The organism is Stenotrophomonas maltophilia, from assembly GCF_023518235.1.
GTDB lineage: Bacteria > Pseudomonadota > Gammaproteobacteria > Xanthomonadales > Xanthomonadaceae > Stenotrophomonas.
In genome coordinates this window covers 3706333-3762469 of sequence record NZ_CP090423.1, presented here as the reverse complement: position 1 = coordinate 3762469, position 56137 = coordinate 3706333, and the positions used below count along the sequence as shown (strand labels likewise).

At 67.2% G+C, this 56137-nt stretch carries 54 protein-coding genes and 2 tRNA genes (1 of these 56 cut by a window edge); 27 read left to right on the top strand and 29 right to left on the bottom strand.

All coding sequences use genetic code 11. From position 1 onward, the window contains the following. Positions 1-69: 69 nt before the first annotated feature. The 4 genes from LZ605_RS17555 to LZ605_RS17540 form a co-directional block, all read right to left on the bottom strand. Positions 70-573 (bottom strand): hypothetical protein, encoded by a 504-nt coding sequence (locus LZ605_RS17555; protein WP_249842669.1) that lies wholly within the window; start codon positions 571-573, stop codon positions 70-72. Positions 574-618: 45 nt separating this feature from the next. Then, positions 619-912: a LysM peptidoglycan-binding domain-containing protein gene (locus LZ605_RS17550; protein ID WP_107233252.1), complete on the bottom strand. Its 294-nt coding sequence runs from the start codon at positions 910-912 to the stop codon at positions 619-621. 204 nt (positions 913-1116) lie between these two features. Beyond that, the gene (gene queF, locus LZ605_RS17545) at positions 1117-1935 is read right to left on the bottom strand and encodes an NADPH-dependent 7-cyano-7-deazaguanine reductase QueF (RefSeq protein WP_249842668.1); all 819 of its coding nucleotides are present in this window, start codon (positions 1933-1935) and stop codon (positions 1117-1119) included. A gap of 534 nt (positions 1936-2469) precedes the next feature. Then, complete coding sequence (locus LZ605_RS17540; protein ID WP_249842667.1) at positions 2470-3789, bottom strand: M20 family metallopeptidase; 1320 nt, start codon at positions 3787-3789, stop codon at positions 2470-2472. A gap of 187 nt (positions 3790-3976) precedes the next feature. On the opposite strand from LZ605_RS17540, the gene LZ605_RS17535 reads away from it, so the two are divergent. From LZ605_RS17535 to LZ605_RS17490, 10 genes are all read left to right on the top strand, one after another. Beyond that, the gene (locus LZ605_RS17535) at positions 3977-5221 is read left to right on the top strand and encodes an efflux RND transporter periplasmic adaptor subunit (RefSeq protein WP_249842666.1); all 1245 of its coding nucleotides are present in this window, start codon (positions 3977-3979) and stop codon (positions 5219-5221) included. 74 nt (positions 5222-5295) lie between these two features. Further along, positions 5296-8529, top strand: coding sequence for an efflux RND transporter permease subunit (locus tag LZ605_RS17530; RefSeq protein ID WP_249842665.1), 3234 nt, complete (start codon positions 5296-5298; stop codon positions 8527-8529). Between the two features lie 31 nt (positions 8530-8560). After that, a complete protein-coding gene (locus LZ605_RS17525; RefSeq protein ID WP_249842664.1) occupies positions 8561-11683 on the top strand; it encodes an efflux RND transporter permease subunit in 3123 nt (1040 codons plus the stop codon). Between the two features lie 354 nt (positions 11684-12037). Continuing rightward, positions 12038-14107 carry a TonB-dependent siderophore receptor gene (locus LZ605_RS17520; protein WP_249842663.1) on the top strand — a complete coding sequence of 690 codons (2070 nt, stop codon included), beginning with the start codon at positions 12038-12040 and terminating at the stop codon, positions 14105-14107. 184 nt (positions 14108-14291) lie between these two features. Next, positions 14292-16469 carry a YccS family putative transporter gene (gene yccS, locus LZ605_RS17515; RefSeq protein ID WP_249842662.1) on the top strand — a complete coding sequence of 726 codons (2178 nt, stop codon included), beginning with the start codon at positions 14292-14294 and terminating at the stop codon, positions 16467-16469. A gap of 121 nt (positions 16470-16590) precedes the next feature. After that, positions 16591-17385, top strand: coding sequence for an SDR family NAD(P)-dependent oxidoreductase (locus tag LZ605_RS17510; RefSeq protein WP_249842661.1), 795 nt, complete (start codon positions 16591-16593; stop codon positions 17383-17385). 81 nt (positions 17386-17466) lie between these two features. Further along, positions 17467-19356: an MFS transporter gene (locus LZ605_RS17505; RefSeq protein ID WP_249842660.1), complete on the top strand. Its 1890-nt coding sequence runs from the start codon at positions 17467-17469 to the stop codon at positions 19354-19356. A 175-nt stretch (positions 19357-19531) separates the two neighbouring features. Next, positions 19532-19819: a CD225/dispanin family protein gene (locus LZ605_RS17500; RefSeq protein WP_057497552.1), complete on the top strand. Its 288-nt coding sequence runs from the start codon at positions 19532-19534 to the stop codon at positions 19817-19819. Positions 19820-19853: 34 nt separating this feature from the next. Further along, positions 19854-20135, top strand: a complete 282-nt coding sequence (locus tag LZ605_RS17495; protein WP_107233261.1) for a CD225/dispanin family protein — start codon at positions 19854-19856, stop codon at positions 20133-20135. Between the two features lie 43 nt (positions 20136-20178). After that, positions 20179-20604 (top strand): DUF2752 domain-containing protein, encoded by a 426-nt coding sequence (locus LZ605_RS17490; RefSeq protein WP_249842659.1) that lies wholly within the window; start codon positions 20179-20181, stop codon positions 20602-20604. A 587-nt stretch (positions 20605-21191) separates the two neighbouring features. Here the strand turns inward: LZ605_RS17490 and ampE are convergent. The 5 genes from ampE to LZ605_RS17465 form a co-directional block, all read right to left on the bottom strand. Beyond that, positions 21192-22079, bottom strand: coding sequence for a regulatory signaling modulator protein AmpE (gene ampE, locus LZ605_RS17485; protein ID WP_249842658.1), 888 nt, complete (start codon positions 22077-22079; stop codon positions 21192-21194). Between the two features lie 145 nt (positions 22080-22224). Then, positions 22225-23130 (bottom strand): NAD(+) diphosphatase, encoded by a 906-nt coding sequence (gene nudC, locus LZ605_RS17480; RefSeq protein WP_249842657.1) that lies wholly within the window; start codon positions 23128-23130, stop codon positions 22225-22227. Positions 23131-23238: 108 nt separating this feature from the next. Further along, positions 23239-23631: an iron-sulfur cluster insertion protein ErpA gene (erpA, locus tag LZ605_RS17475; protein ID WP_057497547.1), complete on the bottom strand. Its 393-nt coding sequence runs from the start codon at positions 23629-23631 to the stop codon at positions 23239-23241. 31 nt (positions 23632-23662) lie between these two features. After that, positions 23663-24127, bottom strand: a complete 465-nt coding sequence (locus LZ605_RS17470; RefSeq protein WP_249842656.1) for a bactofilin family protein — start codon at positions 24125-24127, stop codon at positions 23663-23665. Between the two features lie 4 nt (positions 24128-24131). After that, on the bottom strand, positions 24132-24875 hold the full coding sequence (locus LZ605_RS17465; RefSeq protein WP_317657658.1) for a DUF6776 family protein: 744 nt from the start codon (positions 24873-24875) through the stop codon (positions 24132-24134). 179 nt (positions 24876-25054) lie between these two features. Between LZ605_RS17465 and LZ605_RS17460 the strand changes: the two genes are divergently transcribed. The 3 genes from LZ605_RS17460 to LZ605_RS17450 are packed head-to-tail and all read left to right on the top strand — an operon-like array spanning position 25055 to position 29815. Then, on the top strand, positions 25055-25672 hold the full coding sequence (locus LZ605_RS17460; protein WP_107232917.1) for a DUF4126 domain-containing protein: 618 nt from the start codon (positions 25055-25057) through the stop codon (positions 25670-25672). 44 nt (positions 25673-25716) lie between these two features. Next, positions 25717-27597: an EAL domain-containing protein gene (locus LZ605_RS17455; RefSeq protein ID WP_249842655.1), complete on the top strand. Its 1881-nt coding sequence runs from the start codon at positions 25717-25719 to the stop codon at positions 27595-27597. A gap of 1 nt (position 27598) precedes the next feature. Continuing rightward, entirely contained in the window at positions 27599-29815 is a 2217-nt protein-coding gene (locus LZ605_RS17450) for an ATP-binding protein (RefSeq protein WP_249842654.1), read from the top strand. A 77-nt stretch (positions 29816-29892) separates the two neighbouring features. Here LZ605_RS17450 and bfr read toward each other — a convergent pair whose 3' ends face one another. The 3 genes from bfr to LZ605_RS17435 form a co-directional block, all read right to left on the bottom strand. Then, entirely contained in the window at positions 29893-30363 is a 471-nt protein-coding gene (bfr, locus tag LZ605_RS17445) for a bacterioferritin (RefSeq protein ID WP_005414691.1), read from the bottom strand. Positions 30364-30505: 142 nt separating this feature from the next. Continuing rightward, the gene (locus LZ605_RS17440; RefSeq protein WP_107232914.1) at positions 30506-30712 is read right to left on the bottom strand and encodes a (2Fe-2S)-binding protein; all 207 of its coding nucleotides are present in this window, start codon (positions 30710-30712) and stop codon (positions 30506-30508) included. A gap of 108 nt (positions 30713-30820) precedes the next feature. Next, positions 30821-31441, bottom strand: coding sequence for an RNA pyrophosphohydrolase (locus tag LZ605_RS17435; RefSeq protein WP_249842653.1), 621 nt, complete (start codon positions 31439-31441; stop codon positions 30821-30823). A 120-nt stretch (positions 31442-31561) separates the two neighbouring features. Here LZ605_RS17435 and LZ605_RS17430 point away from each other — a divergent pair. Together LZ605_RS17430 and LZ605_RS17425 are read left to right on the top strand one after the other, a co-directional pair. Continuing rightward, a tRNA-Met gene (locus tag LZ605_RS17430) sits at positions 31562-31638 on the top strand. 55 nt (positions 31639-31693) lie between these two features. Beyond that, positions 31694-31768: transfer RNA gene (locus LZ605_RS17425), tRNA-Gln, on the top strand. A gap of 290 nt (positions 31769-32058) precedes the next feature. Here the strand turns inward: LZ605_RS17425 and rpsI are convergent. Further along, positions 32059-32451 (bottom strand): 30S ribosomal protein S9, encoded by a 393-nt coding sequence (rpsI, locus tag LZ605_RS17420; RefSeq protein ID WP_005411311.1) that lies wholly within the window; start codon positions 32449-32451, stop codon positions 32059-32061. A gap of 2 nt (positions 32452-32453) precedes the next feature. After that, positions 32454-32882 (bottom strand): 50S ribosomal protein L13, encoded by a 429-nt coding sequence (gene rplM, locus LZ605_RS17415; protein ID WP_005414692.1) that lies wholly within the window; start codon positions 32880-32882, stop codon positions 32454-32456. A gap of 198 nt (positions 32883-33080) precedes the next feature. Here rplM and coq7 point away from each other — a divergent pair, with 198 nt between their 5' ends. After that, on the top strand, positions 33081-33725 hold the full coding sequence (coq7, locus tag LZ605_RS17410; RefSeq protein ID WP_249842652.1) for a 2-polyprenyl-3-methyl-6-methoxy-1,4-benzoquinone monooxygenase: 645 nt from the start codon (positions 33081-33083) through the stop codon (positions 33723-33725). Between the two features lie 55 nt (positions 33726-33780). Here the strand turns inward: coq7 and LZ605_RS17405 are convergent, their stop codons facing one another. Both LZ605_RS17405 and speD read right to left on the bottom strand, forming a co-directional pair. Further along, positions 33781-34101, bottom strand: a complete 321-nt coding sequence (locus tag LZ605_RS17405) for a DMT family transporter (protein ID WP_057497538.1) — start codon at positions 34099-34101, stop codon at positions 33781-33783. 168 nt (positions 34102-34269) lie between these two features. Continuing rightward, a complete protein-coding gene (gene speD / locus LZ605_RS17400; protein ID WP_005411315.1) occupies positions 34270-35064 on the bottom strand; it encodes an adenosylmethionine decarboxylase in 795 nt (264 codons plus the stop codon). Between the two features lie 150 nt (positions 35065-35214). On the opposite strand from speD, the gene crp reads away from it, so the two are divergent. Both crp and LZ605_RS17390 read left to right on the top strand, forming a co-directional pair. Further along, positions 35215-35904, top strand: a complete 690-nt coding sequence (crp, locus tag LZ605_RS17395) for a cAMP-activated global transcriptional regulator CRP (protein ID WP_010482649.1) — start codon at positions 35215-35217, stop codon at positions 35902-35904. A gap of 94 nt (positions 35905-35998) precedes the next feature. Beyond that, a complete protein-coding gene (locus tag LZ605_RS17390; RefSeq protein ID WP_249842651.1) occupies positions 35999-36760 on the top strand; it encodes a sulfite exporter TauE/SafE family protein in 762 nt (253 codons plus the stop codon). A 97-nt stretch (positions 36761-36857) separates the two neighbouring features. Here LZ605_RS17390 and LZ605_RS17385 read toward each other — a convergent pair whose 3' ends face one another. The 10 genes from LZ605_RS17385 to LZ605_RS17340 all read right to left on the bottom strand — a co-directional run bounded on the left by LZ605_RS17385 (position 36858) and on the right by LZ605_RS17340 (position 45405). Continuing rightward, complete coding sequence (locus tag LZ605_RS17385) at positions 36858-37574, bottom strand: haloacid dehalogenase-like hydrolase (RefSeq protein WP_249842650.1); 717 nt, start codon at positions 37572-37574, stop codon at positions 36858-36860. Further along, on the bottom strand, positions 37571-38365 hold the full coding sequence (gene trpC, locus LZ605_RS17380; RefSeq protein ID WP_049426871.1) for an indole-3-glycerol phosphate synthase TrpC: 795 nt from the start codon (positions 38363-38365) through the stop codon (positions 37571-37573). Before trpC ends, LZ605_RS17385 begins: the two co-directional genes overlap by 4 nt. 74 nt (positions 38366-38439) lie before the next feature. Continuing rightward, positions 38440-39471 (bottom strand): anthranilate phosphoribosyltransferase, encoded by a 1032-nt coding sequence (trpD, locus tag LZ605_RS17375; RefSeq protein WP_249842649.1) that lies wholly within the window; start codon positions 39469-39471, stop codon positions 38440-38442. Between the two features lie 16 nt (positions 39472-39487). Then, positions 39488-40075: an anthranilate synthase component II gene (locus LZ605_RS17370; RefSeq protein WP_014038739.1), complete on the bottom strand. Its 588-nt coding sequence runs from the start codon at positions 40073-40075 to the stop codon at positions 39488-39490. 1 nt (position 40076) lies between these two features. Continuing rightward, entirely contained in the window at positions 40077-40865 is a 789-nt protein-coding gene (locus LZ605_RS17365) for an SIMPL domain-containing protein (RefSeq protein WP_249842648.1), read from the bottom strand. A 67-nt stretch (positions 40866-40932) separates the two neighbouring features. Next, positions 40933-42408, bottom strand: coding sequence for an anthranilate synthase component I (trpE, locus tag LZ605_RS17360; RefSeq protein WP_049443910.1), 1476 nt, complete (start codon positions 42406-42408; stop codon positions 40933-40935). Between the two features lie 207 nt (positions 42409-42615). Then, a complete protein-coding gene (yegS, locus tag LZ605_RS17355; protein WP_249842647.1) occupies positions 42616-43551 on the bottom strand; it encodes a lipid kinase YegS in 936 nt (311 codons plus the stop codon). Positions 43552-43801: 250 nt separating this feature from the next. Next, the gene (locus LZ605_RS17350) at positions 43802-44284 is read right to left on the bottom strand and encodes a GNAT family N-acetyltransferase (protein WP_213919281.1); all 483 of its coding nucleotides are present in this window, start codon (positions 44282-44284) and stop codon (positions 43802-43804) included. 59 nt (positions 44285-44343) lie between these two features. Continuing rightward, a complete protein-coding gene (gene rpe / locus LZ605_RS17345; RefSeq protein ID WP_032127160.1) occupies positions 44344-45018 on the bottom strand; it encodes a ribulose-phosphate 3-epimerase in 675 nt (224 codons plus the stop codon). Between the two features lie 57 nt (positions 45019-45075). Further along, complete coding sequence (locus tag LZ605_RS17340) at positions 45076-45405, bottom strand: J domain-containing protein (protein ID WP_249844940.1); 330 nt, start codon at positions 45403-45405, stop codon at positions 45076-45078. Positions 45406-45546: 141 nt separating this feature from the next. Here LZ605_RS17340 and LZ605_RS17335 point away from each other — a divergent pair, with 141 nt between their 5' ends. From LZ605_RS17335 to LZ605_RS17300, 8 genes are all read left to right on the top strand, one after another. Next, complete coding sequence (locus LZ605_RS17335; protein ID WP_008266180.1) at positions 45547-46473, top strand: phosphoribosylaminoimidazolesuccinocarboxamide synthase; 927 nt, start codon at positions 45547-45549, stop codon at positions 46471-46473. A gap of 196 nt (positions 46474-46669) precedes the next feature. Further along, a complete protein-coding gene (locus tag LZ605_RS17330) occupies positions 46670-47155 on the top strand; it encodes a DUF962 domain-containing protein (RefSeq protein ID WP_249842646.1) in 486 nt (161 codons plus the stop codon). Between the two features lie 331 nt (positions 47156-47486). After that, positions 47487-50318 carry a monovalent cation/H+ antiporter subunit A gene (locus LZ605_RS17325; protein ID WP_249842645.1) on the top strand — a complete coding sequence of 944 codons (2832 nt, stop codon included), beginning with the start codon at positions 47487-47489 and terminating at the stop codon, positions 50316-50318. Next, positions 50318-50710, top strand: coding sequence for a Na+/H+ antiporter subunit C (locus tag LZ605_RS17320; protein ID WP_249842644.1), 393 nt, complete (start codon positions 50318-50320; stop codon positions 50708-50710). Before LZ605_RS17325 ends, LZ605_RS17320 begins: the two co-directional genes overlap by 1 nt. Continuing rightward, positions 50707-52242, top strand: a complete 1536-nt coding sequence (locus LZ605_RS17315; RefSeq protein WP_249842643.1) for a monovalent cation/H+ antiporter subunit D — start codon at positions 50707-50709, stop codon at positions 52240-52242. The genes LZ605_RS17320 and LZ605_RS17315 overlap by 4 nt, the downstream gene beginning before the upstream one ends. Continuing rightward, the gene (locus LZ605_RS17310; protein WP_107232899.1) at positions 52239-52745 is read left to right on the top strand and encodes a Na+/H+ antiporter subunit E; all 507 of its coding nucleotides are present in this window, start codon (positions 52239-52241) and stop codon (positions 52743-52745) included. Before LZ605_RS17315 ends, LZ605_RS17310 begins: the two co-directional genes overlap by 4 nt. Beyond that, positions 52742-53026, top strand: a complete 285-nt coding sequence (locus tag LZ605_RS17305) for a K+/H+ antiporter subunit F (protein ID WP_005411334.1) — start codon at positions 52742-52744, stop codon at positions 53024-53026. Before LZ605_RS17310 ends, LZ605_RS17305 begins: the two co-directional genes overlap by 4 nt. Next, positions 53023-53412, top strand: coding sequence for a Na+/H+ antiporter subunit G (locus LZ605_RS17300; protein ID WP_249842642.1), 390 nt, complete (start codon positions 53023-53025; stop codon positions 53410-53412). Before LZ605_RS17305 ends, LZ605_RS17300 begins: the two co-directional genes overlap by 4 nt. Before the next feature lie 120 nt (positions 53413-53532). Here the strand turns inward: LZ605_RS17300 and LZ605_RS17295 are convergent, their stop codons facing one another. Then, positions 53533-54498 carry a sodium:calcium antiporter gene (locus LZ605_RS17295; protein WP_249842641.1) on the bottom strand — a complete coding sequence of 322 codons (966 nt, stop codon included), beginning with the start codon at positions 54496-54498 and terminating at the stop codon, positions 53533-53535. Positions 54499-54571: 73 nt separating this feature from the next. Continuing rightward, entirely contained in the window at positions 54572-55204 is a 633-nt protein-coding gene (locus LZ605_RS17290) for a hypothetical protein (protein WP_249842640.1), read from the bottom strand. 125 nt (positions 55205-55329) lie between these two features. Between LZ605_RS17290 and LZ605_RS17285 the strand changes: the two genes are divergently transcribed. Continuing rightward, a complete protein-coding gene (locus LZ605_RS17285) occupies positions 55330-55869 on the top strand; it encodes a hypothetical protein (protein WP_249842639.1) in 540 nt (179 codons plus the stop codon). 83 nt (positions 55870-55952) lie between these two features. Here LZ605_RS17285 and hmgA read toward each other — a convergent pair whose 3' ends face one another. Beyond that, positions 55953-56137: the 3' end of a homogentisate 1,2-dioxygenase gene (hmgA, locus tag LZ605_RS17280; RefSeq protein WP_249842638.1), read on the bottom strand. It continues 1123 nt past the right edge of the window; the window shows 185 of its 1308 coding nt (coding positions 1124-1308); the start codon falls outside the window, past its right edge; its stop codon occupies positions 55953-55955.

The window sequence follows — 56137 nt, the reverse complement described above, 5'->3', positions numbered from 1 at the left end:
CCCAATAAAAAGGACGCAGCCTCGCGGCTGCGTCCATCGTGAGCCCTGCCGGGAGAGAGTCGGCAGAACTTACTTGACCTCGAACTCCTGCGGCGTTCCGGCCGCCTTACCATCAACCATGACTTCAGCACGGTACTTGCCCGCCGGCCAGCCATTGGCATTCTTGAAGGTGATGTTGGTGGTCTCGGCACCACTGGTGTTCAGCGTGGCGTTCTGCTCGCCGGCCACCTGGCCGTCCTGGAAGGTCAGCTTGGCGCCAACCGCGACATTGTTTGCACTGCCGTCGGTCCGCACGGACACGACCACGTCGTCCTTCGGCGCGAACAGGGCAACCGGTGCCACCGACTTGTCGGCCGCAGCAGTCTTGCCAACGGTCACGGTGGAGACGGTGACGGCTGCAGCCATCGGCGGCGGCGCACCGGTCATCGGTGCCGGCGCCGGCTCGGCCGGGGCGGTCGCAGCCGGTGCCGCGTTGCTGTCGGTGGACTCTTCCTTCTTCTTGCAACCAACCAGGGCAACGCTGCCCAGCAGGGCGGCGATCAGGGCGGTCTGGAGCGGGGTGGTCTTGATCATTCGGGGTTCCTCCCAGGGATTGTCGGACGGCGTTCGATCGCCGGCTTACTTCGGCGGCAGCTTCAGGGTCTGGCCCGGGAAAATCTTGTCCGGGTCATCGAGCACATCGCGGTTGGCTTCGAAGATCTTCTTCCAGGCATTGGCATCACCCAGGTGCTGCTTGGCGATCTTTGACAGCGAATCGCCCTTCTGCACGGTGTAGGTGCCGCCGCTCACAACGTCGGCGGTACTGTCCACCGAAGCGCTGACGCCGGAGAAGTCCGCCTTCGGTACCTGCTGGGCGGTGCTGTCGACGCTGCCACTGACGCCGGAGAAATCGGCTTTCTTCTCGGTACTCATCCACAACTCCCGTCTGCATGACTACGTGGCTTGCACGGTGCCATGGCGGCTGTTAAATGGGGATGGTGCAGATGTGAAGCCGCCCCCGGGGGCGGCTGAACAATCGGGAGAGCCGGATGCCCGGTAGTGCCGGCCGCTGGCCGGTTTGCCCCTGCCCTGGACGCGGGCTCCTTGCGGTTGCCGGCCAGCGACCGGCACTAGCGGTTACTGGCGCAGTTCGCGGTAGGTCGCGGCCGGGACGGCGATGCCGGGGCTGGCACGCCAGGGATTGATATCCAGGCCACCACGGCGGGTGTAGCGGGCCTCCACTTCCAGCCATTGCGGCTGGCAGCGCGCGGACACCTCGCTGAAGATGCGCTCAACGCACTGCTCGTGGAACTCGGCGTGCTCGCGATAACTGACCAGATAGCGCAGCAGGCCGGCACGGTCGATCTTCGGCCCGCGGTAACGCAGGCTGACCGTGGCCCAGTCCGGCTGGCCGGTGACCGGGCAGTTGGACTTCAGCAACGCCGAGACCAGGGTCTCCTCCACCACCTCGCCCGCAGCGGCGGCAAGGAAATCGGCCTGCGGTGGGCCGTAGCAGTCGATCTCCAGTTCCAGACCATCGATGGATTCGCCCAGCGGCGCCTCGCGCAGTTCCGGCAGGCCGAATGCCACCTGCACCGGCGCACCGGCACAGGCTGACAGATCGGCAGCGATGCGCGCGCGCAGTGCTTCGGCGCTGTCGATGCGGGTGCTGTTGAGGGAATTCAGGTACAGCTTGAACGACTTCGATTCGATCAGCCGCGGCGAGGTGCATGGCACCTGCACGGTGGCGACGGCGACCTGCGGCTTGCCGCGCGGATCGAGCCAGCTCAGCTCGAAGGCATGCCAGCGGTCATGGCCGACGAACGGCAGCGCGGTGTCATCGAGGCCGATCTCGGCGCGGGCGCCGCTGCGGGGGATGGGAAACAGCAGGCCGGGATCGTACTGCGACGGGTAACTGACCTCGCGACCGAGGCTGGAGTCCTGGGGGGTGTTCATGGGTGCCATTGTATCGCGGCGGGGGCGGGCCTTCGGCCGGGCCGGCCCACGGCGGAGCCCCTCCGTGGTTAACAGCAGGATATCGGGGTTGGCCGGGAGGGCGGGTTGGCTGGGGGACGCTGCAAGTACGTCCATGTAAGCTCGGTCGCCGCATCCATGCGGCTCACGCCCCCAGCCAACCCGCCCTCCCGGCCACGGACAGTTTTCCGCGTCACCACGGGAAAGATCAGGAAAATCAAGATCAAAAGCAGAAGCCGTTCCTTCAGACGTTCATGACGTCCGCCGTGTCGACCAAGGTCGACACCCACCAAAGCAGGATGTCGTTCCGACAGCCGCGGGAAACTGTCGAAGGCGGGGTGGGTCCGGTTGAGGGGGTGTGAGCGGCATGGATGCCGCGACCAAGCCTACATGGACGTATTTACGGCGTCCCCCTCAACCGGACCCACCCCGCCTACCCTCAGGAAACCAGCTTCTGCCTTGGACGTTGACGTTGATCTGCAGCGGGCGCAGGGCTGCAAGCCCTGCCAACACCCCTCACCCCGCCGGGGTGCCGACTCCGTGCAGGTAATCCAGGCTCACCTGCAGCAGCGCGCGGAACCCGACATCCAACGCCTTCTCGTCCAGCAGGAACTTCGGCGAATGGTTCGCCGGCGCCGTCGCCGGGTCGATGCCCACACTGGTGGAACCGACGAAGAAGAACATGCCCGGCACTTCCTTGGCGTACAGCGAGAAATCCTCCGCCCCCATCTGCAGCGGCGGCTCATACACGTTGTCCTTGCCGACCACCGCCTGCAGGCTCGGCAGCATCTTCGCGGTCAATGCCGGGTCGTTCACCGTGGCCGGGTTGCCTTCCGATTCGTAGATGTCGGTCACCGCCTTCGCACCGTGCGCGGCGGCGGTGTGTTCGGCCACGTTGCGCAGGTCGGCGAAGATCTGCTGGCGCATGCCTTCATCGAAGGTGCGGATGGTGCCGACCATCTCCACCTCATCGGGAATGATGTTGTAGCGGATGCCACCGTTGATCGCGCCGAAGGTCAGCACCGCCGGCTGCTTGGACAGGTTGGCGCGACGGCTGACGATGGTCTGTGCGGTACCCACCAGATCGGCGGTGGCCACGATCGGATCAACGCCGTTCCACGGTGCCGAGCCATGGGTCTGGCGGCCGATCACCTTGATCCCGAAGCGGTCGGAGGCGGCCATCAACGGGCCACCGCGCACCGCGATCTGCCCGGCCTGCACGCTGGAGAACACATGCAGGCCGAACACCGCCTCCGGCTTGAAGTCGGCGAACAGGCCTTCCTTCAGCATCAGCGCCGCACCGCCCTCTTCCGGCGGCGGCGCGCCTTCCTCGGCCGGCTGGAAGATCAGCATCACCTGGCCGGGCAGATCCTTCTTCATCGATACCAGCGCCTGGGCCACGCCCAGCAGCGTGGCGGTGTGCGCGTCATGGCCGCAGGCATGCATCACGCCCACGGTCTGGCCGCGGTACTGGTCGGTCGCCTTTGACGCGAACGGCAGTCCGGTCTGCTCGGTCACCGGCAGCGCGTCCATGTCCGCACGCAGGGCGATCTTCGGGCCCGGCTTGCCGCCCTCGATGATCGCCACCACGCCGTGATGGGCAATGCCGGTCTTCGGCTTCAGGCCCATCGCACGCAGGCGCTTGGCGACCTCTGCCGAAGTGCGCGCCTCGCGGTTGGACAGCTCCGGGTGCTGGTGGAAGTCACGGCGCCATTCGACCACCTGGGCCTGCAGCCGCTGTGCGGTGGCGGTCACCTCCGGGCGCTGCCCGTCCTGGGCGTGGGCAAGGGCCGGCAGGGCCAGCAGCAGGGCGGACAGCAGCAACGAACGGCGCATCGCGATCTCCACAGCAAGGGGGTTCCAGCTGAATGTAGGGCAACACCGCGGCCACGGGAACCTCCGGCGCTGGATCCGGTCTTAGCGCCCGTCCCATCCGTCATGCAGGAAACGCGATGTGGCACAGGTATGCTTTGCGCATTGCCGCCGGCGCCCCGCCCGGTCCAGTCCTCTCGGAGTCCTCGTAATGTCACGTGTTTGGAAGATCGTGCTGCTGGTCGTGGCGGTGCTGGTGCTGGCCGTGGTCGGCCTGCGCGTCATGGGCGGCGGCAAGGACAAGGCTGGAAAACCCGCAGCGGGTGCGCGCCAGGGCGGTGAAGACCCGGATGCCGGCCCGGTGCCGGTCACCGTGGTCGATGCCACGCGCCAGGACGTGCCGGTGTATGCCAGCGCACTGGGCACGGTGACCGCGATGAACACCGTCACGGTCAGCCCACAGGTCGGCGGCCAGCTGATGAGCCTCAATTTCCGCGAAGGCCAGGAGGTGAAGCAGGGTGACGTGCTGGCGGTGATCGACCCGCGCACCGCACAGGCCAGCTACGACCAGGCCGCGGCCGCCAAGCGCCAGAACGATGCGCTGCTGGCCACCGCGCGCTCCAACTACCAGCGCTCGAACGCGCCGGAGTATCGCCAGTTCGTGGCCAAGACCGATCTGGATACACAGCGTAACCAAGTGGCACAGTACGAAAGCGCGGTGGCCGCCAACGAGGCCAGCATGCGCTCGGCACAGGTGCAGCTGCAGTACACCAAGGTCACCGCACCGATCACCGGCATCGCCGGCATCCGCGCGGTCGACGCCGGCAACGTGGTCAACGCCGGCACCGCACTGGTCACGCTGACCCAGATCCATCCGATCCACGTGCTGTTCAACCTGCCCGAGCGCCAGCTCGGCGATGTGCGCCAGGCGCAGGCCGCCGGCACGGTACCGGTGGCCGCGCTGGACCGCGCCGATTCGCACGTATTGTCCGGCGACGGCAAGCTCGACGTGGTCGACAACCTGATCAGTGCCGACAGCGGCACGTTCAAGGCGCGGGCCCTGTTCGACAACACCGACAACGGCCTGTGGCCGGGCCAGTTCGTCAACGTGCGCATGCAGCTGCGCACGATCAGCGGTGGCGTGGTCATCCCCACCCAGGCGGTGCTGCGTGGCCCGGACGGCGAGTACGTCTACATCGTGCAGGGCGACAACACGGTAAAGATGCAGACTGTGCGCAGCGGCGTGGAAGTGGGCGACAGCCAGGTGCAGATCGCAGAAGGCCTGAAGGGCGGCGAGCGGGTGGTCAGTGAAGGCCAGTTCCGCCTGAAGCCGGGCAGCAAGGTCACCGCACTGAAGCCGGGCGAGACCCCGGCCGCACCGACCGAGGCCGAACTGAAGGCGGCCGAGCAGAAGAACGCAGGCGGCGGTGGCCGTCGCGGTGGTGGCCCGCGCTGAGCGCAGGCCACTGATCTCCCTCGCGCCGGCGAACCTGCCGGCGCCGACATTGAAGTGCCAGCAAGGATCAGTCCGTGGGCTTTTCGACGATCTTCATCCGCCGCCCGATCGCCACCTCGCTGTTGATGGCGGGCCTGTTGCTGCTGGGCATCCTCGGTTACCGCAAGCTGCCGGTGTCGGCGCTGCCGGAAATCGATGCGCCCAGTCTGGTGGTCACCACCCAGTACCCCGGTGCGAACGCCACCACCATGGCCTCGCTGGTCACCACCCCGCTGGAGCGCCAGTTCGGGCAGATTTCCGGGCTGGAGCTGATGACGTCGGACTCGTCGGCCGGGTTGTCCACGATCATCCTGCAGTTCTCGATGGACCGGAACATCGACATCGCCGCGCAGGACGTGCAGGCGGCGATCCGCCAGGCCACCCTGCCCTCGTCGCTGCCCTACCAGCCGGTCTACAACCGGGTGAACCCGGCCGACGCGGCCATCGTCACCCTGAAGCTGACCTCTGACACGCGCCCGCTGCGCGACGTCAACAATTACGCCGATTCGATCCTGGCCCAGCGCCTGTCGCAGGTGCAGGGCGTGGGCCTGGTCTCGATTGCCGGCAACGTGCGCCCGGCCGTGCGCATCCAGGTCAATCCGGCACAGCTGTCGAACATGGGCCTGACCCTGGAGGAACTGCGCAGCGCGCTGACCCAGGCCAACGTCAATGCGCCGAAGGGTTCGTTGAACGGCAAGACCCAGTCCTACAGCATCGGCACCAACGACCAGCTGGCCAGCGCCGCCGAGTACCGCGACACCATCATCAGCTACAAGAACGGCCGCCCGGTGCGGCTGTCCGACGTAGCGCAGGTGGTCGATGGCGTGGAGAACGACCAGCTGGCCGCGTGGGCCGATGGCAAGCCGGCGGTGCTGCTGGAAGTGCGCCGCCAGCCGGGCGCCAACATCGTGCAGACCGTCGAGCGCATCCGCGCCATCCTGCCGCAGCTGCAGGGCGTGCTGCCGGCCGACGTGCACCTGGAGATCTTCAACGACCGCACCGAGACCATCCGCGCCTCGGTGCATGAAGTGCAGTTCACCCTGATCCTGACCATCGGCCTGGTGGTGGCGGTGATCTTCGTGTTCCTGCGCCGGCTGTGGGCCACGATCATTCCCTCGGTGGCAGTACCGCTGTCGCTGGCCGGCACCTTCGCGGTGATGGCCTTCGCCGGCATGTCGCTGGACAACCTCTCGCTGATGGCGCTGGTGGTGGCCACCGGCTTCGTGGTCGACGATGCGATCGTGATGATCGAGAACATCGTGCGTTACATCGAGCAGGGCAAGAGTGGCAAGGAAGCGGCCGAGATCGGCGCGCGCCAGATCGGCTTCACCGTGCTGTCACTGACCGTGTCGCTGGTGGCGGTGTTCCTGCCACTGCTGCTGATGCCCGGTGTCACCGGTCGCCTGTTCCACGAGTTCGCCTGGGTGCTGAGCATCGCCGTGGTGCTGTCGATGCTGATCTCGCTGACGCTCACCCCGATGATGTGCGCCTACCTGCTCAAGCCCGACGCGCTTCCCGAGGGCGAAGACGCGCACGAGCGCGCAGCGGCGGCCGGCAAGCAGAACCTGTGGACGCGCACCGTCGGCCTGTACGAACGCAGCCTGGACTGGGTGCTGGACCACCAGCGCGCCACTCTGGCCGTGGCGGGCGGTGCGCTGGTGCTGACCGTGCTGCTGTACGTGCTGATTCCCAAGGGCCTGCTGCCCGAACAGGACACGGGCCTGATCACCGGCGTGGTGCAGGCCGACCAGAACATCGCCTTCCCGCAGATGGAACAGCGCACCAAACAGGTGGCCGAAGCGCTGCGCCAGGACCCGGACGTCACCGGCGTATCGGCCTTCATCGGCGCCGGCAGCATGAACCCCACCCTCAACCAGGGCCAGCTGTCGATCGTGCTGAAGGAACGCAGCCAGCGCGATGGCCTGGAGGAGATCCTGCCGCGTCTGCAGAAGGCGGTGGCCGGTATTCCGGGCGTGGCGCTGTACCTGAAGCCGGTGCAGGACGTGACCCTGGATACCCGCGTGGCCGCCACCGAGTACCAGTACTCGCTGTCGGACGTGGATTCGGCGACGGTCGCGACCCAGGCCACGCGACTGACCGAAGCGCTGCGCAAGCGCCCGGAGCTGGCTGACGTCGACAACAACCTGTCCAACCAGGGTCGCGCGCTTGAACTGAACATCGACCGCGACAAGGCCAGCGTGCTCGGCGTGCCGATGCAGACCATCGACGACACGCTCTACGATGCGTTCGGCCAGCGCCAGATTTCGACCATCTTCACCGAGCTCAACCAGTATCGCGTGGTGCTGGAAGTGGCACCGGAGTTCCGCACCAGCACCGCACTGATGGAGCAGCTGGCGGTCGCCTCCAACGGCGCCGGCGCATTGACCGGCACCAACGCCACCAGCTTTGGCCAGGTCACCTCGTCCAACTCGTCCACCGCCACCGGCATCGGCGCGCAGAACACCGGCATCACCGTCGGCGCCGGCAACATCATCCCGCTGTCGGCGCTGGCCGAAGGCAAGGTCAGCAGTGCGCCGCTGGTGGTCAGCCACCAGCAGCAGCTGCCGGCGGTGACGGTCTCGTTCAACGTGGCGCCGGGCTATTCGCTGTCCGAAGCGGTGCGTGCGATCCAGGAGACCAAGGACAGCCTGGATATGCCGACCCATCTGCATGCCGAGTTCATCGGCAAGGCCGCCGAGTTCACCGGCAGCCAGACCGACGTGGTGTGGCTGCTGCTGGCCTCGCTGGTGGTGATCTACATCGTGCTGGGCGTGCTGTACGAGAGCTACATCCACCCGATCACGATCATCTCCACGCTGCCGCCGGCCGGCGTCGGCGCGCTGCTGGCGCTGATGCTGTGCGGCCTGAGCCTGTCGGTGGACGGCATTGTCGGCATCGTGCTGTTGATCGGTATCGTCAAGAAGAACGGCATCATGATGGTGGACTTCGCGATCGAGGCGCGCCGTGCCGGTGCCAACGCGCAAGAAGCGATCCGCCGCGCCTGCCTGCTGCGCTTCCGCCCGATCATGATGACCACCGCCGCAGCCATGCTCGGCGCACTGCCGCTGGCACTGGGTACCGGCATCGGTTCGGAACTGCGCCGCCCGCTCGGCATCGCCATCGTCGGCGGCCTGCTGTTGTCGCAGCTGGTCACGCTGTACACCACGCCGGTGATCTACCTGTACATGGAGCGCTTCTCCGAGTGGCTGGCGCGCCGCCGCGAACAGCGTGCGCTGCGCAACGGTTCACTGCAGGAGCCGCAGGCATGATCCACGCCCCGCTGCTGCGGGGGGCCGCACGATGAACCTGTCCGGTCCCTTCATCCGCCGCCCGATCGGCACCGCGCTGCTGGCCATCGGCCTGTTCATGGTTGGCCTGATCTGCTATCTGCGCCTGGGCGTGTCGGCGCTGCCGAACATCGAGATCCCGGTGATCTTCGTGCACGCCAGCCAGTCCGGCGCGGACGCGGCGACCATGGCCAGCACGGTCACCGCGCCGCTGGAACGCCACCTCGGCCAGCTGCCGGGCATCGACCGCATGCGCTCGTCGAGCTCGGAAGGCAGCTCGCTGGTATTCATGATCTTCCAGAGCGGCCACAACATCGATTCGGCCGCACTGGACGTACAGACCGCGATCAACTCGGCGCAGGCCGACCTGCCTTCGGGCATGGGCTCGCCGATGTACCAGAAGGCGAACCCGAACGACGACCCGGTGATCGCCATCGCGCTGACCTCGCAGACGCAGTCGGCCGACGAGCTGTACAACGTGGCCGATTCGCTGCTGGCCCAGCGTATCCGCCAGATCAGCGGCGTCGCCTCGGTCGACATCGCCGGCGCCTCGACGCCGGCCGTGCGCGTGGACGTCAACCTGCGCCTGATGAACGCGCTGGGGCTGACCGCCGACGATCTGCGCAATGCAGTGCGCGCGGCCAACGTCACCTCGCCCACCGGCTTCCTCAGCGACGGCAACACCACCACCGCGATCATCGCCAACGACTCGGTGGCGCGCGCCGCCGACTTCGCCGAGCTGGTGGTCAAGACCCAGGGCGATGGCCGGGTGATCCGCCTGAAGGACATCGCCAACGTCTACGACGGCCAGCAGGACGCCTACCAGGCAGCGTGGTTCGACGACAAACCGGCGGTGGTGATGTACGTGTTCACCCGTGCCGGCGCCAACATCGTGGAGACCGTGGACCGGGTCAAGGCGCAGATTCCGACCCTGCGCGACTACCTGCAGCCGGGCACCACGATGACGCCGTACTTCGACCGTACGCCGACCATCCGTTCGTCGCTGCATGAAGTGCAGATCACCTTGCTGATCAGCCTGGCGATGGTGGTGCTGACCATGGCGCTGTTCCTGCGCCGGCTGGCACCGACGCTGATCGCCGCGGTGACCGTACCGCTGTCGCTGGCCGGTGCCGCGCTGGTGATGTACGTGATGGGTTTCACCCTGAACAACCTGAGCCTGCTGGCGCTGGTGATCGCGATTGGGTTTGTGGTCGACGATGCGATCGTGGTGATCGAGAACATCATGCGCCACCTCGACGAGGGCATGCCGCGCATGCAGGCGGCGCTGACCGGTGCACGCGAGATCGGCTTCACCATCGTTTCGATCACCGCCTCGCTGGTGGCGGTGTTCATCCCGCTGCTGTTCGCCAGCGGCATGATGGGCGCGTTCTTCCGCGAATTCACCGTCACCCTGGTGGCGGCGATCGTGGTGTCGATGATCGTCTCGCTGACATTGACCCCGGCGCTGTGCAGCCGCTTCCTCAGCGCCCACGATCACGCTGCACCGCCGTCGCGCTTCGGCCGCTGGCTCGATGCCGGCCACGAACGCATGCTGCGCGTGTACACCGTGTTCCTGGACTTCTCGCTGCGCCATGCGCTGCTGATGTCGCTGACCCCGCTGATCCTGATCGGCGTCACCGTGTTCCTGTTCGGTGCGGTGAAGAAGGGGGCATTCCCGCCGCAGGACACCGGCCTGATCTGGGGCCGCGCCAACTCCAGCGCCACCGTGTCTTTCGAAGACATGGTCGCCCGCCAGCGCCGCATCACCGACATGCTGATGGCCGACCCGGCGGTGAAGACCGTGGGCGTGCGCCTGGGCAGTGGCCGCCAGGGCTCCAGCGCGCAGTTCAACATCGAGCTGAAGTCGCGCAGCGACGGCCGCCGCGAAACCACCGCGCATGCGCTGGCGCGGCTCAGTGCCAAGGCCGACCGCTACCCCGACCTGCAGCTGCGCCTGCGCGCGATCCAGGATCTGCCCAGCAACGATGGCGGCGGTTCCAGCCAGGGCGCGCAGTACCGTATTTCCCTGCAGGGCAACGACCTGGCCGCATTGCAGGAATGGCTGCCCAAGCTGCAGGCGGAACTGAAGAAGAACCCGAAGCTGCGCGACGTCGGCACCGATGTGGACAACGCCGGCCTGCGCCAGAACATCCAGATCGACCGCGCCAAGGCCGCGCGGCTGGGCATCACCGTCGGCGCCATCGACGGCGCACTGTACGGCGCGTTCGGCCAGCGCCAGATCTCGACCATCTACTCGGATATCAACCAGTACAGCGTGGTGGTCAACGCCCTGCCCTCGCAGACCGCCACCCCGGCAGCGCTGGACGAGGTGTACGTGCGTGCGCGCAACGGCGACATGGTGCCGATCACCGCGGTGGCCACCCAGGTTCCGGGCCTGGCACCGTCGCAGATCACCCACGAAAACCAGTACACGACGATGGACCTGAGCTACAACCTGGCCCCCGACGTGAGCATGGGCGAGGCCAAGGCGATCATCGATGCGACCGTGGCCGGCATGCGCATGCCGGGCGACATCCGCCTGGCCGACGATGCCGGCTTCGGCTTCAACTCCGACCCCAGCGACATGCTGATCCTGGTGCTGGCGGCGATCCTGACCGTGTACCTGGTGCTGGGCATGCTCTACGAGAGCCTGATCCACCCGGTCACCATCCTGTCGACGCTGCCGGCGGCGGGGGTGGGCGCGCTGCTGGCCCTGTTCGGTACCAACACCGAGCTGTCGGTGATCTCGATGATCGCGCTGGTGCTGCTGATCGGCATCGTCAAGAAGAACGCGATCATGATGATCGACTTCGCGCTGGTGGCACAGCGCGAGCACGGCCTAGCACCACGCGATGCCGCGCGCGAAGCGAGCATCGTGCGCTTCCGCCCGATCATGATGACCACGATGGTGGCGATCCTGGCGGCGGTGCCGTTGGCGATCGGCCTGGGCGAAGGCTCTGAGCTGCGGCGCCCACTGGGCATCGCGATGATCGGTGGCCTGCTGTTCTCGCAGAGCCTGACCCTGCTCAGCACGCCGGCGCTGTACGTGATCTTCTCCTGCCTGGCCGAGCGCTGGCGGGCACGGCGCGCGCGCAGGCGCGAAGCGAAGCTGCTCAAGCGCGCGCAGCTTCGGTAGCGCCGGCCGCTGGCCGGCTTTGCCGACGCCCACGCCATGGGGTTGATCTGGGGGCCAGCGGCCGGCACTACCGTGGATACGGTCGGTGGATACGGTCGGTGGATACGGTCGGTGGATGTGGTTGGTGGATGTGATCGGTGAGAGTGGTGGGTGCGGACCGCTGGTCCGCACTCTGCACGCCGACAGGTTTGACGCGCCCCAGCGAAAAGAGAACAATCCGCACCCAGCCATGGTCCTGCGCCCGCGAGCGGCGCCCCGCTGCCACCTCCGGCCAGCCTGCGTGATCCCAGCCACCGACCTTTCCCCCACGTGTGGGCGGATGGCCCGTGGCCGTCCGCCGAGGATCAGCCCACCATGTCCCTGCATCCGCTGTGCCGCCCGGCCCTGCTTGCCGTTTCCCTGTCCGTGGCCTGCGCCGCACAGGCCCAGTCCGCTCCCGAACGCAGCGCCCGCAGCCGCAGCGCCACCGAGCTGGATGCGGTCAAGGTCACCGCCGAACGCACCCATGCCGAAACCGGCGCCCTCGGCGATCGCGCCCTGCGCGATACGCCGTTCGCCATCACCGCAGTGGGCCGTGAGCAGATCGAGCAACGCCAGGTGGTGTCGTTGGGCGAAGCGTTCGCGCTCGACCCGTCGGTGACCACCCAGGTCAGTGCCTACGCCAGTGGCTGGAGCTCGCCGATCCGCAACCGTGGCATCGACCTGAACTTTGACAGCTATCGGGTCAACGGCCTGCAGGTGTCTTCGTGGGGCACCGAGTGGCCGCTGGAAGTGATGGAACAGGTCGAGCTGCTGAAGGGACCCGCCGGCTTCCTGTACGGCTTCGGTGCCCCCGGCGGCCTCGTCAACTACGTGACCAGGAAGCCGACCGACAGCCCCACGTTCTCGGCGCAGCTGGGCTGGCGCGAGCAGGGCATCATCAGTGGCGGCATCGATGCCGGCGGCCGCTTCGGCAACGAGCAGATGTTCGGCTACCGCTTCAATGCGTACCGGGAAAAGGGCGAAACCTTCAACGGTGGCCAGGTCGACCGCAAGGTCGGTGCGCTGTCGCTGGACGCGCGCCTGAGCGATGCGCTCACCTGGACCTTCGACGGCGTGTTCCAGGCCCGTGACCTCAGCGGCGAAGCGCCGCAGTATTACTTCCGCGGCCTGACCTCGGTACCGCGGCCGATCGCCGGCGACATCGACAACGGCGTTCCCGGCACCTACTACGACACCCGCTCCAGCCTGCTCTCGACCGCGCTGGACTGGCAGATCAACTGCGCCTGGAAGGCCAGTCTCAGCTATGGCGTCACCACCTCCTGGAATGACGTCAACAAGATCTTCGCCTACATCGACTCGCCCAACGGTGACTACGACGTCAATGTCTACGAGCTGGGCGGCAAGAGCGAGTGGAAGCTGGCACAGGCGCAGGTCCAGGGCAGCTTCCGCACCGGCAGGCTCGCGCACCAGCTGGTGGCAGGGCTCAGTCACCAGACCGGGCTGGGCTGGGACCGCCCGTACGAATGGAACCTGATCGGCCGCGCCAACCTCTACCAGCGTTCGCCACTGCGCCACGATGCAGTGGGCTCGCGGGTGATGAGCCGTGGCGATGAAACCGTGCAGACGGCCCTGTTCGCCAGCGACACCGTCGACCTCGGCGGCGGTTGGTCGCTGCTGGCCGGCTGGCGCTACAACGACTACGAAACCAAGGGCCGCTACCACACCTATCCGGTGACCCCGACCTACGCGCTGATGTTCAAGCCGCGCGAGGACGTGACCTTGTACGCCAGCTACATCGAATCGCTTGAAGCCGGCAGCCGCGTCGGCACCGGCTACATCAATGCCGGCGACGTGCTGGACCCGACCCTCAGCAAGCAGTACGAGATCGGCGCCAAGGTGGAGGCGTCGCGCTGGAACGCCAACGTGGCCGCGTTCCGGCTGGAGCGTGGCGCCACCATCGATGCGCTCACCCCGGCCGGCAAGCGCCTGGTGCAGGACGGCATCACCCTGTACGAAGGCGTCGAGGCCAGCGCCGACCTGCACCTGACCGACACACTGACCGTCGGCGGCGGCGTGACCTGGCTGGACCCGACCTACGATCGCCTGTCACCGGACAGCGCGTCGCAGGAAGGCAACCGCACCGCCGGCGCTGCCCGCTGGAACGGCGTGCTGCATGCCACCTACCAGCTGCCGTGGCTGGATGGACTGGAAACCTACGCGGTGGCGCGTTACTACGGCGATGTCTGGTACGACGCCGACAACACCCTCAATCTGCCCGACTACACCCTGGTCAACGCGGGCGTGGGCTATCGCCTGCTGGCCTCCGGCCATCCGGTCGTGCTTCGCGCCAGCGTGGAGAACCTGGCCAACCGCCGCTACTGGTCCAACGCCGGCATCGGCCTGCCACGCACCCTGGCTCTGAGCGTGCGCTGGGAGATGTAACCCAACCTCGGTAGCGCCGGGCCGTGCCCGACGGTTTTGCCTGTCCGCCGCGCATGGCGCGGCGCTACCGGATTCGGTGGGTGGGGATCGTTGGTCCGCACATCGGTCGGTATATCAATCCGCACGCCCCCCCATTTCACGCGCCCCCCGCAATAATGGTGGGAGATCCTTCCGCCGAGTCTGCATGTCCACCCGCCAATCCCGCCTCAGCCGCCTGTGGGCCCACGAAAAGGCCAGTTATGGCCTGCGCGTGTTCATCGCCCTGAGCGCGGCGATGGCGGTGTGCTGGCAGCTGGATGCGCTCACGGCGCTGCCCGGCGTGTTCCTCGGCATCATCGCCAGCGCCATCGCCGAAACCGACGACAACGCGTGGGGCAGGACCAAGGCCGTGGCACTGTCACTGCTGTGCTTCTGCATCGCCGCGGCCTCGGTCATCTGGCTGTTCCCGTGGCCGTGGATCTTCATCGGCGCGCTGGCGCTGTCCACCTTCGGCCTGACCCTGCTGGGTGCGCTCGGCGAGCGCTATGCGTCCATTGCCCAGGCCACGGTGACGCTGGCCATCTACACCATGATCGGCCTGGAGCAGCATGGTGCCAGCGACCTGCACACTGCGCTGGAGGCGGTCAGCCACCTGCTGGCCGGTGCGCTCTGGTACGGCCTGCTGTCGATCCTGTGGACCGCGCTGTTTGCCAACCGACCGGTGCGCGAACGCGTGGCGCGGCTGTACCAGGAACTGGGTCGCTACCTGCAGTTGAAGGCCGCCCTGTTCGAGCCGGTGCGCGAGACGGACCTGCAGCGCCGCCAGCTCGACCTGGCGGAGCAGAACCGGCGCGTGGTCGGTGCATTGAACGAAGCGAAAGCTGCGATCCTGGCCCGCTTCGGCCGCTCCGGCCGACCCGGCGTGAACTCCGGCCTGTACCTGCGGCTGTATTACATGGCGCAGGATTTCCACGAGCGCGCCAGCTCCTCGCACTACCCGTATGGCGCGCTGGTCGATGCCTTCTTCCACAGCGACGTGCTGTACCGCTGCCAGCGCCTGCTCGACCTGCAGGGCCAGGCCTGCACGCGGCTGGGCGAAGCGATCCGGCTGCGCCGTCCGTTCGTGTATGGCCAGAGCAACCAGCAGGCCGGGCGCGATCTGGCCGATGCGCTGGCTTACCTGCGTGACCAGCAGCGCCCGCAGTGGCAACGCCTGCTCGGTTCGCTGGACCTGCTGGTGCACAACCTGCGCAGCATCGAGCGCCGCCTGCTCGATGCCGAGCGCTCCGAGGCCAGCCTCGACAACGTCGATACGCGGCTGCGCGACAGCAACCCGCACACGCTGCGAGAGATGGGCGTGCGCCTGCGCCAGCAGCTCACGCCCGGGTCGGTGCTGTTCCGCCACGGCCTGCGCATGGCGCTGGCGCTGATCGTCGGTTTCGCAGCGATCCGCCTGTTCAATGCACAGAACGGCTCGTGGGTGCTGCTGACCATCGTGTTCGTGTGCCGGCCCAACTTCGGCGCCACGCGGCAGCGCCTGGCCCAGCGCATCGTCGGCACCCTGGCCGGCCTGGTGCTCACCTGGGCGTTGCTGCAACTGTTCCCACAGCTGCATGTGCAGTTGCTGATCGCGCTGCTGTCGGCGTTGCTGTTCTTCTTCACCCGGACCGACCGCTACCTGGTGGCGTCGGCGGCGATCACGGTGATGGCACTGACCTGCTTCAACCTGATCGGCGACGGCTTCGTGCTGATCGTGCCGCGCATGGTCGATACCCTGCTGGGCTGTGCGATCGCCGCCGCCGCCGCGTTCCTGGTCCTGCCCGACTGGCAAGGCCGCCAGCTGCATCGGGTGCTGGCACGCGTGCTGGAGACCGCCGCCCGCTATCTCGAATCAGTGCTGGGCCAGTACCGCAGCGGCATGCGCGACGACCTCGCCTACCGCGTCGCCCGCCGCGACATGCACAATGCCGACGCCGCGCTGTCCACCGCGTTGTCGAACATGCTGCGCGAGCCTGGGCATGTGCGTCGCAATCTGGATGCCGGCTTCCATTTCCTGGCCTTGTCCAACACCTTGCTCGGCCACCTGTCGGCCCTCGGCGCACACCGCGACCAGGTCGACAGCTATGCCGGTGATCCGCTGGCGCTGGCCGCCGGCGAACGCGTGCGCAAGGCGCTGCAGCAGCTGGCGGGCGCCCTCACTGCACGCCAGCCGGTGACCGAGGATGACAATGATGCCGACCGCGCGGTGGCCGCCGAACTGGAACAGATCGACGACGCGATGCCGCCGAAGCTGCAGCTGATCCGCACGCAGATGGCGCTGGTGCTGCGCCTGCTGACGAAGCTGCGGGCAGCGGCCAATGAGGCGGTGCGTACGCTCACCTGACAACGTGCCGCCGGGCATGGCCCGGCGCTACCAGCGACGCAACAGCGCGTTGCGCCTGACGCTGCAGCCCGATCACGCAGCCGCGCGGATACTGGGTGACCCCTGCTCACGGATTCCCGCCATGAAGATCGAACTCAGCGGCCGCACCGCGCTGGTCACCGCCTCCACCGCCGGCATCGGGCTGGCCATCGCGCAGGGCCTGGCCGGCGCCGGTGCGCGGATCATCCTCAACGGCCGCAGCGCCGACAGCGTCGAACGCGCACGCCTGCAGCTGCTCGCCGCTGTTGCGGGGGCCGAGGTGATCGGCGTCGCCGCGGACCTGTCCGATGCGGCCGGCGTCGACACGCTGCTGGCCGGCCTGCCCAGGGTCGATATCCTGGTCAACAATGCCGGCATCTTCGGGCCGGAGGATTTCTTCGAGACCGACGACGCCACCTGGGACCGCTACTGGCAGACCAACGTGATGTCCGGCGTGCGCCTGTCGCGTGCCCTGCTGCCCGCGATGGTCGCGGCCGGCTGGGGCCGCGTGCTGTTCATTTCCTCCGAATCGGCACGCAACATCCCGGCCGACATGATCCACTACGGCGTCAGCAAGACTGCGCAGCTGTCGCTGTCGCGCGGCCTGGCCAAACGCGTGGCCGGCAGTGGCGTCACCGTCAACGCGGTACTGCCCGGCCCGACCCTTTCCGATGGTTTCGCCGCGATGTTCGAAGATGAACGCCAGCGCAGTGGCAAGCCGCTGGAGCAGATCGGCCGCGAGTTCGTGATGGAACATCGCCCGACCTCGGTCCTGCAGCGGGCCACCACGGTCGAGGAGGTGGCCAACATGGTGGTGTACCTGGCTTCGGTGCAGGCCTCGGCCACCTCCGGTGCGGCGCTGCGCGTGGACGGCGGCGTGGTCGACGATATCGTCTGAGGTTTCCAGGTGTGCGGACCAACGGTCCGCACCCACAGCGGATGGGCAGGAATGCTAGGCTGCGCCGGTCAAGGAGGCTCCATGTCCGGTCACAACCAGTTTGCCCTGCTGCGCCAGCGCCGTTTCCTGCCGTTCTTCGTCGTACAGGCGCTTGGGGCGTTCAACGACAATGTGTACCGGCAGGCCATCATCAGCATGCTGCTGTTCATGGCCGTTCCGGAAGAGGAACTGGGCCTGTACGCCACGCTGGCACCGGCCATCTTCATCCTGCCGTACTTCCTGTTCTCGGCTCTGGCCGGGCAGATCGCCGACAAGCTGGAAAAATCGCGGCTGATCGTGATCACCACCACCATGGAGATCGTGATCATGTCGCTGGCCGCCACCGGCTTCCTGATCCAGAGCCTGCCGGTGTTGCTGGTCGCGCTGTTCTGCACCGGCATGCAGTCGACCCTGTTCGGCCCGGTGAAGTACTCGGTGCTGCCCTCGGTGCTCAAGCCTGAAGAACTGACCGGCGGCAACGGCCTGGTCGAGATGGGCACCTCGATGTCGATCCTCTCCGGCATGATCGTCGGCGGCCTGGTGTTCACGGTGGCCGGCAGCCACGGCACGGTGGTGGCGGCATGCGCGATCATCGCGCTGGCGGTCTGCGGCAACATCGCCGCGCGGCTGATTCCCAAGGTCGATGCCGGCGACCCGAATCTGAAGATCAACTGGAACCCGCTGCCCGAATCGCTGGCGGTCCTGCGCATGGCGCGCCAGCAGAAGGCCGTGCGCAACGCGATCCTGGGCGTGTCCTGGTTCTGGTTCGTCGGCACCGTGCTGACCTCGCAGCTGCCGGCGTACGCGGTCGCCAACCTTGGTGGCGAACCGACCCTGTACATCTTCGCACTGGCCCTGTTCTCGGTCGGCACCGGGGTCGGCTCGCTGCTGTGCGAGAAGCTGTCGGCGCGCACCGTGGAAATCGGCCTGGTGCCGCTGGGCGCGTTCGGCATGACCGCGTTCCTGCTGGATCTGTACTTCGCCCGCAGCGGCGAGGCGACTGCGCACGGGTTGACCATCGGCACGTTCCTGCAGCAGCCGGGGAGCCTGCGCATCGTCATCGATCTTGTCGGAATCGGCCTGTTCACCGGCATCTTCGTGGTGCCGCTGTTCGCGCTGATCCAGAGCCGCACGCCGAAGGCACAGATGTCGCGCGTGTTCGCCGCGCTGAACATCCAGAACTCCGGCTTCATCGTGGCCGCCGCGCTGTTGTCGCTGGCCGCGCATAAGCTGCTGCACTGGACCATTCCGCAGCAGTTCCTGGCACTGGCCATCGCCAATGCCGTGGTGGCGATCTACATCTTCACCATCGTCCCCGAATTCCTGATGCGCTTCCTCAGCTGGTTGATGGTGCGCACCCTGTACCGGCTGCGCCCGCACGGCATCGAGGCCAACGTGCCCGACGAAGGCGCTGCACTGCTGGTCTGCAACCACGTCAGCTACATGGATGCGTTGATCCTGTCGGCGACGATCCCGCGCCCGGTACGGTTCGTCATGTACTACCGGATCTTCAACATCCCGGTGATGCGCTGGATCTTCCGCACCGCCAAGGCGATCCCGATTGCCGGTGCGCGCGAAGACCCGGCACTGATGCAGCGCGCGTTCGACGAGATCGATGCGGCGCTGGCCGAGGGCGAGCTGGTCTGCATCTTCCCGGAAGGCGCGTTGACCAGGGATGGCGCGATGGCGCCGTTCAAGTCCGGCGTCGAGAAGATCCTCGAACGGCGGCCGGTGCCGGTGGTGCCGATGGCGCTGCAGGGCATGTGGTCGAGCATGTGGAGCCGGCGCGACAGCCGCCTGGGCCGCATGCGCGTGCCACGCCGCTTCCGCGCCACCATCGACGTGGTGGCCGCGCCGGCCGTGGACGGCCATCGCACTGACGCCGCCACCCTGGAAGCCCAGGTCCGCGCCCTGCGTGGCGATCACGCCTGACGCAGCAGTCCGGGCTCACACAAGCCCCTGGCATACGCCACCGTCAAGTGCAGGTGGCGCCATGTCGCCGATGTAAACGCATACATGCAACGCCGGTTGCGGTAGATTACGCACCCACAGGGGGGAGGTTGGCCACGTTCACCGGGGTCCAGCCACCAAGGAATGGAGTCTTGCTTTGAATCAACCACCACCGCTCAGCCGTCCGGTCTACATCCCCAACCATCTGGTCTGGGCGATCCTGACGACGCTGTTCTGTTGCCTGCCGCTGGGCGTGGTGTCGATCGTCTATGCCTCCCAGGTCGATGGCCGCCGCGCGGCCGGCGATCTTCCCGGCGCCTACGATGCGTCGCGCAAGGCAGGCTGGTGGGCCGTGGCTTCGGCCGTGGCGCTGCCGGTCCTGTTGCTGTTGTGGTTCGGGCTGTTCGGCGGCTTGGCTGTGCTGGGCGCTCTTTCCGACCATTGATTCACCACCACCACCCATCAAGGAGCTTGAACCCATGAACACCGCTACTCCGCAGGTCCCGAACAATCTGGTCTGGGCAATCCTGTCCACCCTGTTCTGCTGCCTGCCGGCGGGCATCGTGTCGATCGTCTACGCCGCCCAGGTCAACGGCAAGCTGGCCGCAGGCGACGTCGCCGGTGCCCAGGATTCGGCCGCCAAGGCCAAGAAGTGGGCCATCTGGTCGGCCATCGCCGCCGTCGTGGTGGGCGTGCTGTACGGCATCCTCATCGTGGCTGTCGGCGGCATGGGCGCCATGAGCGGCGGCAGCAGCTACTGATGCCTCCGGACGGATCCGGCGCCCGCGCCGGATCCGTTGCCACATGTCAGCCCGTCCTGCCCATTTCCGCTTCGCCCGCTGGGCGCCGCTGCTGGCCGCCACCGGTCTGGCCGCAGGTGCTGCGGTCGTGCTGCGCCACGTCAATCCATATGTTGCCGGCAACCCGTTGCCGAGCTGCCCGGTGTACGCGCTGACCGGCCTGTATTGCCCGGGCTGTGGCAGCACCCGCTGCCTGTATTCACTGGTCCACTTCGACCTGCCTGGCGCAATGGCGATGAACCCGCTGCTGGTCGTCAGCCTGCCCTTCCTGCTGCTGATGCTGCTCAATGCCGCTGGCTTCCGCCCTCGCCTGCTCGACCCGCTGATGCGGGTGCTGGCCAACCCCACCTTCTGGCTGTGGCTGCTGCCCGGCTATGCGCTGCTGCGCAACCTGCCGTGGGCGCCGTTCACCGCGCTGGCACCGATCTAGGTTTCCGGCCAACGGCGCGGCCCCTCGTGGTGGCGCGACATCTGAAGGTGGAAGCCTGGGGGTTGGCCGGGCGCGATGGGTTTGCGGGGGACGCCGTGAATCCATCCCTGGAGGCTTGGCCGCGGCTTGCTCGTGTGCGCTGTCCTGCGCACACGGCAAGACCGGGGTTGGGCCTCCTGCCCAACCCGCCCGAGGCATGCCTCGGGCCCACGCCGCGGACACCCCCGCAAACCCATCGCGCCCGGCCACGGACAGTTTCCGTGCGCGTCCACCACGGAAAAGAAAGAGAAGATCAGAAGCGGATCGCTTCGCTCTGCATCCACGCATGGCGTGGATCTACCGTGTCGACCAAGGTCGACACCCACCGGCAATCGCAGTTGACCCACCGTCACCGGGAAACTGTCGAAGGCGGGGTGGGTCGGATGGCGGGGGTGTGAACCGCATGGATGCGGCGACCAAGCCCCCATGGACGGGTTTACGGCGTCCCCCGCCATCCGACCCACCCCGCCATCTCGCGGTAATCCGGCTGTTGCTGTTGCTGTTGCTGTTGCTTCTGCAGGTGCAGGGCTGCAAGCCCTGCAAAGTACCTACGTCACCCAGCCTGCAATCACCAGCAGGGCCAGCACGGCCAGCCACAGCAGCAGCATCCGCCACACCAGACTCATCGCATCACGCAGTTCCGGCAGGCGCTGCCACACCGGCAACAAGCCCGCTTCGGTGTAATCGTGCGCGTCCTCGCGCAGTTCGGCGTTGACGCTGGCGCGTGCCACCGCGCCGAGGAAGGCGATGCCTCCGGCCAGACGCTCGCCGTGCGCCTGCCGCCACGCTTTCCACGCCGTATCGAAATTGCCGACCAGCGCCATCGAGAACGCCATCAGCTGCGCCACCGGCCACTCGATCCAGCCCAGCAGCCGCTGCGCCACTGCCAGCGGCTCGGCCGGAACACGAGCGCGCATCGGGCTTTCCGCCATCAGCGCCAGCAATCGATAGCCCAGGGCACCGGCCGGGCCAAGCAACAGGAACCAGAACAGCACCGCAAACCAGCGCCGCAGTGCGTTGAGCACGGTGGCTTCCACCAGCGACGGTACGTCCTCGCGCAGGCTGCCGCCGGCGGCCTGCAGGTTGCGCATGGCCGCCTGCCGGGTCGCCGCATCATCGGCATCGATGACCGCCTCGATATCGCGATCCAGGTCGCGCGGGCCCCAGCACCACGCCAGCACCACCACCCCCAGCAGCAGCGACGGCAGCCCGAACAGCACCCCGCGCAGCAGCCATGCCAGCAACGCCATCAACAGCAGTGGCGGCAGCAAGGCAAGGGCGACACCTGCCGGTCCATGCCAGGCCTTGCCACCGCGCCCGTCCAGCCAGCCCAGCCAACGCCGGAAGCCATCGAAGCGACGCAGCGAAGCGGCAGCGGCCGGAGCGACATGGCCCAGGGCCAGTGCAACCAGCACGGCGGCCAGAGTGGTGAACATGGCAGGTCTCCCTACAAAACAGAACGCGTGGCGCCGCTACCTTACCTGTCGCAGCCGCCGCTTCACGGATGGCCCGCACTGTAACCCGGGCCGTGTTCAGGTGGCGGCAATACCGGGCCGTTGCACGCCCGCTGGCCGCCTGCCGTCACGCCTTCTGCTGGTGGTACCAGTGCTCGATCAGACCACGCGAAATCGAGATCGGCGGTGACAGGCGGATGCCCTGTCCGTCGTCATGGGCATCACGCGCCAGCGCAGCGCCCACCTCTTCGGCACTGAACCAGCGCGCATCTTCCAGCTCACCATCCACCGTTGGCAGGTCGTCCTGGGCCTGTGCACGGAAGCCGACCATCAGCGCGCCGGGGAACGGCCACGGCTGCGAACCGAGGTACTGGCAGGCGGTCACCCGCACCTTGCTCTCCTCGTGGACTTCGCGCACCACGGTCTGCTCGAAGGTCTCGCCCGGTTCGACGAAGCCGGCCAGCACTGAGTAGCGGCGCGGCGCCCAGTTCGACTGGCGGCCGAGCAGCAGGCGGCCCTGGTTTTCCACCGCCACGATCACGGCGGGATCGACACGCGGGTAGTGCTCGGTGGAGCACTGCGCGCAACGGCCCACGAAACCGCCGCGTGCAAACGCCACGGCGCCGCCGCACACACCACAGAAGCGGGTGCGCGCGTGCCAGTAGGACATGCCGCGCGCGTAGCTGAAGGCGGTTGCATCGGCCATCGGCCACAGCAACGCGGCCTGCCGCAGGTCGAGGCGACGCGGTGCAGTGACGGTTACATTGGCGGCTTCGACCGAAAACCAGGCCTGTTCGCCGCGCAGGCCGAGGAAGATCGCGGCACCGGGGCCACCGCCGATATCGGCGCCGGTCACCGCCAGCGGTTGATCGTCATCGTCGGTGAAGGCGCTGCCGTCATGGTCGAGAACAAGGATGCGCGCGCCCGGCCACAGGCGCGCCAGTGCTTCGGCATCGTCGCGCAGGGCATCGGCGCGCTCCAGCGGTTCGCCCACGAAGGCGAAACCGGAAAGCGGCGAAGGAGTATTGGGCATCCGCCAAGCGTGCCGCCAATCGCTGCAGGTGGCAAGCCGCAGGCTTTGCGTGGGTGTGGAGCTTGCTCCACACACCTTGTTGCGCAGGACGCAGGCCCCGCGCCCCGCCTACATGCTGAAGCTGCTGCCGCAGCCGCAGGTGGTCTTGGCATTCGGGTTGCGGATCACGAACTGGGCACCGGTCAGGCTCTCGGTGTAGTCCACCTCGGCGCCCATCAGGTACTGCAGGCTCAGCGGGTCCACCAGCAGGGTCACCCCGCTGGTCTGCACCGCCAGATCATCGTCGGCCCGGTTCTCGTCGAACTCGAACCCGTACTGGAAGCCCGAACAGCCGCCCCCTTCGATGTACACGCGCAGGGCCAGGTCGGGGTTGCCCTCTTCCTGGATCAGGGATCTGACCTTGGCGGCCGCCGACTCGGTGAAGTTCAGCGGGCGCTCCAGCGACTGGTAATCGGGCGCGGCGGCCGGGGTGGCGCCGGGCAGGGAGACTAGCGTGCTCATGGTGTCAGCATGGGGGCGCCGACGATGGCTTTCAAGCCATCGCCTCGGCCAGCTTGCGGCGCGCGGCGGTGTCGCCCTTGCCCGCATTGGCCTCATCGCCGTCCGGGGCCGGCAGCGCCGCCATCGGGGCGCTGGCATGGATCAGGCGGCCGTTCAGCTGGGCGCCCGCATTCATTTCCACCACCTGGTAATGGACGTTGCCGTTGACCCGCGCGCTCGGCGTCAGTTCAACCTTCTCGGTGGCGTGCACATCGCCGTCCAGGCGGCCACTGATGACCACCACCTGGGCACGGATCTCGCCTTCGATCACGCCGTGCTCGGCCACCGTCAGGGTCGCGCCACTGGCGCCCTCGGCGGCGATCACCTTGCCGTGGATGCGGCCTTCCACGTACAGGCCACCACTGAATTCCACATCGCCGCGGATCACCACCTGGTTGCCGATCAGGGCGTCGACCACCAGCTGGCCATCACGGTTGGATTTGCTGTTCCCGAACATCTGCCTACTCCCCTTTGCTGGCCGGCGCACCGGCCTGTTTCCAGTCGAATACCTGGGTGGTACCCCCCGTACCACTCCCCAATGTCACCCGCACGCGTTGCGGGGTGAAGTCAGCCGGCAGCATGACGCTGCCGGTGATCTGCTGGAAGTACCGGAACGAGTAATCCTGCCCCGGTACCTTGCTGCGCTGGTGCAGATCATCCCAGCTGATCGTGGCCAGCTTGCCGTTCTTCACGCCTTCCACGGTGAAGCGCATCTGCCCCTGGCTGATGGCACCGCGGTTGAGGTTCTGGGTCAGCACAGCGGTGTACTGCCAGGTGCCGGCGGTCTCCGGGCTGAACTCGATGGAATGGGTATTCAACCCCTTGCGCTGGCTGGTCGAGCCGACCAGGCGCTCGTAGAAGGCGACGTCGGCACGCAGGCCGGCGATTTCCTCATCACGCTCGGCCAGCGAGGACTGCACCTCGGTATTGGCGGCGCGGCTGATGCGGTCGGAGGCTTCCAGCGTGGCCTGCTTCTGGCGCAGCTCGGTCAGTTGCCCTTGCAGCGTCTCGGCGCGCTTCTCGGCAGCCTGCAGGCGCTGGCCCTGGGCATCGCGCGGGGTGGCCAGCCAGCAGCCACCGAGGACCGCCAGCACCAGGCTGAGCAGCCAGATGCCGCCGATCACCAGCAGCCGGCGACGGTCGGTGGGGGGCTGCGAGGCACCCGGCAGGCGCACCTGCACGCGCATGGGTGGGCGGTTGTTCATGGGTGGATTCCGGGGCATCGCCAGGGCGATACCGGTACGGCCCCTGTGGCAAACGACGGGCTAGTGTATGACAGGACGGGTGGGTTTCCTGCGCAGTGGCCCGCCACGGTCTGTGGCGTTCAGCCACGCCATCGCCGATAGTGTGGCCCCCTGCACAGTTCCGTCGCCGGAGCACCGCCATGACCGAAGCCCACCTGTTCGTGATCGGCATCCTGCTGGCCTGGCTGGCCGGCATCCGCGTCTACCTCACCGTGTTCGGCGTCGGCCTGGCCGGCCTGCTCGGCTGGGTCGACCTGCCGCCCGCCCTGCAGGCGACCGAATCGTGGTGGGTGCTGGGCACGTCCGCGGCACTGGCGATCACCGAATTCTTTGCCGACAAGATCCCTGGCGTGGACTCGGCCTGGGACCTGGTACAGACCCTGGCGCGCGTGCCCGCCGGAGCCTTCCTCGCCGCCGCCACGCTGTCGCCGGACGGCCAGCTGGGAACCGGCGCACTCGCCGCTGGCGCCGGTGTCGCCCTGGCCAGCCACGGCCTGAAGGCCGGCACCCGCGCCCTGCTCAACACCTCGCCGGAGCCGGCCAGCAACTGGGTCGCCTCGGCCGCCGAGGACACCGTGGTGATCGGCGGCCTGGCGCTGGCACTGGCGCACCCGTGGATCGCGCTGGTGGTGGTGCTGGCCTGCAGCCTGGCCGGTGCACTGGCGGTGTGGCTGGTCTGGCGCGCCCTGTGGAAAGGCGTGCGCTGGCTGGCACGTGGCGGCTCGGCGTCGGTCACAAGGCCATCCGGCAGCGGTTGATCACCAGGCTTGTCGCATAATGGACGCGAACACCAGGAGCACCGATGGCCGCAAACGAATCCCCCGCGGGCGCCCGCCCGGGACGCGCTGAAACCCCGCCGGCCGACCACTGGCAGCGCTGGGCACACCCGGTGACAGCTCCGGTGATGGCAACACCGCCGCCTCCGGCCAGCCCGGCGGCGGCAACAGCACCGCCCCCGCTCGCGCCCCCGGCGCTGCCTGGCGCGGCGGTGCTGGCCGACGCCGGCAACTCGGACCCGGCTCCGCCACCTGCGGACTCGCCCTATCGCGTGCTGATCGTCGAGGACGACCGTGCCCAGGCCCTGTTCGCGCAGAGCGTGCTGCACGGCGCCGGCATGCAGGCGATCGTGCACAGCGATGCCGACGGCGCGCTGCAGGCCATCAAGGAACACCATCCCGACCTGATCCTGATGGACCTGCACCTGCCGGGGCTGGATGGCATGCGGCTGACCGCCCTGATCCGCCAGCAACCTGGCCTGCAACTGCTGCCGATCGTGTTCCTCAGCGGCGACCCGGATCCGGAGCGCCAGTTCGAAGTGCTCGACAGCGGCGCCGATGATTACCTGAGCAAGCCGATCCGGCCCCGTCACCTGATCGCGGCCGTGGCCAACCGCATCCGCCGTGCGCGTGCGCAGGCCGCGACGCTGCCGGGGGTGGGCGGTGCGCCGGCCACCAGCAATCCGGAAACCGGCCTGCCGACGCGCCACCATGTGCTGCAGCAGCTCAATGCCGCGCTCGCCCACCGCGACGCGGGCGGTGTGTTCTTCATCGAGGTGGCCAGCGCCCTCGGGCTGCGCGAGCGCTACGGCTACGCCGCCTTCGAGCGGCTGATGGTGCAGGCCGGGCAACGTCTGGCCGAGGCCGGCGAACCGCATCTGCTGGCCCGCCTGAACGACAACAGCTTCCTGCTGCTGGCCCGCAATGCCGGCGAAGACTCGCTGGAAGGCATCGCCGCGACCCTTCGCGAACAGCTCTCGGCGCGCGCCTTCGTGATCCGCGATGACGAGTCGGTGCACCTGCGTGGCGTGGTCGGATATGCGCCGTTGTCGCCGGGCTTCGACGACGCCAGCAGCGCGCTGGAAGCGGTGGAAAGAACCACCCTGCAGGCGCGCCTGCTCAGCGCAGGCGTGGCCGGCCACGTGCATCGCCAGGCCGTGACCGAGCAGGAGCACCTGGCCCTGCTGGAAGGCCAGCTGGAACTGGCCTACCAGCCGATCGTCGCCGTGGCCGGTGGCAATACCGCGCAGTACCAGCTGCTGCTGCGCCTGCGCCAGGCCGATGGCACGGTGCTGGCCGCCGGCCAGGTGATTCCGGCGGCCGAAGCGGCCGGCCGCATCGCCGACCTCGACCAGCAGGTGATGGACCATGCGCTGGGCCTGCTGGACCTGTACCGGCATGCCACCCAGCCGCTGAACCTGTTCGTTTCGCAGTCGCTGCGCACCCTGCAGCGCGATGCCTTCGGCGACTGGCTGCTGGAATCGCTGCAGCAGCGCGATCTGCCCGGCAGCGCGCTGGTGATCGACGTGCGCCTGCCCGACGCGCTGATCCACACCGTGCCGTTGCAGCAGTTCTGCCAGCGCATGGCCAGTGCCGGCGTACGTTTCTGCCTGAGCCAGTTCGAGCCCGGCGCCGACGCCGACGCGCTGCTGACCCAGCTGCCGCTGTCGTTCGTGCGCATGGCCGCGCGCTTTTCCAGCAGCCATTCCAACCCGGCCACGCGCGAGGAACTGCGCCGGGCGATCGAACAGGCGCACGCTGCCGGGTTGCAGATCATCGGCCAGCAGATCGAAGACCCGCAGGCCGCCGCGGCGATGTGGGTCGGCGGTGTCGACTACATCCAGGGCAACATGGTGCAGTCGGCCGGCAGCGATCTGAACTTCGACTTCCACAACGCGGTGCTCTGAGGTGCCGCTGTGGGCGGCGCTGCTGGTGGCTCTGGCGGTGGTGGCCTGCGCGCTGCTGCTGTCGAGCCTGCGCCTGCGTGCGCAACGGCATGCGCTGAGCGCGCTGCAGCGCGGGCATGACGCACTGCTCGGCGAGCGCGACCAGCTGCGGCGGACCACCGAGCGCCAGGGCCAGCTGGAGCAGCAGCTGCTGCAGGCCAAGCAGGCAGCCGAGGCGGCGGTGCTGGCCAAGGGCGAATTCCTGGCCACGATGAGCCACGAAATCCGCACTCCGCTCAACGGCATCCTGCCGATGCTGGAGCTGATCGCACGCGGGCCGCTGGGCGATGACCAGCGGCAGATGCTGGCCACCGCGTCGGCCAGCTCGCAACAGCTGCTGCGCATCGTCGACGACATCCTCGATTACTCACGGCTGGAAGCACAGGCACTGGAACTGGAGATCACCAGCTTCAACCTGCGCGATCTGCTCGACGGCGTGGTGCAGCTGATGCAGCGGGCCGCCGACAACAAGGGCCTGGTACTGGCGTTGCAGCTGGACCCGTCGGTACGCCTGCCGGTGCGCGGTGATCCGGTGCGTCTACGCCAGGTGCTGAGCAATCTGCTGGCCAACGCCATCAAGTTCACCGCACGCGGCCAGGTGCAGCTGCGCGTGCTGCGCCTGGGCGAAGCGGCCGCGCAGCATCAGCTGCGCTTCGAGATCATCGACACCGGCATCGGCATCGATGCGGCATTGCAGGCCCGCCTGTTCCAGTCCTTCAGCCAGGCCGACGCCTCGACCACCCGCATCTATGGCGGAACCGGCCTGGGCCTGGCCATCTGCAAGCGCATCATCGACCTGATGCAGGGCCGCATCGGCGTGCAGTCCACGCCCGGCCAGGGTGCCACGTTCTGGTTCGAGATTCCGCTGCTGAAGGTGCCCGGCGACCTGCCTGCGATGGCACGCGCCCCGGCCCCGCTGCTGCTGTTCAGTACCGATGCGATGCTGCAGGCGCGCGTGCAGCGCATCGCGGCCCATCACGGTCTGCAGGTGCAGGTGCTCGCGCAGCTGGATGCCGTGGTCGAGCGCCTGCGGGCAGCCCCCGGCCCCGGGCAGCTGGCACCGGCCTGGCTGCTGGCCGATGCACGTGCCCGTCGCAATGGCGGGGCCACGCTGCAGCAGGTCGTGGCCGAACGTGGCGAGGATGACACCCTGCAACTACTGTGGCTGCAGGACGAGGCCATGCCGGCGCGCGCGCGCCAGCACCGGCTGCCCACCGACTTCGAAGACGCCGCCCTGCATGCACTGCTGGGCGCTCCGGTAGCCCACGCACGGCCCTCGGCCCTGCTGGCCAGTGCCGAAGCCCTGCCGGCGGCGGCGGCGCTGGCGCCGCTGCATCTGCGCGTGCTGCTGGTGGAGGACAACACGGTCAACCGGATGGTCGCCGAGCAACTGCTGCGCGTGTTCCAGTGCGATGTCCGCCATGCCGCCCATGGTGAGCAGGCGCTTGCTGTGCTGCGCGAAGGCGGCACGGACGTGGTCCTGATGGATTGCCAGATGCCGGTACTTGACGGCTATGCCGCCACACGCCGCTGGCGCGCCGAGGAAGCCGAGGCCGGGCGCACGCGCCTGCCGATCATCGCGATGACCGCCAATGCCATGGCCGGCGACAGGGAGCGCTGCCTGCAGGCCGGCATGGACGACTACCTGTCCAAGCCGATCGCGCGCACCGCGTTGCATGCGCTGCTGCAGCGCTGGGCCGGGGGCAAACCTGCGTCACTGCCCCTGCCTGCTGTAGAGCCGAGCCATGCTCGGCTGACGGAGCTCGACTGCGATCAGCCTGGCGATCGTCGAGCAAGCTCGACGCTACAGACCAAGCCACCCAGCGCGGCGCCCCAACCGGTGCTCGACCGCGATGTGCTGGACGAACTGCACGCGGTGATCGGCGAGGCGGCCATCCGGATCGTTACGGTCTTTCTTGAAGATGCGCCGGCGATGGTGCAGCAGTTGCAGCTGGCCGCCCAGAACGGCGATGAATCGCGCCTGCAGGCCGTCGCGCACAGCCTGAAATCATCCAGTGCGAATGTGGGTGCGCTGTCGCTGTCGGCGGTTGCTGCACGCATCGAGCATGAAGCACGCAGTGGCAGCCTGAAGCGCCCCGCCGTGGCGGTCGCGCTGCTGGTGGCCGAATTCGCCCGTGCGCGGGTGGCGCTGACGGGCTATCTGGCGCAGCACCGGTAACCGGTAGCGTCGAGCTTGCTCGACGCCAGGGAATCATCGGTCGAGCAAGCTCGACGCTACGCGGATCCGGCGTCAGGTCACTCTTCCAGCTTGCTCAGCAGGTACTTCGGCTCGCCGATGCGCTCGATCAGGTCAAGCTGGGTTTCCAGCCAGTCGATGTGCTCCTCTTCCGAATCGAGGATCTTCACGAACAGCTGGCGGCTGACGTAATCGCCCACCGAATCGGCATACGCCACGGCCTCGCGCAGGGTGACCACACCGTCGCGTTCCAGCGACAGATCGCACTGCAGGATCTCGGTCGGGTTCTCGCCGATGCGCAGCTTGCCCAGCGCCTGGAAGTTCGGCAGGCCTTCGAGGAACAGGATGCGGTCGGCAAGCATGTCGGCATGCTTCATCTCGTCGATCGATTCTTTGTACTCATGCTCGGCCAGTTCCTTGATGCCCCAGTTCTTGAGCATCTTGGCGTGCAGGAAGTACTGGTTGATCGCGGTCAGCTCGTTGTAGAGGACCTTGTTGAGGAATTCGATGACCTTGGTGTCGCCCTTCATGGCGGTGCTCCTGCGCGCTGAAAACGCGGGCACTTTAACCCCTTGCGCGCAGGCGTGAAGGAACGCGAATCGTGCGCATTGGCCAGTACGGCCAGCGGTGAGCCGGATGTGGGCGTGGCGTGGGCGCCGCGCGAAGGGCGGATCAGGCCGCCTGCAGGCCCAGCACCGGCAGCGGCAGGTCGTGGGTGTTCAACGCCTTGGCCAGCAGATCACCGGCCATGTCCAGGCAGGAACCGCAGGTTGCGCCGCAACCGGTACGCATGGTCAGCTCGCCCACTGAGGTGACGCCCTGTGAGGCCGCTTCACGGATCTGGTGGTCGGTGACTCCGTTGCAGATGCAGACGTACACAGGCAGGAACCGGGCTGACAGGCCAGAAGCGGCCTGTTGCCTATTCCAATGGAAACGAGAATGGTTGTCAATCAAGGACATGAACCATTCTCGATACCGTTCAGCCGATCAGCTCGCCGGGCCGTCACCCTGGGCCTTCTTGGGCCAGTAACCGCGGGTACGGGGGCGCTTGCGTGGGCGGTCGTGACCGGCGTTGTGCCCCGGCATCCAGGCCTCGGCAGCGCTCTTGGGCATGGCGGTGACCCCCTGACCTGCGACCCCGCGGGCCAGTGGCGCCAGATGTCGCAATGCGCGGGCATAGACGCCGCGCTTGAACATCACCACATGCTCCACCGGGTACCAGAAATCCACCCAGCGCCAGTGATCGAACTCGGGCGAGTCGGTGTGGTCCAGCTTCACATGGCATTCGTCGCCGGTCAGCCGCAGCAGGAACCAGACCTGCTTCTGGCCGATGCAGACCTGCCGCTCGTTGCGGCGGATGGCCCGCGCCGGCAGCTTGTAGCGCAGCCAGCCGGGCGTTGCCCCAAGCACTTCCACATGCTCAGGCAGCAGGCCGGTCTCTTCCTGCAGTTCACGATACATGGCCTCGACAGGCGTCTCGTCGGTGTTCATGCCACCCTGCGGGAACTGCCAGCCGTCCCGGCGCACGCGTCGTGCCCAGAACACCTGGCCGTCCTGCCGCATCAGCACAATGCCGACGTTCGGTCGATAGCCGTCCGGATCGATCACGATGCGGACTCCTAAAAAATCTACTGTCCGGGACTATCCCATGCCCTCTGCCGGCCCACAAGCTCGGCACAAAAGTGTTGACATGCCCGTTACACATCCGCAGAATAGCGGGCTCACCAAGGCTATGTAGCTCAGCCGGTTAGAGCACAGCACTCATAATGCTGGGGTCGGTGGTTCGAGTCCACCCATAGCCACCACATTGAAAATGAAGTTGTTTTTCAATGTGAAAAGTGAGAAAATAGTTGCACGTTTTGCCCCGTCGCCAAGCGGTAAGGCACCTGACTCTGACTCAGGCATTCGGTGGTTCGAATCCATCCGGGGCAGCCAAACAAAAAAGAAAAAAGCCTGATCGAAAGATCAGGCTTTTTTCTTTTTTGTTTGGTCACGCATCCTTCCTTATCCCCGCGCCTGTCGGCGCACCCCCTTGAACATCAAGGGGGCTTTTCTCCAGACAGAACTCCGGGGTCGGATCCTTTGATGCGGAACCAAGGGTAGTGCCGGCCGCTGGCCGGCAACCTCGAAATGCGCAACCCCAGAACGACAAAAGCCCGGCCGAAGCCGGGCTTTTGCGTTTCCATCCAGCGGGCTCCCGAAGGAGCCCAACCAGGCGCGGTAGATCAGCGCTTGGAGAACTGGGTGGCGCGACGGGCCTTGTGCAGACCGACCTTCTTACGCTCGACTTCACGGGCGTCACGGGTCATGAAGCCAGCCTTGCGCAGCTCGGACTTCAGGGTTTCGTCGTACTCGACCAGTGCACGGGCGATGCCCAGACGGATCGCACCGGCCTGGCCGGTGGTGCCGCCGCCAGCGGCGGTGACCAGGATGTCGAAGCTTTCGGTGTTCTTGGTCAGCTCGAGCGGCTGGCGCACGATCATGCGCGCGGTCTCACGACCGAAGAACTCGTCCAGCGGACGGCCATTGACGGTGATGTTGCCCGAACCCTTGCGCAGGAACACGCGAGCGGTGGAGGACTTGCGGCGGCCAGTGCCGTAGTTTTGAGTGATAGCCATGATTAGATATCCAGAACCTGCGGCTGCTGTGCGGCGTGCGGATGCTCAGTGCCGGCGTAGACCTTGAGCTTGCGGTACATCTGGCGACCCAGCGGACCCTTCGGCAGCATGCCCTTCACGGCGATCTCGATCACGCGCTCCGGGTGGCGCTCCAGCGCCTGTGCCAGCGATTCGGTCTTCAGGTTGCCGATGTAGCCGGTGAAACGGTGATACATCTTGTCCTGCAGCTTCTTGCCGGTGACGGCAATCTTTTCTGCATTGATGACGACCAGGTAGTCGCCGGTATCAACGTGCGGGGTGTAGACCGGCTTGTGCTTGCCGCGCAGACGGCGGGCCAGCTCGGTGGCGAGACGGCCCAGGGTCTTGCCCTCGGCGTCGACGAGGTACCAGTCGCGCTGGACGGTCTCGTTCTTGGCAGTGAAAGTGCTCATGAAGAACTCTAGGTTAGGTCGGGCTCATTGCGGCGAAAGGCTCGCCGGAACTCTGCCACGCGTTGTGAAAAGGTGAAGCGTAAGAGGCGGGATTGTACTCACCTTGGCCGGCGGGTGCAAGCCGCCCGCTACACCGGGTTGGCAGGGGCGCGGGGCCGGGCGAGAATCGAGGGGTCTTCCGCCCCACCGCGTACCGCCATGACCGTGCTCCGCCAGACCACCCCGCTGGACCACCTGCTGACCGAGGCGCAGCGCGCCCTGGACACGGTTTTTGGCAACCCACCGGCGGCCCGCCCCTACCCGGCGGCGGACACCGACGAGCCGGGCATGGACCGCGCCGAGCGTCGCCACGCCGCGGGCCTGATGCGGATCAACCACGTCGGCGAGGTCTGCGCGCAGGGCCTGTATTTCGGCCAGGCCGCCGTGGCCCGCGACCCGGCCACGCGTGAACACCTGCTGGAAGCGGCCCAGGAGGAGACCGACCACCTGGCCTGGTGCGCCACCCGCCTGGGCGAACTGGACAGCCGTCCCAGCCTGTTCAACCCGTTGTGGTATGCCGGCAGCTACACCATCGGCACCCTGGCCGGGCTGCGCGGCGACGGCTGGAACCTGGGCTTCGTGGTCGAGACCGAACGCCAGGTGGAGGCCCATCTGGACGAGCACCTGGTCGACCTGCCGGCCGGCGACCTGCGCAGCCGCGCGGTCATCGCCGTGATGAAGGAAGACGAGGCCCGCCATGCGGATCATGCCGAGCAGGCCGGCGCACGCCGCCTGCCGTTCCCGATTCCGGGCGCGATGGCGCTGGCCTCCAAGGTGATGAAGACCATCGCCTACCGGCTGTAACCGCGACACGGGGTCGGATCCCTCTTCACGGGAAAAGGGATCCGACCCCATCATGTCAGTTGGGCGAGACCAGCTTCAGGCCGATCACACCGGCCACGATCAGGCCCACGCAGGCCAGGCGGGCCGGCGATGCGCTGTCGTTGAACAGGTAGATGCCCAGCACGGCTACGCCCAGGGCGCCGATACCGGTCCAGATCGCATAGGCCGTACCGACCGGGATGCTCTTCATCGCCTGGCTCATCAGGTACAGGCTGATCAGTGCGGACACCACCGTGGCAACGGTGGGCAGGGGCTTGCTGAAGCCTTCGGAGTACTTCATTCCAAGCGCGAAACCGATCTCGAACAGACCGGCCAGCAACAGGTAGATCCAGGGCATGGGTGGGGGCTCCTTACCTTTTTTGACAAAAACGAAACGGCCCGGTGTTTTCACACCGGGCCGTGGGTCGGTACATCACCGTGGAACTATACCGCTTGCGCAACACAGGTTCCACGGGGCGGGTCGTCCCGCCTAGGTGGCGATGCCTGCGGGCATCGCGCATGGGGCTTACTCGGACAGGTTACGGCCGTGGAACAGCTCTTCGATCTCGCGCTTGAGCAGCGCTTCGATCTTCATGCGTTCCTTGAACGACAGGTTCTTGGCCTTTTCCTCGAACAGGTACTGGTCCAGGTCGAAGTCCTTCAGGTGCATCTTCGTGTGGAAGATGTTTTCCTGGTAGACGTTGACGTCGAACATCTCGTAACGCGACTTGATGTTCTTGGCCAGGAAGTTCTGGATCGAGTTGATCTTGTGGTCGATGAAGTGCTTCTTGCCCTTCACATCGCGGGTGAAGCCACGGACGCGGTAGTCCATGATCACGATGTCCGACTCAAGGCTCTCGATCAGGTAGTTCAGGGCCTTCAGCGGCGAAATGACGCCACAGGTGGCCACGTCGATGTCCGCGCGGAACGTCGCGATACCTTCCTGCGGATGGGTTTCCGGGTAGGTATGGACGGTGATGTGGCTCTTGTCCATGTGCGCGACCACGGCGTCGGAGATCAGCTCCTTGCCGGCCAGCTTCTTGTCGATCACCGGTTCTTCGGAGATCAGGATGGTCACCGAGGCACCCTGCGGGTCGTAGTCCTGGCGGGCCACGTTCAGGATGTTGGCGCCGATGATCTCGGCGACATCGGTCAAGATTTGAGTCAGCCTGTCGGCGTTGTACTCTTCATCGATGTATTCAATGTAACGCTGACGCTCCTCTTCGGTGCGCGCGTAACACACGTCATAGATGTTGAAGCTCAGCGCCTTGGTGAGGTTGTTGAAACCCTGCAGCCTCAGGCGAGGCAACGGCTTGACCACGGCGGTCGATTCCTGTGTAAGAAGGGGAAAGGGTGAATTATGGGGCAAACTGCCCCCGGGGGGAACGTGAAGACGCAAGAGTTCTGGCACACTGTTTGCCCTTAACAATTGCGCTGGTTAAGCTCCGCTATCGACCCCGTGAATCCGTTCATGCGCAGAGGGAGCGCCCCTATCGTGTCAACCGTGCGCCTAGCTAGCAGTCCACTGGCCCTGGATATCGCCACCATCGATCGTTTCCTGGCGCACAGCCACCGGCGGCGATATCCCACCCGTACCGACGTCTTCCGACCCGGTGACCCGGCGGGAACCCTGTATTACGTCATCAGCGGCTCGGTTTCGATCATGGCCGAGGAAGATGACGATCGCGAGCTGGTGCTGGGCTACTTCGGTGCCGGCGAGTTCGTCGGTGAAATGGGTCTGTTCGTCGAATCGGACCGCCGCGAGGTGATCCTGCGGACCCGTACCGCCTGCGAGCTAGCCGAAATCAGCTACGAACGCCTGCATCAGCTGTTCCTCGGCCCGCTGTCGGCCGATGCCCCGCGCCTGCTGTACGCGCTGGGCCAGCAGATCTCCAAGCGCCTGCTCGACACCAGCCGCAAGGCCAGCCGCCTGGCATTCCTGGACGTTACCGACCGGATTGTGCGCACTCTGCACGACCTGGCCCAGGAACCGGAGGCGATGAGCCATCCGCAGGGCAGCCAGCTGCGCGTTTCGCGCCAGGAACTGGCGCGCCTGGTCGGCTGCTCGCGCGAAATGGCCGGCCGTGTGCTGAAGAAGCTGCAGACCGATGGCCTGCTGCATGCCCGCGGCAAGACCGTGGTGCTGTACGGCACCCGTTGATCGACAGATGTCCGCCGGGCCATGCCCGGCGGATCGTCGTACGTGCGACACACCATCGCACGCCCCGCACATGTGCATCCGCTAGGCTCGGTGCATGGAACTGAGCAGCGAATTCTGGTGGTTCATCCTCATCGGTCTCGGCGCACAACTGGTGGACGGCGCGCTGGGCATGGCCTTCGGCCTGGTGTCCTCCTCGGTGATGCTGAGCATGGGGTTGCCGCCTGCGCAGGTCAGTGCCAGCATCCACACCGCTGAAGTCTTCACCACAGGCGCTTCCGGCGTGTCGCACCTGGCCGCCGGCAATGTCGACAAACGCCTGTTCCTGCGTCTGGCCCTGCCCGGTGCGGTCGGTGGCGCTCTGGGCGCGTACGTGCTCACCCAGATCCCCGGCGACATCATCCGGCCGCTGATCTACCTGTACCTGCTGGTGCTGGCCATCATCATCCTGGCCCGCGCCGCGGGCCGCTGGATGCCACAGGGCGAGATCCGCCGGGTGCCGGTGCTGGGCTTCTTCGCCGGCCTGCTGGACGCCAGCGGCGGCGGCGGCTGGGGTCCGGTGGCGACCTCCACCCTGCTCGCCCGTGGCGGCCAGGCACGCACCACCATCGGCACGGTCAATGCCGCCGAGTTCATCGTCACCCTGACCATCTCGGCCACCTTCCTGCTTTCGATGGGCGTGCAGCACCTGCAGATCGTCGCCGGGCTGCTGATCGGCGGCATGATGGCCGCGCCGGTGGCGGCGATCCTGGTAAAGCGGGTGAAGGAGCGCTGGGTGCTGGTAGCGGTGGGCGTGCTGGTGCTGGGCATCAGCCTGTTCCAGATCGGCCACGCGGTGTACGGGCACCTGTACCGCTGAGGCATCCCTTGTAGAGCCGGGCCATGCTCGGCTGATGGCGCACGGATGCCGCAACGAAGAGCAGCCGAGCATGGCTCGGCTCTACAACAGGCGCGGTCTACGCCTTCTCGCCGCCGCGCTCGACGCAGCCCCAGTTGAGGATGCGGGTGCCGGCCGGCAACACGCTGCGGAAGAAATCCACCTTGGAGCGCTTCGGGTTCACCACCACCGGCGCCTTGGCCGCCAGCAGCAGCGGCAGATCGGCGGTGCTGTCCGAATACGCGATATCGATATCGCCGTAGCCGCGCTCGCGCAGCATGCGCATCTTTTCTTCGTTGTGGCAGTGGCGGGTCGGGCCGACGCCGCCCAGTCGCGGGCCGACCTCGGTGCCGATCACCGGCACGTCCTGATGGGCGACGAACGCCAGGATCGCCCGCGCCAGCTCCGGTGGCGCGCCGGTGGCCACCACCACCCGGTCGCCCTTGGCGCGGTGCGCGGCGAACACCTCCAGCGCCTGCGGCAGCAACTTGGCGCGCATCTGTGCCTCGTTGCGCAGCACATAGGCGTCGATCACGCGGTTGAAATCACGCGCGCGATGCAGGCCGAAACTGCCGATCCACACGTAGACCGAAATGCCGGCACGGCGCGTGGGCAGCATCGCCACCATCGGCCCGGCAATCGGCGTGACCAGCAGCGCGGCCAGCATGCGCAACGGGTTGCGCTTGATCAGCGAGGCGAACAGGTGCGTGCCCGAATCGCCATCGTAGAGGGTGTGGTCGAAGTCGAAGACCACCAGCGGCGCATCCCCGCGCGGCGTTGGATAGTGCGTTGTCATGCCGCGAAGAATAGCTGACGCAGGCCCTCGCCCGGCTCTTCCACGCGCATGAAGGCCTCGCCGACCAGGAACGCGTGGATGCCGGCGTCGCGCATCAGGGCCACGTCCTGCGGGCCGAGGATGCCGCTTTCGGTGACCAGCAGGCGATCACGCGGCACCGCCTTCTGCATGTCCAGGGTGGTCTGCAGCGACACCTCGAAGGTGCGCAGATTGCGGTTGTTGATGCCGATCATCGGCGCCGGCACCTGCAGCGCGCGCTCCAGCTCATCGATGTCATGCACTTCCACCAGCACGTCCATGCCCAGCGAAAGCGCCAGTTCGGACAGGGTGGCCAGCTGGGTGTCGTCCAGCGCGGCGACGATCAGCAGGATGCAGTCGGCGCCAAGCACGCGCGCTTCGTACACCTGGTAGGCGTCGATCACGAAGTCCTTGCGCAGCACCGGCAGCGTGCAGGCCTCGCGGGCCTGCTGCAGGTAGGCGTCGGCGCCCTGGAAGAAATCGACGTCGGTCAGCACCGACAGGCAGCTGGCACCGCCGAATTCGTAGCTGACGGCAATGTCGGCCGGGCGGAAATCCGGGCGGATCACGCCCTTGGACGGGCTGGCCTTCTTCACCTCGGCGATCACAGCCGGGTCGCCGTTGGCCACCGCCGCCTGCAGCGCGCGCACGAAGCCACGGACCGGCGGGGCGCTGGCCAGGGCGGCCTGCAGCTCCTCGAGCGGGCGCTGGGCGCGGCGCTGGGCTACTTCTTCGGCCTTGCGGGCCAGGATCGTCTGCAGGATGTCGCTCATCGTCGTCGCTTCGGTACTGGGGCGGTGAGGACGGCCATTATCGGCCATCGGATGGGTCAGGCTGAACCGCGCGCTCAGGCAATCAGCGCGCGGGTGGTGTCAACGTACTGCTGCAGGCGCTGGCGGGCGCTGCCGTTGGCGATGGCGGCACGGGCGCGGGCCAGGCCGTCGCCGATGTCGCTGGCCACGCCGGCCACGTACAGCGCCGCGCCCGCGTTGAGGGCAACGATATCCAGCGCCGGGCCCGGCTCGTTGTCCAGCACCGCGCGCAGCAGGGCAATGGACTGCTCCGGGCCATCCACGCGCAGGTTGCGGCTGGCCGACATGGCGATGCCGAAGTCTTCCGGATGGATCTCGTACTCGCGCACCTTGCCGTCGCGCAGTTCGCCCACCAGGGTGCCGGCGCCCAGCGAGATCTCGTCCATGTTGTCGCGGCCCCAGACCACCATGGCGCGCTCGGTGCCCAGTTCGCGCAGCACGCGCGCCTGGATGCCTACCAGATCGGGATGGAACACGCCCATCAGCACCGCCGGTGCGCTGGCCGGGTTGGTCAGCGGGCCGAGGATGTTGAAGATGGTGCGCACACCCATTTCGCGGCGGACCGGGGCCACCACCTTCATCGACGGGTGATGGATCGGCGCGAACATGAAGCCGATGCCGGTCCGGTCGATGGCCTGCGCCACCTGCGCCGGCTGCAGCTCGATCACCGCGCCCAGCGCTTCGAGCGCATCGGCGCTGCCGGACTTGGACGACACGCTGCGGTTGCCGTGCTTGGCCACGCGCGCGCCTGCGGCGGCGGCGACGAACATCGCGCAGGTGGAGATGTTGAAGGTGTGCGAGCCATCGCCACCGGTACCGACGATATCAACCAGGTTCGTGGTGTCGGCCACCGGCACTGGCCGGGCGAATTCACGCATCACGGTGGCCGCCGCGGCGATTTCGTCCACGGTCTCCTTCTTCACGCGCAGGCCGGTGAGGATCGCCGCGGTCATCATCGGCGAGACATCGCCGCGCATGATCTGCCGCATCAGGTCGACCATTTCGTCGAAGAAGATTTCGCGGTGCTCGATGGTGCGGTGCAGGGCTTCCTGGGGGGAGAAGCTCATGGGAATGCTCCTTGGATCAGGCCGCCGGGCGCTGCAGGAAATTGCGCAGCAGGGCGTGGCCGTGTTCGGTGAGGATGGATTCGGGGTGGAACTGCACGCCTTCCACCGGGAACTGGCGGTGGCGCAGGCCCATGATCTCTTCGATCGAACCGTCGTCGTTCTCGGTCCAGGCGGTCACTTCCAGCACGTCCGGCAGGCTGTTCTTGTCCACCACCAGCGAGTGGTAGCGGGTGGCCTGATAGCGGTCCGGCAGGCCGGCGAACACGCCCTTGCCTTCATGGCGGATCGGCGAGGTCTTGCCGTGCATGATGTTGCCGGCACGGATCACCGTGCCGCCGTAGACCTGGCCGATGCCCTGGTGGCCCAGACAGACGCCGAGAATCGGCGTGGTCGGGCCCAGCCGCTGGATCAGTTCCAGCGACACGCCCGCTTCGTTAGGCGTGCACGGGCCGGGCGAGATGACGATGCGCTCAGGCTTCTGCGCGGCGATCTCGTCCACGCTCATCGCATCGTTGCGCACCACCTTGACCTCGGCGCCCAGCGTCTGCAGGTACTGCACGAGGTTGTAGGTGAAGCTGTCGTAGTTGTCGATCATCCACAACATGTCAGGTTCCGTCGCTTATCAGGAAAATGGCGTATACGTTTTCGGTGTAGGTGATGGGGCCGGAGGCAATGACTTCGCCGCTGTAATTGAAGCCGCCCTGCGGCGGCGCCGACACCGGGCCTGGCTTGGGCGGGGAGAGGTTCTTGAGCGCACTCGGCCCGTTCTGGCCGCGTGGCCAATCGCCGGCCTGCACGCCATAGGCAAAGTCAGGGGCGACGTCGGAAATGCTGTACAGGCCGATGACCTTCGCGCCATAGGCACCGGCCAGGCCCGCTGCCGATTCGCGGGTCTGCTGGGCGGCCTCAGCCTTCAGTTCGGCGCGCAGCTTCGATGCTGCGGAATAGGTAGGGCTCTGCGTGGAAACCTGTACTTCCCTGCTTGCCTGCAGTGCGCCGAGGAAGCGCTGCAGGCTTTCGCCATCAGCGAAACTGGCGCTCAACGACTGGCTGACCGAGACGCCGATGAAGACGCTCTCTCCATCCTTGTACCGGCTCTGCGGACTGACCTGCAGGTTCTCGGCCTTGATGCTGTCGGCCACTGCACCATGGCGCTTGAACAGCGCCATGACCTGGCGGCCATTTTCCTGGACGCGCCTGCGGGCCGCTTCGGTCTTCATGTCCACCGAGTCGAGCCGGACCAAGACACCGAAGCGATCCGGCATGACCTGGCGCTCGGCACTGCCCTTCACCAGCAGGTGCGGCTGCGAGGGAATGGTATTGGCCTGCGCCCACGCAGACGGGGCCATCGTGGCCAGCAGTGACGACCACAGCAATGCGCTCAGCAGCTTCATGCGGTACTCCTTGTCGTGAACGGGAACAGCGGAAGGTGCCGCGGCGCAGGCCACGGCACGGAAAGGCTCACAACCCCTTGGCGGCCTGGGCGACGGCGCGGAACAGGGCGCGGCCCTTGTTCATCGTCTCGTCCCATTCCTTGTCCGGGTCCGAGTCGTAGACGATGCCGGCGCCGGCCTGAACGTACAGGCGGCCGTCCTTGATCACCGCGGTGCGGATCGCGATTGCGGTATCGGCATCGCCGTGCCAGCCGATGTAGCCAATGCTGCCGGCATACACATTGCGCTTGATCGGTTCCAGCTCGCGGATCACTTCCAGCGCGCGGATCTTCGGCGCGCCACTGACCGTACCGGCCGGGAAGGTGGCACGCAGCACGTCGGCATAGCTCAGGCCCGGCTGCAGCTGCCCGGTCACTTCGCTGACGATGTGCATGACGTGGCTGTAGCGCTCGATCACGAACTGCTCGCCCACTTCCACGGTGCCGGCCTTGGATACGCGGCCGGCATCGTTGCGGCCGAGGTCGATCAGCATCAGGTGCTCGGCGCGTTCCTTCGGATCGGCCAGCAGCTCGGCTTCCAGCGCCAGGTCCTGCTCGACGGTGGCGCCGCGCGGGCGGGTGCCGGCGATCGGGCGCACGGTCACTTCCCCATCCTGCAGACGCACCAGGATTTCCGGCGACGAACCGACCACCTGCAGGTCGCCGACATCGAGGAAGTACATGTACGGCGACGGATTCAATGCGCGCAGCGCACGGTACACATCCACCGGGCGCGCCTTGAACGGCACGCTCAGGCGCTGGCTCAGCACCACCTGGAAGATGTCACCGGCGCGGATGTACTCCTTGCTGCGCTGGACCGCATCGACGAAGCCTTCGCGGGTGAAACCGGAGACGAAATCGGACTCGTCCAGCACGTCGCTGTTGAGCGGCGCCGGATAGCCGGCGCCCGGTGCACGCAGCTTCGCAGTCAGCGCATCCAGGCGTGCCTGCGCCTGTTCGAAGGCACCGTCGACACGCGGGTCGGCATGCACGATCAGGTACAGCCGGCCCTTGAGATTGTCGAACACCGCCAGCTCGTTGGAATCCAGCAGCAGGATGTCCGGGGTGCCCAGCTCATCGCGGCCGGCCGGCGGTGCCAGACGCGGTTCGATGTAGCCGATGCACTCGAAACCGAACCAGCCGACCAGCCCACCAGTGAAGCCCGGCAGGCCCTCCAGCTTGGGCACCGAGTGGGCGCTGCGCAGCGCCTCGACCTCGGCAAACGGGTCGGCCACCTCGCGGGTGTCCACCACCTGGCCGTCCTCGCGCACGGTCAGCGTGTGACCGTGGAAGGCGTACACGCGGCGCGCCGGCAGGCCGATGATCGAGTAACGACCAAAGCGCTCGCCGCCTTCGACGGATTCAAACAGGTAGGTATTGGGGCCGTCGGCGAGCTTCAGATAGACCGAAAGCGGCGTGTCCAGGTCGGACAGCACTTCGCGGACGACGGGAATATGGGTGTGGCCTTCAGCGGCCTGCAGCTGAAACTGAGCGTGCGAATTCAAGACGACTTTCCTTCCGGGACACAGCGTTATGGGGGCGGACGACGGCAACGGGCCACCATCGCCACCAACGGCGTGCGGAAGAAAGGGTATGCGGGGTCGTCAGGCTGGACACCCCTTGACTGTATCGCAGGATCGGCGGGAGGGAAACCCTGTGAACCTGAACCACGGCAAGCGCCGGGCCGGCGGCGGGGACCGGCAGAGTCGGCGCTACCCCTGCCCGCCCAGCAACGGGCAACCGGCCGGCAGATGCATGCGCACCCGGCCCGCCACGCAGTCGATGCGGAACTGCCGGGCCTGCACCGGCTCGCCGTCCAGGTTCAGGGTCAGCGTCTTCGGCGCGTCGATCTGCAGCCACGGCAGGCGCGCACGCGTAGCCAACTGTTCCAGCGCGGCCTGGGTGCCGGACTTCAACATCTGGCCAAGGGTGGCAGCCACTTCACCCTCCAGCTCCGGAAGCACCGTCACATCCAGCAGGCCATCGTCGATCAGCGCCTGCGGGCACAGCTGCTGGCCGCCACCGGCCTGGCGCCCGTTGCCGATGCCCAGCGCGATGAAGTCGCCTTCCCATTCGAAATCCGGGCCCGACAGGCGCGCGTTGATCGGCTCGATGCGCCCCAGTTTGGCGATGCCGGTGATCACATAGGCCAGACCGCCCAGCATCTTCTTCAGCCCGGCATCGGTCTCCACGGTGACCTGCGTGCCGAAGCCGCCGCTGGCCAGATTGGCGCACCACCAGGGCGTGCCATCGGCGTCCACGCGCAGCAGATCGATGACGTGAGGGGCCACCTGGCCGATCAACGCGAAGGCGTCCTGCGGCTCGGTGGGAATGCCGGCGGCGGCGGCGAAATCGTTGGCGGTGCCCATTGGCACCAGCGCCAGCGAGGGCAGCGCCTCGGCCGCTTCGTCGCGATGGGCCAAGGTTTCGGCCACGGCGCTGAGCGTGCCATCGCCTCCGGCGGCCACGATCACGTCCACCCCATGATCGATCGCCTCGGCCACGTAGCGCTCGGCGTCGCCATCCTCCCAGGTCACCCGCACTTCCAGCTGTACGCCCTGCCCGCGCCAAAGGCCGACCGCGTCGCGCAGTTGGTCATTGCCTGCGGACTTGCCGTTGAGGATCAGGCGCCAGCGCGGGGTGGTCATGCAGTGCTTCCAGGGATGGGGCGGCACAGGCTAGCAATGCGCTGTTTGTCCGCAGTGAATGTCACGCAGGTGTCATTCAGCTGCTGGAGAATGGAAGGCCATAGCAGGGACGATGGATGGAGGCAGGATCAGCCTCCCACGCATGCAGCAGGGCCACGCCAGTGATTGGCGTGGCCTTTTTTTGGGGTGTGCAGGGAGTGCGAACCCAGGTTCGCACCCACCGGATCGCGGTTCGCACCCACTTCAGGCCTCAACCATTGGCGAAATCGCGCAGCGCCTGGCCCTGCAGCCGGTACACGGTCCACTCGTCCTGCGGCTTCGCGCCGGCAGCGGTGTAGAACTCGATGGCCGGGGTGTTCCAGTCCAGCACCGACCATTCGAACCGGCCGCAGCCTTCAGCCACGGCCTGGCGTGCGATGTATTTCAGCAGCGCCTTGCCGGCACCGCCGCCGCGCTTTTCCTGGCTGACGTACAGGTCTTCCAGGTAGATGCCCTTGCGGCCCAGCCAGGTCGAGTAGTTGTAGAAATACACCGCATAACCGATGGCCTCGCCGTCGGCTTCGCAGATCAGCGCGCGCGCCGTGGCATCGGCGCCGAACAGGCTTTCGGCGATGCCGATCTCATCGGTCTGCACCGAATGCTCGGCCTTCTCGTAGATCGCCAGCTCGCGGATGAAATGCAGGATCAGGCCAGCATCGGCTACGGTGGCCGGACGGATGTTCAACAGTGCCATGCGCAGATAAAGGGGACGGAGGGAATTGAACGAGATTAATCCCCTCCGTCCCCTTTTTGTCAGCGGGCGGCGGCGACGTTGGCGCGCATCTGCGCGATCACGTCCTGGTAGCTGGTCTTGGCATTGAAGATGGCCGAGCCGGCGACGAAGGTGTCGGCGCCGGCGGCGGCGATCTCGCCGATGTTGTCGGCCTTCACGCCACCGTCGATTTCCAGGCGGATGTCCTTGCCGCTGGCATCGATCATCTTGCGCACCACGCGCAGCTTGTCCAGCGCCGAGGGGATGAACGCCTGGCCGCCGAAGCCCGGGTTGACCGACATCAGCAGCACCAGGTCCAGGTCATCCAGCACCCAGTCGAGGATGTCCACCGGAGTGGCCGGATTGAGCACGATGCCCGGCTTGCAGCCCAGCGAACGGATCAGCTGGATGGTGCGGTGCACGTGGCGGCTGGCCTCCGGGTGGAAGCTGATGTAGGTGGCACCGGCCTCGGCGAAATCGGGAATGATGCGGTCCACCGGCTCGACCATCAGGTGCACGTCGATCGGCGCGGTCACGCCGTGCTTGCGCAGGGCCTGGCAGACCATCGGGCCGATGGTCAGGTTCGGCACGTAATGGTTGTCCATCACGTCGAAGTGGACCCAGTCAGCGCCGGCGGCGAGGACGTTGTCCACTTCCTCGCCGAGGCGGGCGAAGTTGGCGGACAGGATGGACGGGGCGATGAGGCAGTTGGACATGGCCGGGGCCTTCGGAACGGGGAAAGGGTTCTCCCGCCCGCAGGCGGGACGATGGGATCAGCGCTTGCGCAAGGCCTTGATGCGGTCGTAGGCGGCGTTGATGCGCCGCGACTTCTGTTCGGCCTGCTGCTGCAGCTCGGGGGCGGCGCCGCCCAGCTTGTCGGGGTGGTACTGGGAGATCAGCCGGCGGTAGGCGCGCTCGATCTCGGCATCGGTGGCCTCCGAGGTCAGCCCGAGCTCCCGGTACGGGTTCTCCTTGTTCAGGCGGAACCAGTCCGAGTCGAAGGCGTGGCCGATCAACAGGCCGACCACCGCGCCGAACAGCGGATTGGGCCGGAACAGCAGGGCCCCGGCGATGAAACCGAGCAGTTTTCCGTACCAGCGCATGGCGCCCCAGGGTCGACCGGCGAAATGGACGCTCATTTTACGTCACAGCGGGCCCGGACCGCTTTACACTAGGCCGCCCGCTGGTCAGCGGGCCCGCCGGGTCCGTTGGCCAGCCGTATCGACAACGCCCCAGGAGTGCCCGTGCCAACCACGCTGTTGCAATCCGATCTCCCCGGCCTGCCCTTGCGCCATCGCGGCAAGGTGCGTGATGTGTTCGATATCCCGCGCGAGCGGCTGCCCGCAGGGACCCCGCCGGGCGACTACCTGCTGATGGTGGCCACCGATCGCCTGTCGGCGTTCGACGTGGTGCTGCCCGACCCGATCCCGGGCAAGGGCGAGATGCTCTGCCAGGTGTCCAATTTCTGGTTCGCCAAGACCGCGCACCTGATGCCCAACCACCTGACCGGCATTGACGTGGCCAGCGTGCTGCCCGAAGGCGTGGACCCGGCCCTGTACGCCAAGCGCGCGGTGGTCACCCGCAAGTTGAAGCCGGTGCCGGTGGAAGCGATCGCCCGCGGCTACCTGATCGGCAGCGGCTGGAAGGACTACCAGCGCACCGGCAAGGTCAGCGGCATCGACCTGCCCGACGGCCTGCGCCAGGCCGAGCAGCTGCCCGAGCCGATCTTCACCCCCTCGACCAAGGCCGCCGTCGGCGACCACGACGAGAACATCGATTTCGATGCGATGGTCAAGCAGGTCGGTGCCGACCTGGCCGAGCGCGTGCGCGACGCCACCCTGCGCATCTACAAGTTCGCCGCCGATTACGCGCGCGAGCGCGGCATCATCCTGGCCGATACCAAGTTCGAGTTCGGTACCGATGCCGATGGCCGCCTGTACATCATGGACGAGATGCTGACCCCGGATTCCTCGCGTTACTGGCCGGCCGACGAGTACGAGGTGGGCACCAGCCCGCCGAGCTACGACAAGCAGTTCGTGCGCGATTACCTGGAGACGCTGGACTGGGGCAAGACCGCCCCGGGCCCGAGCATCCCGGCCGAGATCATCGAGCGCACCCGCGCCAAGTACGCCGAGGCGCTGCAGCGCCTGGCCGGCATCAGCGTCGATTGATGCCCCTGCGCCCCCGGCCGGAAAGGCTGGGGGCGTTCTGAAGGCCTGCCCCACTTTCGCAGCCAGGCATGGCCTGGCTCTACCGCAGGGCACCCAGGGTAGTGCCGGCCGCTGGCCGGCACCCGCGCGAACTCAGCTATGCTCTGGATTGCCGGCCAGCGGCCGGCACTACCGTTGTTCGAGGAAGCGACGCAGCATGCAGACATCCACCGAGCTTGCGCGGCCGATCGACCGCTATTTCGCCAGCTACTCCGATGACCACCGCAATGTGATCAACCAGCGCATCCACGTGGTGGCGGTGCCGGCCATCCTGTGGTCGGTGGTGGCCCTGTTGTGGTGCCTGCCGCCGCTGATCACCTGGTTCCAGTACGGCATCTGGTCGGCGTTTGCGATGTTCAGCGCCTGGTGCTTCTACAACAAGCTGTCGCGCCCGCTGGGCATCGGCATGCTCATCCAGTTCTTCGTGTTCGGTTGCCTGTGCCGCCTGCTGGAGGCCGAGATCGGCCTGCACAACCTGTTCTGGCTGGCGGTGGGCGTGTTCGTGGTGGCCTGGGTGGCGCAGTTCATCGGCCACAAGTTCGAAGGCCGCAAGCCCAGCTTCCTGACCGACCTGACCTACCTGCTGATCGGCCCGGCCTGGGTGATGGCCAAGTTCTACCGCAAGCTCGATTGGCGCTACTGACCTGCCCGCCCGGTCGCGGCCATTCTTTCCTGAACGGGCAGATTCCGTCACCCTCACTCCACGGCAGGCCTGCCAGCCTGCGTCGGTGACCCGCTCCCCACTTCCCGCCCGTCGACGGCAGCCCCTGTGCGACAGGGCCTGCGGTCTCCCTGCGTGGGCGTAGGGTGATCCCCGAGGGCAGCCAGCGAGGTACCGCAGGAACGTGATGTTGCGCTGCAGAAAAAATGAATCAGCGGACGTTACATGCAATTGATCGCTGTTCGATGGGTTTCGGCGACATTTCGCAGCCTGTTATCCTCCCTGACCTGCTCGTGAATCATGGATTCCCTGCATGCTCCCCAGCCTGCCCCTGCTGCTGGCCCTGCCGTTCCTGATGGCAGCGGCTGTTGCGGCCTTCCCCCGTAGTTCGCGCTCGACTGCTGCCTGGCTGGCGGCGCTGGCGCCGTTGGGCGGGTTGGCCATCCTCGGCTGGCTGACGCCCGCTGTACTTGAGGGCCAGGTGGTCCGCACCCTGGTGCCGTGGCTGCCGCAGATCGGGCTGGACTTCACCCTGCGCCTGGACGGGCTGGCCTGGATGTTTGCCGGGCTGGTGCTGGGCATCGGCGCGCTGGTGGTGCTGTATGCGCGCTACTACCTGAGCCAGCAGGACAACGCGCACCGCTTCTACTGCTACCTGCTGCTGTTCATGGGCGCCATGCTGGGCATGGTGATCTCCGGCAACCTGCTGCTGCTGATGATTTTCTGGGAAATGACCAGCATCAGCTCGTTCCTGCTGATCGGCTTCTGGTCGCACCGCCAGGATGCCCGCGAGGGCGCGCGCATGGCGCTGGTGATCACCGGTGGCGGCGGCCTGGCCCTGCTCGGTGGCGTGCTGCTGATCGGCCGCATCGTCGGCAGTTTCGACCTGGATGTGGTGCTGGCCGCCGGCGAGCAGATCCGCGCCAGCGCGCTGTATCCGTATGCGCTGTTCCTGGTGCTGGCCGGCATCTTCACCAAGAGCGCGCAGTTCCCGTTCCACTTCTGGCTGCCGCACGCGATGGCCGCGCCCACCCCGGTCTCGGCCTACCTGCACTCGGCCACCATGGTGAAGGCCGGCGTGTTCCTGCTGGCGCGGCTGCACCCGGCGCTGGCCGGCAGCGACCTGTTCTTCTACACCGTCAGCGGCATCGGCGCGCTGACCCTGCTGATCGGTGCCTGGAACGCGATCTTCCAGCACGACCTGAAGGGCCTGCTGGCCTATTCGACGATCTCGCACCTGGGCCTGATCACCCTGCTGTTCGGCCTGTCCACGCCGATGGCAGTGGTGGCCGGCGTGTTCCACATCCTCAACCACGCCACCTTCAAGGCCTCGCTGTTCATGGCCGCCGGCATCATCGACCACGAGACCGGCACCCGTGACATGCGCAAGCTGGGCGGGCTGCGCAGGCTGATGCCGTTCACCAGTGCGCTGGCCATCATTGCCTCGCTGGCGATGGCCGGCATCCCGTTGCTCAACGGCTTCCTGTCCAAGGAAATGCTGTTCGCCGAGGCACTGACCGCCGGTGGCGGCCCGGGCGCGATGCGCACGGCGGTGTCGATCGCCGCGCTGCTGGCCGGCGTGTTCGGCGTGGCCTACAGCCTGCGCTTCGTGCACGACACCTTCTTCGGCCCCGGCCCCCATGATCTGGACCGCGTGCCGCACGAGCCGCCGCGCTGGATGAAGGTGCCGGTGGAACTGCTGGTGGTGATCTGCATCGCGGTGGGCGTGGCACCGGCACTGACCGTGGCGCCGGTGCTGCATGCGGCCGCAGGGTCGATCCTCGGCAATGCCATGCCCGAGTACAGCCTGGCGGTCTGGCACGGCTTCAACCTGCCGCTGGCGATGAGCGTGGTCGGCGTGGTCGGCGGCGTGGCGCTGTACTTCGGCCTGCGCAAGCTGATCAACCTGCACGCCGTGGAAACCCGCGCCACCGGCCGCAACGTGTTCCATGCACAGCTGGATGCAATTTCCGCGCTGGCCATGCGCCTGACCAACGGCATCGCCAATGGCAGCCTGCAACGCATGCTGCTGGGCCTGGTGCTGGTGGCCATCACCGTGGCCGCCGCGCCGTTCGTGGCCAATCCGTCCTCACCGAACTGGACCGCGCCGCAGCCGATGCCGCTGCTGGGCTGGGCGTTGTGGCTGGTGATGATGGCCTGCGCGGTGGCCACCCTGCGCGTCTACAAGCAGCGCCTGCTGGCGGTACTGCTGGTGGGCGGCGTCGGCCTGATGGTGGCGCTGACCTTCGTGTTCCTGTCCGCGCCCGACCTGGCACTGACCCAGCTGCTGGTGGAGATGGTCACCCTGGTGCTGATGCTGCTGGCCATGAACTACCTGCCCGCGCAGTCCGGCCCGGAGCGGCCGCGCTGGCGCAAGCGCCGCGACGCGGTGATCGCGATCATCGCCGGCGCCGGCCTGGGCGCGCTGGCCTACACCGCGATGACCCTGCCGCCGAACACCATGGCCGGTGAGCTGCTGGCCCGTGCCCTGCCCGAGGCGTATGGGCAGAACGTGGTCAACGTGATCCTGGTCGACTTCCGCGGCTTCGATACCTTTGGCGAGATCACCGTGTTCGGTATCGCCGCGCTGGTGGTGCATGCGCTGTTGCGGCGCACGCGGATGGCGCCGGAGCAGATCATGCCCGGCCCGCCGATCAAGCTGCCGGTGCCGGCCGACCTGGCGCAGATCATGTTCCCGCTGACCCTGACCGTGTCGATCTTCCTGTTCCTGCGCGGCCACAACGCGCCGGGCGGTGGCTTCATCGCCGGCCTGGTGCTGGCGGTGCCGCTGCTGATCCAGTACGTGATCCAGGGCACCGCGTCGGTGGAATCGCGCTTCGGCTTCGACTACATCCGCTGCATCGGCATGGGCCTGCTGATCGCCCTGCTCAGTGGCAGCGCCTCGATGCTGTTCGGCGTGCCGTTCCTGACCAGTGGCCACCTCGACCTGCACCTGCCGCTGATCGGCGAGGTGCCGCTGGCCAGCGCGATTGGTTTTGACATCGGCGTCTACCTGGTGGTGTTCGGCGGCGCCATGCTGATGCTGTCGATGATGGGCACGATCAAGCCCTCGCGTACCCGCACCGCCCGCAAGGGCGAGATCGACCTGCAACGCCGTTCGGCCCGCACCGGGGAGATGCACTGATGGAACTGGCCCTGGCTACCGCGATCGGTGTGCTGACCGCGATCGGCATCTACCTGCTGCTGCGTGCGCGCAGCTTCGATGTGATCCTCGGCATGACCTTCCTGTCCTACGCCACCAACCTGCTGATCTTCGCCGGTGGCCGCGTGGTGCTGGGCAAGGCGCCGGTGCTGCAGGACGGCGTGGACAGCCACCTGGGCAACTACACCGACCCGCTGCCGCAGGCGCTGGTGCTGACCGCGATCGTGATCGCCTTCGCGATGACTGCAGTGAGCATCGTGCTGGCCATGCGCAGCCGCAGCGACAACCACAGCGACCACGTGGATGCCCACGAGCCTGACGACGACCTGCAGGATGAGAGCGCATCGCCGCGCCAGGGCGGGGACCGCGCATGAACCATCTGGTGATCCTGCCGATCCTGATTCCCCTGCTCGGCGCCGCACTGTCGCTGTTTGTCGAACACCGCCGCTACGGCCCCAAGGTACAGCGCGCAGTGGCCTGGACCTCGCTGTCGGCGCTGGCTTTGGCGGTGGGCCTGCTGTTCGCCAGTACCGCCAGCGGTGACATCAACGTCTATCTGCTGGGCGACTGGCCGTCGCGGCTGGGCATCGCGCTGGTGGCCGACCGCCTGTCGGCGTGGATGCTGCTGACCACCCTGCTGCTGGCCATTCCCTGCCTGCTGCACGCCTGCTCGGGCTGGGACCGGCGTGCACCGCACTTCCATGCGCTGTTCCAGTTCCAGCTGGTCGGCCTGAACGGCGCGTTCCTCACCGGCGACATCTTCAACCTGTTCGTGTTCTTCGAGGTGATGCTGATCGCCTCCTACGGCCTGCTGCTCAGTGGCGGCCGTGGCCTGCGCATGCGCATCGGCCTGCACTACGTGGTGTTCAATGTCACCGCCTCGACCCTGTTCCTGATCGCACTGGGTCTGCTGTACGCCTCGCTGGGCTCGCTGAACATGGCCGAGCTGTCGCAGCGCATTGCCGAGGTGCCGCCGGCGCAGCTGACCCTGGTCAAGGCGACCATGGGCCTGTTGCTGCTGGTGTTCTGCGCCAAGGCCGCGCTGATGCCGCTTTACCTGTGGCTGCCGGAAGCGTATTCGCGCGCACCAGCGGCGGTGGCTGCGCTGTTCGCGATCATGACCAAGGTCGGCCTGTACTCGGTGCTGCGCATCCAGATGCTGTGGCTCGGCGACGATGCCGGGGCGATGGCCGGCTATGGCCGTGACTGGCTGCTGTGGGCCGGCGTGGCAACGCTGGTACTCGGCGGTCTGGGTGCACTGGCCGCGACCCGCCTGCGCGTCCTGATCTCCTACCTGGTGATCGTGTCGGCGGCCACCCTGTTCATCGCCTTCTCGGTGGGGACACCGCAGGTACTCTCGGCCGGCCTGTACTACCTGCCGCACAGCAGCTTTGTGGCTGCTGCGCTGTTCCTGATCGCCGACCTGATCCGTCGCCGCCGTGGTGGCGCCAGCGACCGCAAGGAAGTGGTCGCGCCGATGCCGGGCAAGGAAACGCCGGCGGTGCTGTTCCTGATCGGTGCGGTATCGGTGGCCGGGCTGCCGCCGCTTTCCGGGTTCCTGGCCAAGGCCGCACTGCTGACCGGCATGCCGGCGCAGTACACCGGCCCGGTCTGGACCGCGGTGCTGGTCAGCAGCCTGTTGGTGATCATGGGCCTGACCCGCGGTGGCATCCGCCTGTTCTGGCGCGTGCCGCCGGTGGAGGCCGATGCCCCGAAACCGCGCAAGGCGCGTCTGCGCCGGGTCGAGCTGTACGCCGCGTGCCTGTTGCTGGCCTACGGCATCGGCATGACCCTGGCCGCTGCGCCCCTGATGCGCTACACCGACGCCACCGCCGTCCAGCTGCTGCAGCCCAGCGAGTATGTGCAGCAGCTGCGTGCGACCACGCCGGAGATCCGCCAGCCATGACCGCCCAGCGTTCCCTGTTCCGCCGCCTGATTCCCTCGCCGATGCTCAGCATCATGGTGGTGGCGTTCTGGCTGCTGATGTCCGACAGCTTCACCCTCGGCCAGATCGTGCTGGGGCTGGTGCTGGGCGTGGTGGTGCCGCTGTTCGCCGCGCGCCTGGACCGCGAGTTCGCCCGCATCGGTACGTTGCGGCCGCTGCCCAAGCTGCTGTGCGTGACCCTGTGGGACATCCTGATGTCCAACATCCGCGTGGCCATCCAGGTGTTGGGCCCGGAGAAGAACATCCATCCGGGCTTCATCTGGCTGCCGCTGGACATCGCCAACATCCACGGCATCGCTGCGCTGACCAGCATGATCACCCTCACCCCGGGCACGGTCTCGGCCGCGCTCAGCGACGACCGCCGATTCCTGCTGGTGCACGTGCTGCACCTGGAGGACCCGCAGGACCTGATCGATACGATCAAGCGCCGTTACGAGGCGCCGTTGATGGAGATCTTCCCATGACCGGTTTTGAAGTCATCCAGACCACCCTGGTGGTATGCATGCACGTGGTCGGCCTGGCCATGCTGCTGGCCACCTGGCGCCTGCTGCGCGGGCCGACCGTGCCCGACCGCATCCTCGCGCTGGACACCCTGTCGGTGACCGCGATCGCCGAACTGATGCTGTTCGGCATGTACCTCAACTCGCCGATCTACTTCGAGGCCGCGCTGATCATCGCCATGCTCGGCTTCGGCAGCACGGTGGTGCTGAGCAAGTTCGTGCTGCGCCGGGACATCGTCGAATGATCACCGCGATCCAGATCGGCCTGTCGATCCTGCTGCTGTTCGGCAGCTTCTTCATCCTGGTCGGCGCACTGGGCCTGGTGAAGCTGTCCACCTTCTTCAAGCGGCTGCACGCCCCCACCAAGGCCAGCACGCTGGGCGTGGGCTGCGTGCTGGTGTGTTCGGTGTGCTACCACATCTTCCTGGGCCAGGACCCGCAGCCGCGCGAGCTGCTGATCACCGTGTTCCTGTTCATCACCGCACCGATCAGCGCGCACATGATGGCCAAGGCCGCGCTGTCGCTGCTGATGGAGACCCGCCCCAGCCTGCCCGGCAACGAGCCGGCCGCCGAAGAGCAGCTGCCGCCGCCGGAACCGGCGCGGGAAGAAGATGGTTCGCCGGGCCGGTAACTCCGGTAGAGGCCGACCTTGGTCGGCGCATTGTTTCCATGAGTGCCAACCAAGGTTGGCAGCTACCGCATCATCGGTACGTTGACCGGTAACCGCATCCACGCGTGGCGTGGATCACCGTTACAACGCCGGCGCGCCCACCAGAAGCAGCTCCAGCACGAACCAGCCGGCGAACGCGACCAGCAGGATCGCGCCTTCACCGCGGCTGATCTTCAGGTCGCCGCGCAGCAACGGGTACAGCACCAGCGCGAACGCCAGCAGTGCAGGCAGTTCCAGCCGCACGAACGAAGCCGGCAGCGCCAGCGGTTGCAGCATCGCCATCGCGCCGACCACCAGCAGCAGGTTCACCGCGCTGGATCCCAGCACATGCCCCAGCACCATGTCGCCATGCCCGCGGCGTGCGGCCGCGATGGCCGTGGCCACCTCCGGCAGCGCCGTGCCGATCGCCACCGGCAACAGGCCCACCAGCAGCGGCGTCCAACCCAGCGCGGCGCCGAAGTCCGCAGCGGCACCGACCACCAGTCGGGCGCCCCAGTACAGCGCCAGTACGGCGATCAACACCCGCAACACGTTCAATGGCAGGCTGGTGCGGCTCAGCGCGGATTCGGCAATGGCCGCCTGCACCTCGGCGCTTTCGCTGCGACCACGACGCAGCAGCAGCACCTGCATGACGATGAAGCCGGCCACCAGCACCGCGCCTTCCCAACGCACCAGCCGGCCATCCAGGCCGAACAGGATCAACAGCACGCCGGCCGCCAGCAGCGCCCCCCAGAACACCGTCTGCAGGCGTGCGCGCAGCAGCAACGGCGCCACCATGGCCGCCACGGCCAGGGTCAGGCCCAGGTTGACCACGCTGCTGCCCACCGCATTGCCCAGTGCCAGCTCGGGCTGTCCGACCGCCAATGCTCGTGCATTGACCGCCAGCTCGGGCAGCGAGGTGGTCACCCCGAGCAGCAGCAGGCCTGCGGTGAAGGGCGTCGCCCCGAAGCGTTGGGCCAGGCCAGACACCGCCTTGACGATGGAGTCCCCGCCCAGTGCCAGCAGCAGCAGGCCAAGCAGGAACCAGGCAATGGCAATGGCGATCATCGAGCACTCCCCCAGCGGTCGTGGCGCGATTCTACGCTGGGCCCAGCCGCGTGGCTGGGCCGTGGATCAAGGATCAGCCACAGCCTTCGGCATAATCGACCTGCGGAGTGCGACCGACCCGCCAGGCGCCGACCCGGCCATCGGCACCGAGCGCGAAGTCGATCACCGCCGCGCCCTCCTGCGCCGGGCGCACGCGCAGGTGCTGGGCCTTCTCATCGTACTTGTCGGGGCCAACGTCGGCGCGCTCGGGATACAGCACCTGCAGTTCGCCCAACGTCATGCCGACCTTGCCACCGCCCGGCGCGGTGATCGCCGCGCTGCGCACGTCATAGCGCACCAGCTTGCGGGCCTCGATCATCAGGCGCGGATCCTCGGCGCCCTGCGGGCGCAGGAAGTAGCAGCCGTCATTGCTATCGTCGGCCGGCAATGGCTTGCCGGCAGAGTCGGTACCCAGCCCCTGCAGCGGCGTGCCGAAGCCACTGCGGACCTCGGCGATGCCGGCGCCGAGCGTTGCACCGCCGTAGCCATCCAGCCGCGCAGGGCTGTCGGTGCGGGGATCGGCCGGCGATCGGGTCGCCAGATCGGCATCGGCCGCTGCAGTGGGCGGCGCCGTGCCTTTGGCCGGGGCCTCAGCGGGTGTTTCAGGCGCACGGCCGCAGGCGGCGAGCGAAAGGAGCAGAAGACCAGCAAGTGGAAGATGCTTCATCGGTGCGGTTCCCTGGCACGTGGTTGGCTGCACGCTAGCGCAGCGCGCGTGCAGGCGCTGCATTGTCATCGCCGTTTCATCGCCTTCGTTCAGGCTCGGCGTGCACCGACTTGGCTGTCCCTTCCATGCAACCGCGCAAGACCGATCTCGCCCGAACCGCGCTGCAGGCCCATCGCGCGCCGCTGGACATGCGCCAGCGGCGGCTGCTGATCCTGTGCGACGGCCAGCGCAGCATCGCCGAACTGACCGGCCTGCTCGGGCAGGAAGCGCCCGCGATGGTCATCCAGCTGGTGCAGGCAGGGTACCTGAGCACCGGCCCGGCAGCGGCGGCCCCCTCCCCCCCAGCCGTTGCCGAGCCGGCCAGGGCCGCACCGGCGCAGGTGACGGCAGCGCCCGCCGCCACGCCAGTCGAACGCCGCCGCTCGCTGGTGGCCGCACGCATCTATGTGCTGGGCATCCTGGAGATGCAGCGCCACCCGCAGGCAGCGGCGCTGTTCCGCGACCTGCAGCAGGCGCGCGCGGAAGACGAGGTGGTGCAGCGGCTGCATTCGGCGATGCGGATGCTGCCCGGGCTGACCTCGGACGGCTATTGTCAGCGCGTGCGGCAGCGCCTGCTCGAAGCCCTGCCGCTGGAGCATTGCGACGCCTTTGCCGAGGTGGCGTGAGCGCAGGTTCCGGCGCATCCGTGCCGACCAACGGTCGGCACCCACCGAAGGCCGCGTTCGGTAGATCCGCGGCCCCCACCAACCTAGCGGGTCGGCCGGAAATTATTGCGCAGGCCGTTCCAGCACTGCTGGTAATCGCCCTGGCGATGGCCAGCAGCCAGCGCCTGCGCGGTCGGGCGGATCACCGCGCGGGTCTCGAACATGAAGGCCATCGTGTCCTTGATCACATCCGCCTTGGACAGGTCGGCATTGGAGGCCTTGTCGAAGG

Bases quoted from the DNA above. Each gene is read 5' to 3' on its own strand.
- LZ605_RS17525 (WP_249842664.1), top strand. From the start codon at position 8,561: ATGAACCTGTCCGGTCCCTTCATCCGCCGCCCGATCGGCACCGCGCTG.
- LZ605_RS17340 (WP_249844940.1), bottom strand. From the start codon at position 45,405: ATGCGCTGGTACGGAAAACTGCTCGGTTTCATCGCCGGGGCCCTGCTG.
- LZ605_RS17285 (WP_249842639.1), top strand. From the start codon at position 55,330: ATGCAACCGCGCAAGACCGATCTCGCCCGAACCGCGCTGCAGGCCCAT.
- erpA (WP_057497547.1), bottom strand. From the start codon at position 23,631: ATGAGCACGCTAGTCTCCCTGCCCGGCGCCACCCCGGCCGCCGCGCCC.
- LZ605_RS17350 (WP_213919281.1), bottom strand. From the start codon at position 44,284: ATGGCACTGTTGAACATCCGTCCGGCCACCGTAGCCGATGCTGGCCTG.
- LZ605_RS17405 (WP_057497538.1), bottom strand. From the start codon at position 34,101: ATGCCCTGGATCTACCTGTTGCTGGCCGGTCTGTTCGAGATCGGTTTC.
- LZ605_RS17470 (WP_249842656.1), bottom strand. From the start codon at position 24,127: ATGTTCGGGAACAGCAAATCCAACCGTGATGGCCAGCTGGTGGTCGAC.
- coq7 (WP_249842652.1), top strand. From the start codon at position 33,081: ATGACCGTGCTCCGCCAGACCACCCCGCTGGACCACCTGCTGACCGAG.
- trpD (WP_249842649.1), bottom strand. From the start codon at position 39,471: ATGAGCTTCTCCCCCCAGGAAGCCCTGCACCGCACCATCGAGCACCGC.
- LZ605_RS17490 (WP_249842659.1), top strand. From the start codon at position 20,179: ATGTCAGCCCGTCCTGCCCATTTCCGCTTCGCCCGCTGGGCGCCGCTG.
- LZ605_RS17495 (WP_107233261.1), top strand. From the start codon at position 19,854: ATGAACACCGCTACTCCGCAGGTCCCGAACAATCTGGTCTGGGCAATC.
- nudC (WP_249842657.1), bottom strand. From the start codon at position 23,130: ATGCCCAATACTCCTTCGCCGCTTTCCGGTTTCGCCTTCGTGGGCGAA.
- yccS (WP_249842662.1), top strand. From the start codon at position 14,292: ATGTCCACCCGCCAATCCCGCCTCAGCCGCCTGTGGGCCCACGAAAAG.
- queF (WP_249842668.1), bottom strand. From the start codon at position 1,935: ATGAACACCCCCCAGGACTCCAGCCTCGGTCGCGAGGTCAGTTACCCG.
- LZ605_RS17550 (WP_107233252.1), bottom strand. From the start codon at position 912: ATGAGTACCGAGAAGAAAGCCGATTTCTCCGGCGTCAGTGGCAGCGTC.
- rpsI (WP_005411311.1), bottom strand. From the start codon at position 32,451: ATGGCTATCACTCAAAACTACGGCACTGGCCGCCGCAAGTCCTCCACC.
- LZ605_RS17315 (WP_249842643.1), top strand. From the start codon at position 50,707: ATGAACCATCTGGTGATCCTGCCGATCCTGATTCCCCTGCTCGGCGCC.
- trpC (WP_049426871.1), bottom strand. From the start codon at position 38,365: ATGAGCGACATCCTGCAGACGATCCTGGCCCGCAAGGCCGAAGAAGTA.
- LZ605_RS17390 (WP_249842651.1), top strand. From the start codon at position 35,999: ATGGAACTGAGCAGCGAATTCTGGTGGTTCATCCTCATCGGTCTCGGC.
- rplM (WP_005414692.1), bottom strand. From the start codon at position 32,882: ATGAGCACTTTCACTGCCAAGAACGAGACCGTCCAGCGCGACTGGTAC.
- LZ605_RS17385 (WP_249842650.1), bottom strand. From the start codon at position 37,574: ATGACAACGCACTATCCAACGCCGCGCGGGGATGCGCCGCTGGTGGTC.
- LZ605_RS17325 (WP_249842645.1), top strand. From the start codon at position 47,487: ATGCTCCCCAGCCTGCCCCTGCTGCTGGCCCTGCCGTTCCTGATGGCA.
- LZ605_RS17465 (WP_317657658.1), bottom strand. From the start codon at position 24,875: ATGAACAACCGCCCACCCATGCGCGTGCAGGTGCGCCTGCCGGGTGCC.
- yegS (WP_249842647.1), bottom strand. From the start codon at position 43,551: ATGACCACCCCGCGCTGGCGCCTGATCCTCAACGGCAAGTCCGCAGGC.
- ampE (WP_249842658.1), bottom strand. From the start codon at position 22,079: ATGTTCACCACTCTGGCCGCCGTGCTGGTTGCACTGGCCCTGGGCCAT.
- LZ605_RS17555 (WP_249842669.1), bottom strand. From the start codon at position 573: ATGATCAAGACCACCCCGCTCCAGACCGCCCTGATCGCCGCCCTGCTG.
- LZ605_RS17330 (WP_249842646.1), top strand. From the start codon at position 46,670: ATGCAGACATCCACCGAGCTTGCGCGGCCGATCGACCGCTATTTCGCC.
- bfr (WP_005414691.1), bottom strand. From the start codon at position 30,363: ATGAAGGGCGACACCAAGGTCATCGAATTCCTCAACAAGGTCCTCTAC.
- LZ605_RS17310 (WP_107232899.1), top strand. From the start codon at position 52,239: ATGACCGCCCAGCGTTCCCTGTTCCGCCGCCTGATTCCCTCGCCGATG.
- LZ605_RS17460 (WP_107232917.1), top strand. From the start codon at position 25,055: ATGACCGAAGCCCACCTGTTCGTGATCGGCATCCTGCTGGCCTGGCTG.
- LZ605_RS17290 (WP_249842640.1), bottom strand. From the start codon at position 55,204: ATGAAGCATCTTCCACTTGCTGGTCTTCTGCTCCTTTCGCTCGCCGCC.
- crp (WP_010482649.1), top strand. From the start codon at position 35,215: ATGCGCAGAGGGAGCGCCCCTATCGTGTCAACCGTGCGCCTAGCTAGC.
- LZ605_RS17510 (WP_249842661.1), top strand. From the start codon at position 16,591: ATGAAGATCGAACTCAGCGGCCGCACCGCGCTGGTCACCGCCTCCACC.
- LZ605_RS17535 (WP_249842666.1), top strand. From the start codon at position 3,977: ATGTCACGTGTTTGGAAGATCGTGCTGCTGGTCGTGGCGGTGCTGGTG.
- LZ605_RS17520 (WP_249842663.1), top strand. From the start codon at position 12,038: ATGTCCCTGCATCCGCTGTGCCGCCCGGCCCTGCTTGCCGTTTCCCTG.
- LZ605_RS17540 (WP_249842667.1), bottom strand. From the start codon at position 3,789: ATGCGCCGTTCGTTGCTGCTGTCCGCCCTGCTGCTGGCCCTGCCGGCC.
- LZ605_RS17455 (WP_249842655.1), top strand. From the start codon at position 25,717: ATGGCCGCAAACGAATCCCCCGCGGGCGCCCGCCCGGGACGCGCTGAA.
- LZ605_RS17370 (WP_014038739.1), bottom strand. From the start codon at position 40,075: ATGTTGTGGATGATCGACAACTACGACAGCTTCACCTACAACCTCGTG.
- LZ605_RS17505 (WP_249842660.1), top strand. From the start codon at position 17,467: ATGTCCGGTCACAACCAGTTTGCCCTGCTGCGCCAGCGCCGTTTCCTG.
- LZ605_RS17300 (WP_249842642.1), top strand. From the start codon at position 53,023: ATGATCACCGCGATCCAGATCGGCCTGTCGATCCTGCTGCTGTTCGGC.
- LZ605_RS17365 (WP_249842648.1), bottom strand. From the start codon at position 40,865: ATGAAGCTGCTGAGCGCATTGCTGTGGTCGTCACTGCTGGCCACGATG.
- LZ605_RS17320 (WP_249842644.1), top strand. From the start codon at position 50,318: ATGGAACTGGCCCTGGCTACCGCGATCGGTGTGCTGACCGCGATCGGC.
- LZ605_RS17295 (WP_249842641.1), bottom strand. From the start codon at position 54,498: ATGATCGCCATTGCCATTGCCTGGTTCCTGCTTGGCCTGCTGCTGCTG.
- LZ605_RS17305 (WP_005411334.1), top strand. From the start codon at position 52,742: ATGACCGGTTTTGAAGTCATCCAGACCACCCTGGTGGTATGCATGCAC.
- rpe (WP_032127160.1), bottom strand. From the start codon at position 45,018: ATGTCCAACTGCCTCATCGCCCCGTCCATCCTGTCCGCCAACTTCGCC.